The sequence below is a fragment of the uncultured Marivirga sp. genome, from assembly GCF_963974845.1.
Lineage (GTDB): Bacteria > Bacteroidota > Bacteroidia > Cytophagales > Cyclobacteriaceae > Marivirga > Marivirga harenae.
In genome coordinates this window covers 747,855-805,525 of sequence record NZ_CAXBEQ010000001.1, presented here as the reverse complement: position 1 = coordinate 805,525, position 57,671 = coordinate 747,855, and the positions used below count along the sequence as shown (strand labels likewise).

Here is a 57,671-nt window from a genome sequence, read left to right as displayed (position 1 = left end):
GGAGGAATTTTAGTTTTAAGTTCTGTTGATGAACCGTCAGAATATTGGACCTATTTCCTTGGAATAGACAACTGTCGATTTAGGAAAATGGTTAGACCAGGTGATACAATTATCCTTAAATGTGAACTTTTAGCTCCTATCAAGAGAGGTATAGCCAAAATGCAAGGATATGCGTATGTAGGTAATAGCATTGTAAGTGAAGCTACACTTACCGCTCGGATTGTTAAAAAAGAAGAAGAATAAAGACCTCGAAAGGTTATCAAAAGCATAGTTGCTTAAAATAAAAATACATGGATAAATCATTAAATTATATTCATCCTGAAGCTAAAATTGGGAAAGATGTCGTTATTGAGCCTTTTACTTTTATAGATAAGGACGTAGAAATTGGAGACGGTACTTGGATAGGACCTAATGTAACAATTAATTCTGGAGCGAGGATAGGGAAAAAGTGTAAAATATATTCAGGTGCCACTATTTCAGCCGTCCCCCAGGATTTAAAGTTCACGGGTGAAGTTACCACAACAGAGATTGGTGACGAAACGGTGATTAGAGAATATGTTAATATCAGTCGTGGAACCAATGATCGAAAAGTCACTAAAATAGGATCTAAATCGTTGATAATGGCATATGTCCATATCGCGCACGACTGCATCATCGGTGATAATTGTATTCTTGTAAATTCTGTTCAAGTAGGAGGACATGTATCAATAGAGGACTGGGCCATTATTGGGGGTGCTACAGCAATTCACCAATTCGTAAAAATAGGGAGTCATGTAATGATATCGGGAGGATCCTTGGTCAGAAAAGATGTTCCACCTTATGTGAAAGCTGCACGCGAGCCGCTTACTTATTGCGGGATAAATTCCGTGGGTCTGCGAAGAAGAGGGTTTAGCAATGACAGAATAAATGATATACAGGAGATTTATAGAAGCCTTTATTTGAGTGGAAAAAATAATGCCGAGGCACTTGAAAATATTGAAACTTTAATCAGAAGCAGTGAAGAACGAGATAATATCACTGCCTTTGTACGGAAATCGGAAAGAGGCATCATGAAGGGATACGGAAATTAATTACTTGTTTTATGCAATTAATTCTTGAAGGGCTCTCCAAAAAGTATCCTAAAAATAGATTGTTCGAAAACATTAATTATGAATTTGATTCTAATGATGTATATGCAATAACAGGTCATAATGGAAGTGGAAAGTCCACTTTATTAAAAATCATTGCAGGTACTTTAGCTCCAAGTAAAGGAAAGGTCAAATATATTGACAAAGATACTCTTGTAGAGAAAGAGAAAACACATGAATTACTTGGAATCGCTGCACCCTATCTGAACCTGATCGAGGAATTCAGCTTGAAAGAACATTTAGATTTTCACTCTAAATTCAAAAAACTTCGAAAAGACTTTAATTTAGAGCGTGAAATTAGGGCAGCAAACCTACACAAAAGCACAAATAAAGCGATTGCAGAATTTTCATCTGGTATGCAACAGCGAGTGAAATTAATATTATGTTGTGGGTTTGAGGCAAAATTACTCCTTTTGGATGAACCTACCTCACACTTAGACGAAAACGGAATCGAATGGTACAAGGATCTATTGGACAGAACTCGGAAGGGAAGAATTACACTAATTGCATCGAATGACCCTAAAGAATATGATGTTTTTACGAATAAAATTCTTAATATTGAGAGCAAATAATGGAGATTAAAATAAAAAAAGAAAAATTTTTTATTGGATTATAAACAATAATTCAGACTTTTAAACATTAGAATATAAATTATTAATTAACTAATTATGAAACGGAATATTAAACTTTTAAGCTTACTATTACTATCTTTTGTTGTCCTTTTTAGTTCTTGTAAAAAAGATGACGAGCCAAGTGCAGAAGAAAAAAGACTTGAAGAATTAAGTGGAACTTGGAACATCACAGGGGCTAATGTTTTGGATAATGCGCTTACTGGCGTTTCAATCAATTTTGATGGTAGCAACAAAACTTATTCTGTTTCTGGTTTGCAAGCTTTTACTGATGCTAACTTAAATCATAATGAGGATTTAGGTGCCAGCGGCAGTTTCAGCTTAAATGAAAACCTTGATGTAGTTACTTTAAGTCCTGGTGGTGACTTCAATATTGCAAGCATTAATAAAGAAAATGGCAATTTAACAGTAAGTTATTCAGCACCTTATCCAAAAGCAGGTGATGATGAAACAAATATTACCTTGAGCTTGGAACTACAATAGCATAAATCTATTTCCTTATATAAAAGCCGTCTTTAAAGATGGCTTTTTTTATGCAAGATCTATTATTGATGCAGATATTAAAACAATACAATCCAAATACAGAAGAGGAAAGAGATTACAAATATAAAATGCTACAGCTTTTTGAATCTAAAAAAGAAGTTGCATTTACCCGACAAAACATTCAGGCCCATTTCACAGCATCCGCTTGGATAATTGATTCAATATCACGTAACATACTTTTACTTCACCATAAGAAACTAAACAAATGGCTCCAACCAGGAGGTCATGCAGACGGTGAAATCGATTTGGAGCAAGTATCGAGAACGGAGGCATTTGAAGAAACTGGTTTAAAGAATCTTGCCTTAGCAAAGCACGGCATTTTCGATATCGATATACATGAAATTCCAGAATTTAAAGGAGTTCCACAACATTACCACTATGATGTTAGATTTGCCTATTTTTGCAACCATGAAGAAAAAACTAAAATAAATTCTGAAAGTAACAGCTTTCAATGGATTGAAATAGGTAAAGTTAAAGATTTAACGAATGAACCATCAATTATAAGGATGGTCAACAAAACTAGAACTCTATTAAATGAATTATAAGATACTAATTTATGGTGCCAACGGATATACAGGGAAATTAATTACCCAGGAAGCTAAAAATGCTGGGGTTTATGTTGAGTTGGCTGGAAGAAATAAAAAAGCGATTGAAACACTTTCACTTGATACTGGATTGCCTTATCATATTTGCGAATTAAATGATAAAAGCAAGCTAGAAGAATTGCTAAAAGAATTCAATACAGTGATTCATTGTGCAGGCCCTTTTTCTGAAACTGCAATACCAATGGTTGAAGCTTGTCTAAAATCCAAAACAAACTACCTTGATATTACTGGGGAAATTTGGGTTTTCGAAGATATCATGAAGTATCATAAGGAGGCAGAACAAGCTGGCATTACGCTTATTCCAGGAGTAGGATTTGATGTAGTCCCAACCGACTGTTTGGCCGGCTATCTTAAAGAAAAGATGCCCACAGCTAGCTCGCTTGAACTGGCATTTGTGGGTTCAAAAACAGGAATGTCAAGAGGAACTGCTGTCACAATGGCAAAGAACGTATCTAAAGGGGGCTTCATTCGCGAGAACGGCTTAATAAAAAACGTCCCTCTTGCCTATGAAGTTAAAGAATTTAAATTCTCACACAGATATCAAACTTGCATGACTATCCCTTGGGGTGACCTCATGACTAGTTATCATCAGACTGAAATCCCAACTATTAAAGTCTTTAGTGGGGCAAGTCCTAAAATAATTAGTAAAATCAGAAAGTTTAAAACCTTAAAGTTCCTTTTAGGTATTACTTGGATACAAAAGATTGTTCGAAGAAAAATTGAAAATTCAGTTTCAGGACCTAACAAGGAAGAATTAGAAAAAGGAAAAACCTATATCTATGGAACAGTAGCAGATAAAGACGGAAGTAGCTTTTCAGCAGAATTAATTACTCCAGAGGCTTATTTTTTAACAGCCAAAACAGCGTTAGCTTCTGCATTAAAATTAGAGAACACCAAACTAAAAGGCTATTTGACCCCAGCTCAGGCATTTGGTAATGATTTTATAATGGAATTCGACAATGTGGAAAGAATTAATAGGTCATAAAAAAACCCCGGTGAACCAAACCGGGGTAAACTATCAACCTTAAAATTACGCCCATTTGAATAAATGAATCGTAAAGCTTAATACAAATGTAAAACGCTTTTTTTAAACCTAAATAGCACAAACACCATTTAAGTCATTCATGTAAGGTTTTTTATATTTTACAACATTAATTGTATAGACACATGTTCAAATTTAACACCATCGTACTGATAATTACTTCAATAATTCTATTCTCATGTAGTCCATCAGAAGAAGAACTAATAGCGGAAAGCAGAAAAAATATGCAATCCGAAAACTACAAAGAAGCAATTAGCTACTTAAACAGAGTCATTTCTAAAAATAATGATAATGCCGAAGCCTATAACATTAGAGGCGTTGCACACTTACAATTATTAGATTATTCAAAGGCGATAGAAGATTTTTCACGATCTTTAGAAATTGATTCTTTGAATTATAAGCCGTATTATAACAGGGGAAATGTGCATTTAGAAAGTAAAAATTACGAAAATGCCTTATTAGATTACAACAAAGCTATCAGTTTACGTGCCAATAATGCTGATCTATACATAAATAGAGCTACTGCACTATTTGAACTAAAACAATATGATGCTGCTTTGGAAGATTATAGATTTGCTATAAAGCTTTCTCCAAATAATCATATACCATACCTTAATAGCGCAAAAACTCTATTACAATTTGGTTCCTTTAATAAGGCTGATAGTCTTTTGAATTTGAGTATTAAAATAGCACCTAACAATGGTGAAAACTACTACTGGAGTGGTTTCATAAAGATTAATACCGATCGAAAAGAAGAAGGTTGTGAAGACCTAATAAAAGCAAAAAACAGAGGCTTTCAAGACGCAGCAGAAGCAATTGAAAAATTTTGTGATGAATAGAAAATAAACAAACAGAGGAGCAAGTTTTTTATCCTCCTCTGTTTTACTTTTACTTATCTTGAACTTATAAGAACCATACCAAAAGCTACAATACTAAGCCAAAATTGATAAGGGTTTAATGCTGGAATAGCTATGATATCTAATTCCATAAATACCAACACAAGGACAATAATTATTGCCACTAGCTTAATTAAATTTCTTGATTTTCTGCTCATTAGATTTTGTTTTGGTGCTTTCAATTATAAATATATCATTCTCAATTTACAAATCCGTGGTATGAATAAAAAATTAACTTAAATTCGCATCTGGAATTATGGCAGAAATCAATAGCGATATTATCAGGGCAAAAGTCTTTCTCGATGCCAATAAGCTCATTGGCTTACCTACTGAAACGGTATACGGTTTGGCAGGCAATGGTTTGAAGGCAGAAGTCGTTAGCCAAATTTTCGAGGTTAAGAACCGCCCGCATTTTGATCCGCTTATTCTTCATACCGACAGCATTGAAACCGTAAAAAAATATGTTAAAGGCGTTCCTGACAATGCCTATAAATTGATGAATGCATTTTGGCCTGGACCATTAACAATATTGCTGGAAAGAAACCATCTGATTCCAGATTTAACATGTTCTGGTTTAGATAGAGTAGCATTTAGAATTCCTAATCATCCCAAAACGTTAAATCTTCTTAAATTATTGGACTACCCTTTAGCAGCTCCTAGTGCCAATCCTTTTGGCTACATAAGTCCAACTACATCAGAGCATGTACAAAAACAACTCGGGGATAAAATACCCTATATCTTAGAAGGCGAACTCAGTGAAGTAGGAATAGAATCAACAATCGTGGGGTTTGAAAAAGGAAAAACAATTATTTATCGATTGGGTGGTTTGGAAGTGGACGAAATTAAAAAGGTCGTTGGTGAGGTAACAATACTTCCACATTCAAGTTCCAAACCAGATGCACCCGGCATGCTTAAAAGCCATTACGCACCAAGAAAGGATATTATTCTGGGTGACATCAAATCATTAATTAAAAAGTATTCTAAACTGAGAATCGGAACTCTCTCATTTAGCAATTTTTATGAAGGAGTTGATATGTCATTATCGTTATCAGCCACTGGCAACATGCATGAAGCCGCTAAAAACTTATTTTCCCATCTTCGTAAATTAGATGAGAGTAATGTAGATTTGATAATTACTGAAAAAGTACCCCAGACTGGCCTTGGAAAAGCCATAAATGATAGACTGCAAAGAGCAGCTGTAAAAATATAAATTTGTAACCATAATTATAAGTCAATGAAAACCGTAAATGATTTTTCGTTCGAAAACAAAACCGCACTAATAAGAGTCGATTTAAATGTCCCATTAAATAAAGATTTTCAGGTAACTGATGACACAAGAATAAAAGCTACTATCCCAACCATCAAAAAAGTATTAGGAGATGGAGGGAAGGCTGTTCTAATGTCTCATTTAGGCAGGCCAAAAAATGGTCCCGAAAACAAATTCTCTTTACAACATATTGTTAGCGACTTGGAAAAAGCTTATGGTGCCACAGTTCACTTTAGCGAGGAGACAATTGGTGATAAGGCCGAGTCAGCTGTCGATAGTTTGCAAAACGGAGAGGTTTTACTTTTGGAAAATGTTCGTTTTCATGAGGGTGAGACGAAAGGCGATGAAGCTTTTGCAAAATCACTTTCAAAGCTAGGTGATGTATACGTGAACGATGCATTTGGCACTGCACACCGTGCACATGCATCCACTACTGTGGTAGCAAAGTTCTTTGAAGATAAAATGGCAGGTTTTGTTATGGCAGCTGAAATCGAAAATGCTGATAAGGTTTTAGAAAAAGCAGACAAGCCTTATACCGCTATCATGGGAGGAGCTAAAATTTCCGATAAAATCCTCATCATTGAAAAATTGTTAAGCAAAGTTGACAACCTGATTATTGGTGGTGGCATGTCTTATACATTCTTTAAAGCGATGGGAGGTAAAATCGGTAATTCCCTAGTTGAAGAAGATAAATTAGATCTGGCAAAAGAACTCATACAAAAAGCTAAGGAACAAGGAGTAGAATTAAAACTGCCAATTGATTCCATAGTAGCAGACAATTTCGCTAATGATGCCAATACTAAAGTAGCTCAGAACCACGCCATAGAAGATGGATGGATGGGCTTGGATATTGGACCTGAAGCAACCGCTATATTCCAAAAAACAGTAGAAGAATCAAAAACTATCCTTTGGAACGGCCCTATGGGCGTTTTCGAAATGGAGAATTTTGCAAAAGGAACGAAATCGATAGCTGAATCTGTAGTAAAAGCTACCGAAAACGGGGCATTCTCACTAATTGGCGGAGGAGATTCTGCCGCTGCAGTTAATAGCTTAGGCTATGGCGATAAAGTCAGTTACGTATCAACTGGTGGTGGCGCTTTACTTGAATATATGGAAGGCAAGGAATTACCTGGGGTAGCGGCTTTGAAAGCTTAATTTTAGATTAATGAAGTGTTGAGAAAATGTGATTCAGCCCGAATTTGGAATAATATGTACGAAGAAGGTGTCTCCATCAATTTTCCAGTACATCTGTTGCCCTCAAATAGCTAGTACGAGCTCTCCAGCTCGTGCTTTCATTTTTTCAACTTCGTAACTTCCTCTTTAATTTCCAAGACGATATCAGTTAACTCCCTCAAGCTCATCGGAGGCTTATCTCCATTTTTCACATCAGGAAACTGAGTGCTAATAAATGCTTTAGCCTCCCAAATTTCCATTACACTATCTACTGGAATTTCGTAAGGAGAATAGACCGTATTATCAGAAACCATAAACAGCACACCCTTTTCATCGGCATAATTAAAGACTCTTTTATAAACCACTCCTTCTTGCTCACTTACGATAACATAGGTTTTGCCATTTCGAATTGACTCCGATCCCTCTACATATTCGCCTATGATTATAGTACCCGGCTCTAAAGGGAGCATGGAATCGCCACTGATTTCAAAAGCTCTGTAGGTGCTGTTGCGAGGTAAATTTGGCAATTGGAAGCGAGGAAGTTCTTGCAAATATTCCGGATCCGCATAGCCATTGGTATATCCAGCAGAAGCCTTCTGGGGCACCAATTCAATATTTTCACGTTCTTGACTGTCCACCGTAATAGCCAACACTTTGGTTGGTTTCTTAGTGACCACCATCGGACTGGACAAGTCTTTCCCCAGTAAATCATCCACACTTACATTAAAAAGTTCAGATAATTTTAATAAGGTCTGAATTCTAGGGTCTGCCCTGCCCTCTTCGTAGGAACCAATCTGTGGACGCTTCACTCCCAGTTCATCAGCCAAGTCCTGCTGTGTCCAGCCCTTCTCCTTTCGGAGATATTTAATATTATTATTAACCAAGCTCATTTTTTTATTATCAAGAAGAAAGTATCAAGTATTTAGGAAAGTAAAATAACAAGATTCAATACTCAACTTCTACTTCTTTATATATTATTTCAAAATTAACACATCGTCTTTTCACTTTTATCTTTTTCTTAGCTGTTTTCGGACTGACTTTCGGTACAAACCTAATCAACTGCACAGAACTCTTCCATTCTTCTTCTACCCAATTCCCGCATTGGAGGTTAGGGGGCTTTTGGGGGATTTAGGGGGTTGGAGCTCTAAAAATCATCAAATCATCCCTGACCCTATTCTGCTCATTCATATGATACAAGACCTTTTGATGTAAAGAAATCTTATCTTCTGCTCCACTGAAACGATTCCTTATTCTGCTTACTACTTCGCTTACCGTATCATTTGGTTCGGCCAAAGTATAGCCATACCAACTACTATTACCGGCTCTAGCCTTTACCTGAAAATGGACCTGACACCGTCCTGAGTTTAAGCGCTTACTCGACAACTTAATTTTTACATCCATTTGCTAAACATTTATCATACAAAAAGATCTTATTCAACTTTTTTACTATATATTTTAGTAATTGTGTTGCTAAATTTAGTATTTTAAAAAATAAAAGCCAAATAAAGGCTAAATATTTTAGTTTTATGCGAGAAAATACCATCAGATCCATCATTCATTTAGATATGGACACTTTCTTTGTGTCTGTTGAACGCCTTTTAGATTCAAGTCTGAATGGTAAGCCTGTTATTGTGGGAGGTGGACACAGAGTCGTGGTAGCGGCCTGCAGTTACGAGAACCGCACACATGGCGTGCATTCTGCCATGCCCATGAAATCGGCTTTATCGCTTTGCCCTGAAGCCAATGTGATTTCGGGAGATATGAATAATTATAGCTACTACTCTAAGTTAGTCACTGAAATTATTAAGAGTGAATCCCCTCTTTTCGAAAAGGCTTCTGTAGATAAGTTCTATCTGGACGTAAGCGGAATGGACAGGTATTTTGGATGCTCTGAATGGGTAAAAGAGTTGCGGAAGAAAATCATTAATGAAAGCGGATTGCCCATCAGCATGGGGCTTTCACAGAATAAAATGGTATCGAAAGTGGCTACGGGAGAAGCAAAACCCAATAATACCCGGCAAATCCTACCCGGCACTGAAATTCAATTTCTAGAACCTATGCCCGTGCATAAAATCCCGATGATAGGAAAAAAAACTTCTGAGCTTTTGCGCTCTAAGGATGTAAAAAAATAGAAACGCTCATAATAAATAAATTTATTAATCTTCACTTACAATAAGAAAAATGTAAAATTATATTTTCACTAAAAATAAAATCAAAATAGCAAAAAACTTACATTAAAATAAGTATATGCCTTCAATTCAATCAGGTAATCCTGAAAAATTAGTCCTCTTTGAAAGATCTTACCTAGTTTGTAAATTCACAAATTAAAATTTAATTATCGGGTGATATATATATCTCATCCAATAGGATTTTATATGAATTAAGTTTCTCAAACCTCTTAATATAATGATTAGTTTTATTAGACTTGGGAACTTTAATTTGATAATAAACTCCGATAGAGTTAATACCTAATGGTTGATGGGTCATTTCATCCCAATAAACAAAATCATTCTCCTCATTATTATAGATAAAAAGTTTATAGATATCATCTATTTTTACGCTTGCTAAGAAATATTTTGCTCTTGAATCATAAAATAAATAAAAGCTTTCTATTCTATTATTAAGATCATCTATATCAAAATAAAAATCAATGCTCCCCCTTTCATAATGATAATATGTAGCCTTTCTAAACTTCGGATAGTTAATTAACAACTCTTTATCACTTACCACATCAATAAATGGAGTGAAAAGCCGATCTCTATCATAAAAAATATTCCAATCCTTTAAGTCAAAATAAGTATCGATAGTTTCAAATACTCTTTCAGGTTTATCAAAAATTATTTTATCAGATTCTTTAGTTACCAATGTGAATTGCGGCACTCCATACTTCTTTTTTATTGCTTTACTTTGAATCAAATCATAGCCTACAGTAAGAAAAGGAGTTTTATAAGCGTTAACACTAGTAGTATTTAAATATTTCAAATCTTGAAAATCCCTATTAATAATAGAAATATCGCTTGAGTTCAATTCAAAATCACCCATAGCTGTAGATAAAACAAAAGAACTATCATTATTTTGCCATACATCATATAACCTTATTCGCCCTTGATTAAATCCATTATCAAATAAGTCTGATATTTTAAAATTCTTTTGATTAATGTTTTCTTTATTTAGAATTAAAATATCGTACCCCCCTTCTTTAAACTGAAGACCTAATGAAAGTTCATTATTCAGAAAATATATTTTTTTTACATTATAAAAATCATGTGCAAAATATAATTCCTCCATATTTTCAATCTCCTGACTAAAAACAGAACTGTGCACCATTATCAAAGATATTGACACATAACTATAAATTAAGAATATTCTTTTCATAAACTTTATCCTCTAAAAAAACATATTTAATTTGACTATCTTGAAATGTAAAATAAAGTGGCTTTGGAATTATTAAATCATAATTAAAAACCTCCTTTTTTTCATCAAAAAATAATTTGGCATTACTTTTCACCAATGAGATATGCTCTAAATGAATATTAGATTTCTCGCCAACTACAAATAAAAAATCAACTTCCAATTCACTTGCTAATTCTGGATTAATTTCAAAACATGAACTACATGAAAATACGTTATAAAACAAACATTTTTTATTTTCTAAATCTGATAATGGAATATTATAAACTTGTTCCAAATAATAAGATAAATTTGTTTCAAATTTTACATCCTTATTGTCACAACAGGTAAAAAACAGACTAATTGTTAATAAACTCAATATTATATTTAATCGCTTGTAATTCATTTTCTTTCTTTCGTTTTAAAATTATTAACTCATTCGAATTACTTTCCACTGCTAATAAATCCTTATTTCTATCCAACTTAAATTCTTTTAAAATTATTCCCTTATCATTAAAGAAAATAATATTTATATCGCCATATTTTATTTCATATTTCCCATTGACTATATTAATGCTATTTTGACTGTAAAAAACTCTACTCATAACATTAATATCAGAATGATAATTTATTTTAGAGTAATATGGAGTTTTCATTCTATATTCTTGTAAATACCTTTCATCTAATATTTTTTTAAACTCCATAGGTTTTGGTAGTTTTACTCTCCTTGACGGAGAAATTTGAAACTGATCAAGAATTTGAAAAGACGTGTCATATTTAAAAATTTGATGACTCATAGGATAAGAAATAAAAAAAGAATTTTTTAAGTATGTTAAATACGGGAAACTTAAATCGTATGGATAGTACGTGCTTTGAATTTTATCCATAATACCTGTTGGAACTAACTTAAAAGACAAATTTTGACTTTCCCTATTAATACTTGCTAACAAAGGACTTTCTAATTTTTCTGACTCACTATAATTATCAAAGTATCCTAAAGGATAAACATTAAAATAATAGCTATTCTCAATTAAGTACAAATTGGGAGGAACTCTTAAAAAGGGGGTAACAAAGCCATGTGTAGAGGGATATCCAGTTTCATCTTTAACCCTAAAATATTCATATGAGTCAGTTTGTAAATTAAACTCCATTATTTCACCAAATTCAGAAATTACTGCAACAATTGTATCATTTATGAAATATTGCTTTATCTTAAAATGTTGATGTTCTGGTTCTAGTTTAAAAAATTCATCTACTTCACCATCATTTAAATCCAATGTATAAATTGAATATGGATTTATAAAAGACAGCCCATATAACTGGCTACCTTGTAAAGTAAAAAAAAACAGCTCTGAAGGAATATTATTTGGAATTGAAAAAGTTACACTATCTTTTAAAGAAATATATAATGAATCAGAATAATTTATCCTCTTGGAAACTAAAAATTCACTATCTAGGCTATTTGAAGTACAACCAATATTTATAAAAGCTACATAAAAATATGTAGCTTTTATAATTAAAGTATATAATTTATTCATCATTACGGTGCAAGCTGTTTTTCTGGCAATGATCTTATATCGCCTGTTATACATCTGTTAGCTAATGCACTTGCACATTCTTGATATGAAGGAGTGGAATTTCCACCATAAACATTCATCCATTTTCCTCTCGCCCAAGCCTGACTGTCATGCGGTTTTAATGTTAAGAATATTCCAAATAAAAAAACAACCATGCTTGAAATTGCAAATAATCTCATTCTTTTCTTTTGCATAATAAATATTATTAATTGTTAAAATTTATTTAAGACAATCCTCCACCACTACTAAAAACTTGAAACGAAAATCTATCTGAAATGAAAACACTTAGGTGAGTCCAAGTCAATATTTTCCACTTTGTAGGTTTGGTCAAAAGGCTGCTTTCGCTAGCACTAACAACTTTCCAGCCATACCATTTTTCAATAGTATTTTTGAATTGATGTTATAAATCAAAAAAAAAAAATGTAAAAGCAAAATAAATTACATAAAATATTTAGTATTTAGTTTGATGTTACGACATTAAAAAGTAAGATATTAATACCAAAAAAAGCTTTAAAGGAATTAAGAAGAATATTGATTCAAATAATTATATTTTTAATAGATTGAATATCTTACTGAAAATTACATCCTATTTTATAGGGTTTTGTTACTTATTTGAAACTAAAAACAAAAGACCAATTATTTGAGACAAAAAAACCTCTGAGATTAACTCCCAGAGGTTCAAATATTTTTAAGTCTTTTTTTTAATCTTAAACGTAATTATTCAACATCACTGGCATTACCAATAATAAAATATCTTCATTCTCGTCCATATCAGAAGGAAATAATAAACCTGCTTTGTTTGGTGCTGACATATCAATGCTTACTTCCTTACTGTCTAAGTTATTTAGCATTTCAATTAAAAACTTAGCGTTAAAGCCAATTTCGATATCATCCCCTTGATGCTCGCAAGCCATAATTTCGCTGGCTTCATTAGAGAAGTCTAAATCTTCAGCAAAGATTTGCAATTCGCTTCCGTTAATTTTCAAACGTACTTGGTGAGTCGTTTTATTAGCATAGATGCTGATCCTTCTCAAAGAGGACATAAACTCTTGACGGTTGATGGTCAATTTGATATTGTTTTCAGCAGGAATTACATTTTCATAATCAGGGAAACGCTCATCTACCAATCGGCAAATCAATTTGATATTATTGAATTTGAAATAAGCATTGGACATATTGAATTCCACTGCTACGTTCACATTCTCAGCTGGCAAGCTGTTCTTCAATAAAGACAAAGCTTTTCTAGGGATAATGATGCCTGTACCTGAATCAGAAGCTACATCTACCCTTCTGTAGCGAATCAAACGATTACCATCTGTGGCAACGAAAGTGGTATTCGTTTCATCAAATTTCACATAAACACCACCCATAGCCGGACGTAATTCGTCATTGCTTGTGGCGTAAATAGTATGGTTAATAGCCGTAGCTAAAACATCTGCTGAAATATCTACTGTATCAGGGTTTTCAACTTCCTGCACTTTAGGGAAATCCGTAGCATTTTCACCTGCTAATTTATACCGACCATTATCAGAGCTAATTTCAATGCTGTAAGTTTCCTCATCAATAGAGAAAGTCACGGGCTGCTCTGGAAGGTTTTTCAAAGTATCCATTAAAATTCTAGCCGGAACTGCTATGCTACCGTTTTCAGATGATTCCACATCAATCTCAGTAATCATGGAAGTCTGCAAATCCGAAGCTGTGATAGTCAATAGACCATCTTGAATTTCGAATAAGAAATTTTCTAAAATAGGCACCATGGGATTGGTTGAAATCACCCCATTGATGGATGAAATTTGCTTTAATAATGCAGATGAGGATACTAAAAATTTCATAGTTTTTTATTTAGGGCTCGCTTTTAAAATCTTCCAAAAGCTTAGCTATAAACTTCTTGATTTTGTATTACCAACAAAGTTAAAAATTAATTTGCAAATCTATACTTTATAGTGCATTAAGCAATAAAAAATTCTTAAATGGTAGGGAAAAGTCGGTAGCGGGAAGTTTGAAGTTAGCAGTTTGTCAATTGCATATTATCTTTTTTCAGTTTTTCCTAATTCACAACAACTTCTCCAACTCTATCCAAATCTTCTCCATTCGCTCATTTCGAATTGCCGCCCATTCTTTACCATTGATATGAACCAAATAGGCATTGAATTCAGGATTTTTAAAAAGTTCAAGTTTCAAACTTTTGTCTTTATCCAAGCCTTCAATTTCTATAGTACCGGCATTATCGAAACTTTCTTTTCGTTCTAAAGCGATGTGGTCTTTGGGTAGGAATTGATCCACAAAAAAGTAATTAAATCGCTCTACGAAATTCATCACTTCAGCAGTATCGGCTTGTTGATTTTGTATGCGTAATAATCTATCTTGATATTTGAATTCTATTGCTTCTTTTTTCTGTCTGTTAATTTTCAAACTGACCATATCCTGCCAAATACCGTCAAAAATCACACGATCGCGCCAGTCATTTTCTGGCACTTCATAAATTCCAGCTACATAGCTTTGGTATCCCGGTAATTGCATAAGATAAACTTCCTCCCCATGTACAAAATAGCTTCGCATCGCTTGGAAATCTCCTCCTACAGTATAAGATTTCAGAACCCTTTCATTTCCATAGATATTAACCTGAACCCCTGAATCCAAAACATTTTGCTTGATTTTGCCTGAGTTCTCACTATTAATCGGCCTTTGTACACTGACTTGCTCCAACAATTTAAAAAACACCTGTTGCATGGAGGCATCCAATAAATACTTTTCATTGACTGTCCATGAATTGCTATTCCTTTCCAAAGTGTTTTTGAAATTCACTGTACTCAATTCTATTCTGGAAATGGATTGATTAGCATTATCAACAGCAAACAAATCCTTATCAAAAGAAGTGGATTTTCTCTCATAGGGATTGTAACTGTAGGCTAAAACAGACAAAACCACTAAGCCTAGCCACACAGATAATAAGGCAATATTTTTCCTTAATTGAAGCTTAGCCATTGAACTTTGCATATTTTCTCTTCCTCCAATAATATCTTAAAACACCGAACACCACTATCAAAAGGATTGGAAGTGCCACGTTAATGAATTGTAGCCAAACTTTGTCTTCAGCCACTTTAACCTTATCCAAAGGTCTAATCTTCAATTCTTTATTTCTGGAAATAATCAAACCATCCTCATCCAATAAATAATTTAACATATTGAGAATTAACTGGTCATTAGCGAAATTTGATGGATGTTTAGCATAAGGATCAACCCCCAAAGGAAAGGCTTGTCCGTTCCGTTTATTGATTTCACTCAATAACAAATCACCATCAGAAGCCACTATAATTGAATTCTCAACACTTATACTTTTTCTGGCAGATTCATTTTTGCCTTCAGGTGGTAACCGATTTTGATAAGCAGAAGTGAATTCTCCTTCCAATAAATAAGCAACTGGAACATTCTTCAAATTGAAATTTTCCGGTTTCATATCTTCTTTTAAATTTTCAAAACTGATATGAAGGGGACCTTTTAACTTTCTCGTGTAATCAGAAGTAAAAAGCAAGGGTGTTTTTTGAATGCCAGTTGAAGCTACGGTATCGATTGAACTTACAAATTTTCCGTAGACTGCATTCAAATTGCGTACAATCGGGTGTTCAGCATATTTATTTAAAATGATATAATAAGGCCATGGTAATAACTGAATCTGCGGATCTTGTCCTAAATTCCCTGTTACAATTGGAAAATTCCCGCTATTGACATCCTGTAAAATATCATTATTCACTCTCACCCCATATTTGAATAATAAATCATCCAATCCCGTTTCAATGGGTAGAGCCATAGCGCCATAATCCTTAATAGAATCTATATCCATCATCAAGCCATCCATAAAAAACAAGCCTTTCCCGCCATTCATAATGTATTGGTCGATGTCATATAACTCTGAATTACTAAAGTCTTCTGATGGTTTGACAAAAATTACGGCATCAAAATTTGATAATCTTGCAGTATTCCCGACTGGAATAAAATCATATTTTGTACTCACTACTTCGTTCAACCCATTTAAAACCTCCATTGAAGGTGAGCCCTTCCCTTGATATAATGCCACACTTTTTCTTTCAGAATTCGACAGACTTTTGATAGTAGAAGCTAACTCAAATTCTAAATTTTCTATGGATTGGGTAATCGCTTGACCAGCACCTGATGCATTATTTCCATTCAATAGGATAACAGGTAAACTTCTTCCACCATAAGTAATTTCTGCACCGGGGAATATCAATTTCTGCGATTTCCTACCTTCCTCATTATCATAAACTGTGGTAGGCTGAATCCCTTTATCCACTAAATAGCGATAAAATTCATTTCTTGAATTGGCTGTGCTGGCCTCATCAGGATTGACGAAACTGTACTGTAAATTTCCGTAAGCGTAAGTTTTGAATTGCTCCAACGTCTGTTTTACAGCTGTTTGCAAACGTGTGAATTCCGCATTGATATCACCCGCCAAATAGACCTCCACATAAACAGGCTCTTTTAAATTTTGCAACATACTGATCGTTGCCTCATTCATGGAATAACGCTTTTCTTCCGTCATATCATAACGAAAAATCTGATGACGTACAGCCAAGTTTACCAATATCACCAAAGTAATAATGATCAAAAATTTTAGCGTATATTCTGTTGATTTATGCTTTAGGAATTCCATTTTCTCAATTTTAAAACCCACAAAGTAGCCCCTAAAAACAATGCTGTAATGGATACAAAATAGATCACATCACGAAAATCAATTACGCCTTTGCCTAATGCATCATAATGCGACAACATACCTATTTTTTCAATTTGCAAAGCTGAATTAGCAAAAACTGATAAATCCGCTACAGATGAAAAGCCTATAAATGCAATAAAACTAATGAAAACGGCAATGATAAACGCCACGATTTGATTTTCCGATAAAGAAGAAGCAAAAATCCCAATTCCGGTATAAGCTGATGCTAAAAATAATAAACCAATGTAAGCACCCACGATACCCGCTGAGTCGATATTTCCAACGGGATTACTTAAATAGGATAAAGAGAAATAATACACCAAAGTGGGTATCAATGAAATCACCACAAGCACTAAGCCTGCTATATATTTACCCAATAACAATTTTAGTTCCGTGATGGGTTTAGTCATTAGCAATTCAAAAGTCCCGCTTTTCGATTCTTCAGCCAAAGCTTTCATAGTAATGGCTGGAATAAGGAACATCAAAACATAAGGCGCCAAATTGAAAAAGATGCCCATATCGGCATAACCATATTCAAAGATGGCAGTATCGGGGAAAACCCAAACCAGCAAACCCATGCTGACCAAAAAAACACTCATCACCAGATAAGCAATGAGGGAATTTAAAAAGCTATTGATTTCTTTGCTAAAAATACTCCACATACGCTCAGCTATTTTGGGTCAGTTTGTGAAAGACTTCTTCCATATTCCCTTTTTCTAAAGAAATCCCTACTAAATCGACATCATTTTGCGTAGCCCAGCTCAGAATATTCTTGCGAAGATCTTTGGTGGTTTCCAATAAATATTCAGTTTCTGTTACAAGTTTTACAATGATCACTTCTTCTTGAGTAGTCCAGTAAGATAAATCAGCCTTACTTTCTAATTCAATTCTTATAGTAAACTTCTCCTTTTCATTTGTTAATTCGCTCACTAATTGATCAGCCACCAGCTTTCCCTCTTTGATGATGATAGCTCTATTGCAAAGTGCTTGCACTTCTTGCATGATATGCGTACTCAACAAAACCGTTTTATCTTGACTAATTGATAATATCAAGTTCCTAATTTCAATAATCTGATTCGGGTCTAAGCCCGTGGTCGGTTCATCCAGAATCAAAACAGAAGGGTCATGTACCAAAGCTTGAGCTAATCCTACTCTTTGTCTGTATCCTTTTGACAAGGCTGCGATTTGTTTGTTTTGTTCTTTTTGCAATCCACAAAGCTCAACTAAATCCCGTACTCTATTTTTTAACGATTTACCAGACAGACCATAAATTCCTCCACAAAATCTTAAAAATTCGTGCACATACATATCTAAATAAAGGGGATTGTGTTCAGGAAGATATCCAATATGCTTTTTTAATTCTAAGGGCTGCTTAGCTACATCAATTTCATCCACTTCCACAATTCCTGAATCAGCAGGTAAAGTTCCTGTGATCATTTTCATGGTGGTGGATTTCCCAGCACCATTGGGCCCCAAGAATCCCACAATATTTCCCTTTTTGATTTCAAAGGAAACATCATTTACAGCAGTTTGAGCTCCAAATTTTTTAATAAGACCCGTAACGAGAATGGACATTCAGAATTTTATGGTTAGTTATGTTCGTTGAACGCAAAAATAGTATTTTAATTATGAAAAATTCAAACACATAAGAAAGGAAGCACACTAAGATTGATGGTTGATTTTAATTTTTCCTGGATCATTGTTCATATCAAACACATCAGTTACATAAACTTTAGCATTTTTCTGTTTTGCAATAATTTTGTAATTCCTTTCTATGATATATCGGTGCTCCTGCTGAAGGGATTGAAGTTCATCTACTAACCTTCCTCTGTTGCTAAAAGTCTGTAAAGTATCAGCTCTATCCAATATTTTATTTGTGAATTTTATGGCAATATCTGCTTCAAATCGGCAATAAATATTTTTTAGGCTCTTTTCTGCAGGCTCAGTAATCACTACCTCCATCAATCACCATTTGTTCATATCCTCACGGATTTGTTCAATAGGTTTAGTTTTACCCTCTTTAATAGCTTGATTTGAAATTTCAGCTCTTTCCAATAAATCTAATTTGGAAATTTTATTTCCATCTGGACTATAGCCTACCACATCGTTTTTATTTTTGAAGCATTAAGTACTTCTTTTACTTTTTGAATTATATAAATGTCATCAGTCCTAGATAGCTGTTCAATTAAACGCTCTCTTTCCTTTACCATACCCATTAAATTATTTTTTAATATCATGATAAATATAACAATAAATCGCCAGATTATAGTCTCATCTACTCCAAAACCAAAGGCTCAAAACTAAAGCAGATTATAAAAATGATCAAGCAAATCCAGCCCAACACTTTTCTACCAGTGCTTAACGGTCTATCATCTGGAGCAACAGGATGCTTCACACCAATCAGTCTTCCTAATAGGAATACAAAAAGTAAATAGCCAGAAAAGCCTGTCACTGAAGGGAATAAATAGGTAGTAAGATATTGTGCAACAAACATGCCCACAGCTAACATTAATGTAGTGGATTGCTGGAAGCCTAAGCCTTTGAATGAAAAATACAAAAAGCCAACATATAAAACGCTGTATAAAGCAAAATCACCTAAATCAATTCCTGCAGTAATCAATCCTAAGCCTGCTACAAAAGTGAAAATCATATAAAGAGTGAAAGCTATAATATTATGATTCTTAGCTCCAAAAAGACCATAAATCACATGTCCACCATCCAATTGGCCAATAGGAATTAAGTTTAAAGCAGTAAAAAATAAAGCTAAAAAACCAGCAAATAAGTAAGGATAGTGAATGATTTCCCTATGATTTGGCAATCGCTCAGGATCTGCCACATTATTTTCAAACCAGCTGAACAAAAGATTATTTCCTAAACTAATCCCCATCATTTCTTCCCCGTTATCATAGACATGATCGGCATATTCCAATCCGTATTGTTCGTATTCTGGATGAATTTCAAAAATATACTCTGGCTCTGGCAAATTGGTGAAGCCATAAAATAACACACCCAATGCCACCACAAAACCAGCTATAGGCCCAGCAATGCCTATATCAAAAAACTGTTTTCTTGATTTTATCGGACCTACAATTTGAATCAATGCTCCAAATGTACCAAAAGAAACTGTCCCCAAGAATCCTAACCACCCTGGAATATAATTGGGCAAAGTGACCTCCACTTTATGGTATTTGGCAGTAAAGAAATGGCCAAATTCATGCACAGTCAGAATGAAAAGGAATGGGATGGAATAGTGCATCCCTGCAAAAAAATCAGCCCATGAATAATCGGGAGAATAGAAAAGAATACGATTGGTAATCCATTCCGAACCTGCAAGGGTAGTTGTTATGAATGTTATAACAAAGAGTAAAATCTTCTTTGTATAATAGCGTGTATTTTTCTCAATCATATTGCAGACAATTTACTTTCTAACAAATCAATGAAGCCTCCATTCCTCGGAATATGGAGAGTGTGAATACCTAAGCTGGTAGCCGAATCCAAATTAGCTTGACCATCATCCATAAACAGCACTTGATTAGCTTCTGTTTCTGTTTGCTTCAAAACATTTTCATAGATTTCAAGGTCTGGTTTTCTTTGATTTAATTCATGAGAAAAATACACTTCATGAAACAGTTCATTTAAATGATGATATTGATATGAATTGGATAGAATTTTATGAAATGCCTGCTCATGAATAGCATTAGTGTTACTTAAAACAATGCATTTATAATTTTGTAGTAGGCTTTTAATGCTTTCAATTCTGTCTGCAGGAATCTCCCCTAGCATAGCATTCCAGGCTATTACAATATCATCATCAGAAGCAGTTAAGCTGAATTCATCTCTTAAACTTTGAAGAAATTCAGCATCTGCAATTAATCCTTTTTCATACCTTCTGAAAATCTCTGCAGACAGATAAGCTCTTTCCACTTCCTTTTCAGATAAGCCTGATAAATTTGAAAAAGCTGAAATCGTTTTCTCAACGTAGAGGTTAATAATGACTCCGCCTAAGTCAAATATGATGGTCTTAATTTTGTGCAAAAGCCTTTTGGTTAATTAGATGCAAATATGGTTGAAAGGCAATCTAAATCAAAATATATTGAAAACATGAATCGAACTCTATTGGATTAAGAATCGCTCTGAATTTTCTTCACCATTTTTATAGCTAGTTTGCAAGAAATATATTCCCGGTCTCAAAGTGCTGGGAAGTTTCACTTCTAAACTATTCTCCCTGAAATATAGATTTTCCCATTGCAATAATTTTCCTTCTTGACTAAATATGCGAATGTACTGAAGCTCGTCCTTACGCTTTTCGGATAAATCTAAACTAAAGGTGAAATCATTTCTTATTGGGTTTGGATGGATTTTCTCACTTGGAATAGAATCAATTTCAATAACTACTACTGGTTCCTCCTCTTCTTCACTTCCCCCGGAGCAAATCACCAATTGTTCATCCACACCCTTACGAATCTCTCCTAATCTCTTATATACGTTTTCACCTGGACACAAAGTATTGCATCCATCCTGATGACCTGCAATTACCCCAAGATTTGCATTTAAAGCATGGGCAGTATTTCCCAAGGGTTCTAAATCATCTTTAAAGGCTTTCCAACTCAAAATGGTTGATAAGCTTTCTAACATTTGGGACTTAGGTTCAGTGATTTCATAGTTTCCTAAAAGGCAAATACCCATCGTATTCGAATTGGATCCACAGAAATGAGCTCCAATTACTTTATCTTGCTCGCCATTAGCAGGATCCCTTCCTGCATAAATTACGCCATCAGGAGCTACTAAATAATTATATCCAATATCCGACCAGCCATTTTCTTCGGTATGAAATATATAGATATCTCTGACGGCTTGGGTATAATCTGTAATATTATTAGACCCAGCAGAATGGTGGACAATCATATTTTCAGTGCTTGTGAAACTTCTGTTATAAGCGGGCTCAGGTAGTCCAGCTCGCCATTCCGATTGCTGAATAACGCCATTCAATTCACAATCATTATTTTGAATTGAAATTGATTTTCTTTGTGAAAAGTCAGCATATTCTCCGCTGCCATTGATGAGGACCACTTCAAGGTCGTTTAACACTCTTTGTGAATATATAGCTATTTCACCTACTTCTCGATCAAAATGAATTAGACTTGAATAAAAATAATTTGTTCTTTCATCAGAATGAAGACTATTATTGAATAAAATAGTATCAGAATTATTGACAAAACCAATGGTCCTGAAGTCAATGGCTTGAGTTGACTTCAATGCTATGGAAGTAAATTTAAAGTTACTAGTTTGTCTTAAGCGCTGACTATTCCCCAAGTCCAAAGCAAAAGAAGTATGAATTTTTTCGTTTTGAGCTGTTAATTGGAAACTTAGAGTAGCTATAAATAGAATAAAAATTAAACGCATATGATCATATCAGATTAGACATTAGTATAACTTACGTAACTGTTGAAATATTGGATATGAATACAAAAAAAATAGGTTTGCTTTGATCAGCAAACCTATTTAAGAACGAAAATTTATATAATCGCTACTCTTTTATCATTTTATTCATACTCCTTAAACCATCTCCCCACTCAATCTGCATAAAATACATCCCATCTGGGAATTTGCTTAAATCAATTTCTAATTCATTATATAAATGACCAAAATCAGATATTTCTTCAATTAGTCTTCCATCTGGACCTATAATTTTAATCGTTGAAATTTCATCAACACCCTTTATTCTAAAAATACCATTTGAAGGATTTGGATAGATAACTACACTTTTTTCAAAAGATGATTGATTTGCGGTATAACTTACTCTACTAACTGTAATTTTACCATTATCAGAAATAGCGGAAATCTCTAAAGATTCCTTGTTTTCCCCTGTCAAATCAAAGATTATATCAGATTCCTCGTTCATAGGAACCCCTGGAATATCAAATTTAACTGAATACCTTCCTGCAGGAAGATTCGGAATTACAAACTCTCCATTTTCATCCGTTTCAAGATAAGCCACGAGCTGTCCATTTTCTAGTATGCTTCTAAATGACAAATCTCTACTTGAACCCGTTACCACTCTAACACTGACACCAACTCCACTTACCCTTCTTCTTGGTAATTTCCGTTCTCCATCTTCAAACTCCTCCTCTAAAAACCCGCTAAAATTTGACGTTCCGTTAAGAGGTTCAGGTTCTCCTTCCATAGTAACTTCCAATCCCTCAATATTGCTTCTATGATAAATAATGTTGGCAAATTCCCAATCGATAGTATTTGTGAAATACGTATTTAATAAATCTGGGTATTCCTGATCATCATTGTCCACATATAAAACATAATCACCTAGTTCCACATCTTGCATTTCAAAAACTCCTCCAACATCCGCATTCACAAAGAAATCGCCATTACCCAATCTTACACTGTCATATTCAGCCCCTTCTTGATATTCAAATAAGTAGACTTGACCCGCTTCAGTCGGAAATTTATTAGCATCTGAAATCTGACCACTAATATTAGCTGTTGCAATTACCTGTACAGGGTTTGAAACTAATTTGAATTCGGGATCAATGGAATTAATCAAGTCATTCCGGACTTCCAAAACATATTCACCCATCGCGCTATATGTCAGGGAATCGATTGAAATGGAACTAGAATCAGATATATTAATTCCTACACCATTTCTAAACCATTGGTAAGTATTGTTTGTCCCTCCTACTGAGTAACTTATGGAAAGCTCTGCTCCTTGCGGTAGCTTTTGGTCTGCTTCATTTCCAAATTTGGCTTGATTAGCAAACGAAATACCATCAATTGTAATATTCGGTTCTAGATCCGAGTAATCAAGTGAATTATTAGTCACATCTATTAACTCCAAATTGGGAAGACTTGTTAAATCTGCTAAGCTTTCAAGAGCATTACCTGATATATTCAAAGTACGTAAACCTAAAATATCATTTATCGCATCAGGAACAGAGCCTGTTAAATTATTCTCCGGTAAATTAATTTCCACTACTCTATTATCCTCAACAATAATATCCTGACCATTGTCTGACCAAGTAGTTGGATCCGCAGCAGCAGTATCCCAATCAATGGAAGTCCAGCCCTCACCATTAGTAGAATCATAAAAGACCCGTAGAGCTTCTACATCACGCTCCAACGTGGAAACTTTTAACTCTGTGGGTGCAGAAGACAAGCTTAATTCACCCAATAAATCGTTATTTACCTCAACATAATAGATCCCTTCATCTAACCTCTGTACATCATTTAAAACCAAAGTAGAATTCGTTTCCCCTGCAATCTGAACAGAATCTTTATACCACTGAAAAGTGTTGGAGGAAGCAGGTGCTTCAATTTCAATTGACATATTTGCTCCAAGGAAATCAAAAAATTCTGGTGGAAGATTATACGCGAAATTCTGATTTTCATATGCAAAATTTAGGACGGTGACAAAAGTTTCTAGTTGATCAAAACTTAGTTCATTTCCACTGACATCCAAATTATTCAAAGACCCAACTAATGCTTCCAAAGCGGTGATATCCGTTATATGGTTTTGTGAAAGATTGATTTCATTCACAAAATTCAAATTGCCTAACTCATTGGGTAACACACCTTCCATTTGATTTCCAGGAAGATTAATTGAGAAAAGGGAATCTTGAATCATACTCAAACCTTCCCAAGTGTTGAGCTTTCCAGTAGTCCAGTTTTGTGCATTGTTCCAATTTTCACCATTAGTACTTTCATAAAATGCCAGCATTGCCAAAGAATCCTGCTCTAAATATGTTGAAACTGGTAACTTTATGCTATCCTGAATACTGAAGGCACTTGTATCACCCGTATTCGAAATGGCACGAACGTAAAAATAATAAAGTTCTGAGTATTCGGGAGCATGAAAAGTAATGCTATCCGAAGGCACCACAAATAAAGAATCATTTTGAGCTATCGAACTTGTATCATTATTTATTCCGATATACACTTGATATTCATCTGCACCTGGTACAATTGGCCAAGTTAAATCAAATAGATTTGATGTTGGGTTTGAGGAAACGGGAGTCGGGATTTCAATCGGAAGTAACTGCACTTCCACAGAATTACTGTAGAATGAAGAATCTCCAGCTAAATTAATTGACCGCCCGAACACATAATAAGTTTGAAAAGGCTCTGGTGCAGAAAAAGTTAAAGACGTATCCGATATTAGAAAAGTGCTATCTGATGAATGCGAAGGAACAGTATCATTTTCCATCGAAATGAATATCTCATATTCGCTAGCATTCGCAACTGAATCCCATTCCAAATTGAATCCAGAGTTCGTAATGTTGGTAGCAGAAATAATCGGAGGCCCTGCAACTGCTGGCACTTCAAAATAGGAAATAGAAAGCTCACCCCCTTCTTGTAGAATCAAGAAATCCTTAAAACCATCATTATTTAGGTCCAATATATCAAAATCTGCAATAATTCCACCATCGTAAGAAACAGTTAGCTCTACAGTTAATTGACCAGCACCATCATTTAATAAAAAGTTTAAGGACGGAGAATTTTGATCAGAAACAATTAAATCTTGGAAACCATCACCATTTAAATCTTCAACCACCAATTTAGCAGGTGTAAATCCTAATGGAATTGTGGTAATATCAAATGTTTCTGTACCGTTGTTAAACGTGAATATTTCTATTTCGTCAGTATTTTGATTTGAAGCCACTATTTGATCAAATCCGTTATTCAATAATGATATATTCTTGATTTCAAAAATCTGGTCCGATGATCTTGGATTACTAGTATAAATGGTAGTATCATGATTGAAAAGGTCAATAAGTCCAATTAAACTCTCATTGGCGTTTAAATAACTAATATCTGCATTTCCATTGTCGAGATAATTACCTTTTAAAATCTGGTTAAATTCTCTGTTATTTGGTTCAATAAAGGGTAAGATCGTTTTTGCATATGGACTACAATCTGAGAATCCTCCACCCTCACCACTGAGTATGCTTGACGAAGAACTTAAATCAAAAACACTAAATAGTGCATCAGTAATCCCGTCAAAATCAGAATCGACAAGCAAATAATCATTATAAATGCTCTGATCATCGAAATTACCATCGCCAACAGGAGTAAAATTACCGTTCCCATCATTCTTAAAATATATAATCCCCTCAACGCCATTATATTCTACATCAAAAAGAGCATCTACACCTAAGGTTCCACCAATATTTGAAATTTGAAGCTTAAAGTCAGTGGGGTTTAAAGTCACCCCTTCTGAATTAAGAAAGAATTCATGCGAAGTCGTTGCTCCTGATAAACTACTAATTACAGTCACGGCCTCATAATTGGAGCTAACAATCATAGCATCAAAATCGCTGTCATTGTTAATTTGTCCTAGCTCCATTTTACTCTGACCCAATAATACCGTCCCATTAATGCTGTCCAGTATGGTTTTATTTTCATAATTGCTGGCTTCTAACCCAATAGTATTATCATAACTAACAGTAAATTGATCAGATCCATATAATATTTGATCACCATTATATACAACTTCTATGTTTCCAGATCTAGCGCCATCAGGAACTCTGACCGTTAAAGAATTATCAGTATTGCTCACTACATTTGCAATTTTTCCACCGATAACTACTTGGTCTGCTGGGGAAGCGAATGGCCCCGACAAATTCAATGTGATATTTTCTCCCGCTGATGCAAAAGATTCATTTAGACTTAAGATTTTTCTTTGATAATAAAAAGGGTTTTCACTTTCCAAATTAGAGGACAAGCCTAATCGTGCGGTATCAGCAACTGAAAAATCGTACTCCAAGGCGGACTGGAAAGATGTGTCAGTGTTAAATCCATTCCCTAAAGATGATCCGTCAAAAAAATCAATCAATTCCAAACTTGTGAAATCGGTGATACCCTCTGCCACCTTATCGGAAACAATTGGTTCAAAAGTAGCAGCTACATTATTATCTGATAACAATGCAGTTACCTCCCAATACTCTTTAGTACGATCTCTAATCAATGCGGACTTGATAAGTAGTGAATCCGTTAATCCACAAAAATTATCTAAAGGATTAACCCGGATCAAATCAGACGTTTGAAATTCATTATTATCTAAAACACTAATTTGACGAGGACCATCATCATGCCCCACGGGAAAAATAAAAGGGGTATTCCCTCTTTTACTAACTACACCATTGATGTAAGAGACTTCTTTTGCTCCAACAACCGCTGCATCCTGACCAAAAACCACCTCCTCAAATCCAGCACTGAAGATATCGTAGTCGGCAACCAATATTCCCTGATTCAATGTTAATTGACCTTCGATCATCACTTTAGAAACTAATTCTCCGTAAGACTTCAAAAGTACCAATTCTGGTATTTTCCTGTCAGAACTTGGATCCTCAGCAATATCCACTACTACATTATTATAGATTATGGAATCTTGTAAATCACCAAAACCAGTTATTTCCTGATAACCTGAGCCATCATATCTAAGTGTTGACTGATCGGAAAATTTAATTTTACCACCATTACCTGACCTTTTGAAATAAAATTTTATATCCACATCAGTATACCCTGTAAAATTCACTTGAAATTGACCGTCTGTATTTTCTAGAGCATTTAATTCAAAAACATCCGCGATAATTCTAGAATTGTTAAATACAGCATTGAAAGGTTGAGGACTATTAAAATTATCATTGAATAAAAACAAATTTCCTCCTACTGTAAAATCAACAGACTGAAAATCAATGTTAGGTATATCATAAAGTTGTGTGCTGTCACTAGCAGAATGTCGGAATGAGAACTCCTCACCCACTGTAATTCTAAGAGAATCACCATTATTAATAGCATGAAAGAGAATTTGCTCCCCGTTTGCATTATCATCTTGCTCAAACACCAGATTATCTCCTACATCTAAAGTGGCTGATTTTGTCAAATCACTTTGCATAAAAATACCTACAGAGTCGGTTTGAATCCCTGATAAGTGCCCTACTTGCACATTATTCCTGATATTAAGTCCACCGTTTGTTATCCAGATTCCAACATTAGGTTCTACTTCAATTCCACCAACAATATTGACTTCATTGATCTCAAAATCCTCTGATTCATTAATTGAAACTCGATGGTAAATATTGACGGCAGAATCTAAAGGCGGGACGGTTCCGCTAGACCAGATTGCAGGATCAGACCAATTACCATTTGCAATAGTATTAATGAAATATGGGGCCGTCTCAACCTCAAAAACAGTGGTATCGCTATTGGACAGAGCTCCATTTTTACTGAAAATCTGGAAATAATAAGTGGTGGCTGGCTGTAACCCCTGAACACCAAAGTCACCAGTATAAGAACTTATGTTGGCAGGATTAAACCCAGGTAAAAAGGTATTAAAACTATCTTCTGAAATTAATACTTCATAAAAAAATTCATCATCACCAGCTAAATTTGTAAAAGAAACATGCAGTGAATCGGGAAAGTGTTGTATTGAGGTTTCAGGAACTGGTAAAGGCTCAGGTTCTATCAAACGAATATTCATTAAGCCAGAATTATCACCATTTCGATCCCACAGTCGAATAAAAACCTCCTCTCCTATTGGTAATCCTTTAATAGTATCTTGTTGATGTGCTTCAAAGTTACTACTACAGTAAAATTCATTAAAGCTCCCGCATGAACCAGTGTACACAGAGAACCGTGACTCTAGTGCTTGATCAGGAGAAGATAAAACATCATATAATTCCCCAAAAGTCTGTATAACGAGATCTCCAGAGTTAGGTACTTGAGCTTTAACCCATAAATCTCCGGTTCCTACACTGTAAATTGAATCCTGACCACAAGGTGATCCAATTCCGGAATTAGTACTATTGAAATAAGAAATTGGTGTTATAGAAGAAGACCCAGTGCTTTCTTCGTATCCAAATACATTCAAATTTATTGCATTGGAACATTCCTGGTTTGAAGCGGCAGTTATACTTGCACCTGATTTTATACGGACAAAAAATTCGTCCTCAATAAATGCTGGTGGGAAAACTTTTAAGCGATAATCCCCACTTTGCAAATTAGAAAAGCTAAAATTTTTCTCAACATCCTCAAGTGCTACTCTTGTAAAAGTAGATTCTGCTTCTCCTACGCAATCCTCTCTTCTTTCCAGTTCAACAAAAAGAGGATTATATGGATCATAGTCTCCCACTTCAACAATAACATCTTCTTGAACGGCTAAGGAGAATTCATAAAAAAGACTATCTCCATAGGAATTAATGCTTTCACCGTAATTGGTAAGAACATTGACAACAGGATTTTGTGCAGGACTGTTGCTTTGTGTTCTACTGTAAATGGAATCTCCATCAATAACTAAGCTATATGCATTAGCACAAGTGACATTAATGGGAGATCCTGAGTAAGAAATATTTAAATCTCCATCAATAAAGTCTATCCCTGTATCAGTACCATTATTTGAGATGACGATATAGTAAGTGTTTCCAGCATTGAGTGTTTCGTAAATCTCCAATAAGTTATTCGAAACTCCAGTGGTATCGAAGGCTAAGCGAGTTGGGGTATTATCATAGCAATTATCAAATAATTGTAGTGAACCACGGTCTAAAGATGCAATTTCAGAAAAAGTAATAGCGTACTCTTCGGTAATTAGCGGACTAAAAGTGAAAATTGCTTCATTCCCAGAATCAAATAAAGGGTCTAATTCGTAATTATTGGCATACTGCTCCGTACTTACTCTAATAGAGTCATCAACAGATATAGTTTTAGGCAAACTACAATCATCCCCAGGCCTGCTTCCTACTTCGAAAGAAAATGTATCTTCCAAATCATCACTACCACTTGATTCAGTTCCATTATTGGGAATTCCATTATTTAAAACGAAACCATCAATATTTAAAATACTATAGGCAGCATCATTCCAACCATCACCAAAAGTATCATAAGCCTCAAAACGATAGGCTATTCCATCTTGAAGACAAATAGTATCACTTTCTGATGCCCCTGTCCCTAAATATCCTGCAGAGGTCTCAGCAACAATAGTATTACTATTTTGACGGTAAAGCCTCCAATAGATTTCTTCATTATATTGCCCAGCGGTTCCATCTACTTCAATAATCACTTCAGTTTCACCTACTCCGCATTGACCCCACACATCAAATTGACTCAGTGCTAATAGGATGAAAATTGACAAAAAATTCTTCATATTGATTAGCTATATCATAAATTTAAATACATATCATATTGTCCTTACAAAGGACCTTACATCTTTACAAATTAAAAAATAATATTGTATAAATCCTAATTATTATTTTTTTATTGCTATTTATTTACGTTATCTTTATATCAACAAAATCTTTCATCAAATCATGAAAAAACGTTCATTTCTACTTTTAACTCTTTTATTTTGTTTTTTAACCACATTAAGTGCCCAAAATAATCATTCCGATCTCAACAGTAAGTTGGAGACCGCTTTTAATGAGGAGGATTACCAATTAATTATAAACAATGAAAATAAAATTCTCCAGCATAAAAATCAATATTCAGATTCCATCTCCGCTGAATTACTATACTTTCTTGGAGATTCATATTTAGTATATGACAGCTTAAATAAAGCATTGGAAATAATGCAAATGGAATTAGAAATAAGAAAACAACTTCCGAACGCAGATCCTGTATTAATTGCTGATATCTACAACAATTTATCATACTACCAACAACTAAACAATCAAATAAAATTAGCAAAATCAAATATTTCGAAAGCGGGGGAATTGTACGAAGAAAATCTAGGAACAGATAACATTGCCTATGTAGAAAGCAAAATCAAACTCGCTCAATTACAAGGGCTATTGGATGAGCACCGCAAAGCAATTGACATCTATGAAAAATTACTAAAGAATGATTTTGCCAAGGATAGATATTTTCAAATTATAAATAAAGAGTTGGGCTTATCTTATTTTGATTTAGGGTACTACACAAAATCTGAAGATATTTTAAAAGAAAATCTTCTGTTCGTAAAAGACAATTTCGGAAAAGAAAGCATCGAATATGTGGATGGTTTAGTAACATTAGCTATTCCCTATTATTCTCGTTCCAATTACTCGGAATCCGAATTGCTATATAACAAGGCGTTAGAAGCATTATCTAAAATTTCAGCCGATAAAATATTGGAGGATAATATAAAAAACAACTTAGCGGTACTGTATTGGAAAATCGGCCTCCATAACGAAGCTATCAATATATTTGAGGAAATAATTAGTGACGAAAAATCTCTAGAAAACGCTAGTAAACTAAGTAATTTTGCACAAAATCTGCTTGTTACAGACCAAAAAGAAAAAGCCATTGAACATTTCTCTAAAGCTCTGACCATTATAAAAGATATATTGGGTACAGATAGTGAATTGTACATCCGAGTGCAAAAAGAAAAAGCATTAGCCCTTAAAGAGAATAAAGCCCTCCACGAATATTATGAATTAATGAATCAAAGTTTCGTCACTTCAAAACAAGTATTAGAAAAAAGTAATCCAGAATATTCTAAATATGAATTGAACTGGGGTGTTGCAAATTTTAGAATTAATAATATTGATAAAGCGGAGCAGCATGTCAAATCTGCACACAAATTACGCTCGAAATACCTTAGCGAAAAACACCCTTTATATGCCGAAACAAGCAAAGAATTAGCTGAACTATCTTGGTATAAAAACAATCCTAAAAAAGCAAAAGAGTACTTCAAAGAGACTTTTAATAACTATTTTGCTCAGATTGAGGCCTATTTTCCAGCTTTAAGCGAGCAACAAAAAGCCAATTTTTATACTAATACGCTTAGGTCAACATTTGAAGAATTTAATTCATTTGCCATTGCCTATCACAAAAATGATCCCGAATTATTAGGAGATATGTATGATTATCAATTAGCTACTAAGGGCTTAATCATGTATGCAACAGCTAAAGCAAGAAAAAACATCTTAAATAGCGATAATCAAGAGTTAAAAGAAAAATATCAAAAATGGATTGCTACAAAGGAGCTTATTTCCCAATTGTATTCAATGTCGGAGGAGGAAGTTCAACAGCAAGAATTAAAGTTAGATTCACTCATTGAGGGCTCAAATGAACTAGAGAAGGAACTGAGTCGCGCTTCAAGTGATTTCTCTGATGCATATGCAGCCAAAAGCTACAACTGGAAAGATGTCCAGATGAAATTAAAGGATAATGAAGCAGCAATTGAAATGATCAGATTTAGGGAATTCACACCTGATAGTAGTGGACTCTTTAATGACAAGGTCAATTATGCTGCCTTACTTATTGATAAAAATTCCAAAAGTCCAAAATTAATCCTGTTTGAAAATGGATTAGAACTGGAGAATAGATACATCAAAAATTACAGAAATGCCATCCGATATAAGGTAAAAGACAAATATAGTTATGATTTTTATTGGAAGCCCATTGCAGAACAAACTCAAAAATATGAAAAAGTTTACTTTTCCCCTGACGGTATCTATAATCAAATAAGTATAAACGCATTGTATAATACCAATACTGAAAAACATGTTTTAGAAGAGCAAAATATTCAGTTATTAACCAATACTAAAGATTTAATCGCATATAGAGAAAGAACCCCTGACTCAAATATGGCATCTGCCCCTGCTCTATTTGGTTTTCCAAATTATAATAAAGGCATGCGTGAATCTGCAGAAGGCGGTGAAAATGTCGCCAGCGATATTGTAGAAAATGCAAGTCTAAACAGAGGACTGAGAGGCAGCTTGCAAAGATACATAAGAGGAAATTCATTGGTAACCTCCTTGCCAGGCACAAAAGAAGAAGTAAATAAAATTCAATCTATTTATAGAGATAGTAAATATTCCGAACCTAATACCTACTTGGAAAATCAGGCTGACGAAAATCAATTGAAGCGTGTCAAAAACCCACGAGTTCTACATGTTGCTACTCATGGCTTCTTCCTGGAAGATAATGAAACCAGTAATACTGATGAGGAAGATAAATACAGCGAAAATCCTCTTTTAAAATCGGGCTTAATAATGGCTGGTGCAAATTCTTTTATTGCTACTGGTTTAAACGAAGAAGTGAGTCAAGATGGAATATTAACCGCCTATGAAGCTATGAATTTGGATTTAAACCATACTGAACTTGTAGTTCTTTCTGCATGCGAAACAGGACTTGGCGAATTAAAAAATGGAGAAGGCGTTTATGGTTTGAGAAGGGCTTTTCAAGTGGCTGGTGCTAATGCAATAATTATGAGCTTATGGTCGGTAGATGATGAGGCAACCCAAGAATTAATGACCGCTTTCTATGCAAATTGGATTAGTGGAAAAGATAAACTGACCGCTTTTAACGAGGCTCAAAAAACAATAAAAGAAAAATATGAATCTCCATTTTATTGGGGTGCTTTTGTAATGGTAGGAGAATAAATTTTATTTAAAAACTATTTCCGCTGGAGGCTTCGAATTGTATCGAAGCCTTTTTAATTTTACATCATGCCCAAAGAGAAAAAATGGATTATAGCAGCCGCACCTTCACTCAAAAAAGTTGATGACTTAAGTAAATCAATAAATATAAACCCTATCCTGTCTAAAATATTGGTGTCTAGAGGCATTACAAATTATGAAGATGCCAAGAAATATTTTAGACCCTCTATAGGAGATTGCCACGACCCATTTCTCATGAAGGATATGGACGTAGCTACCCAACGATTAGTAAAAGCCATTGACAAACAAGAGCCTATTCTTGTTTTTGGAGACTATGACGTAGACGGCTCAACATCCGTTGCTATGATGTTCAGTTTTCTTAAAAATTATTGCGAAAACTTGTACTATTATATACCAGATAGATATTTAGAGGGTTATGGCATTTCTACCAAAGGTATTGACTACGCACATGAAAAAAATTGCAAACTTATTATTGCTTTGGACTGTGGGATTAAAGCCATGGACCAGGTTAGTTATGCCAATTCAAAAGCTATAGATTTTATCATTTGTGATCACCACAATCCTGGCGAAGCCTTACCAGAGGCCATAGCAATTCTAGATCCAAAAAGGCAAGATTGCAAATATCCATATAAGGAACTATCAGGTTGCGGTGTTGGCTTTAAACTCATTCAAGCCTACTGTATTCAAAAAGGAATTCCAGAGCATCTTGCTTTCGAATTACTTGATTTAGTAGCTATCAGTATTGCAGCAGACATTGTTGAGGTCACTGGTGAAAACAGAATATTGGCTTATTATGGTCTAGAGAAAATAAATTTCAATCCAAGACCAGGTATAAAGGCACTACTGGCAGCATCCGGATTAAAAGAAAAAATCACCATTTCTAATTTAGTTTTCCAGTTAGGTCCGAGAATAAATGCTGCTGGTAGAATAGATCACGCTCATTTAGCAGTTCAATTGCTGACTTCTATTCACGAAGATCAAGCCTTAATTATTGCTGTGGATATATCGAAGAAGAATAACACTCGAAAAGACTTTGATCAAAGCATAACCTCTGAGGCATTGAGTTATATAGAAGAAAGCAGTGAATTATTAACGGCAAAAAGCACAGTGCTTTTTAATAAAAATTGGCATAAAGGAGTAATAGGAATTGTTGCCTCCAGATGCATTGAACAGCATTACCGCCCCACTATAATCATGACAGAATCTAACGGAAAAGCAACAGGTTCTGCTCGCTCAGTTGACGGATTTGATCTTTATGCTGCCATCGAATTATGTCAAGAACATTTGGATCAATTTGGGGGCCATAAACATGCAGCAGGTTTAACACTTTCTATCAACAAAATCCCTGATTTTTCTGCTGCCTTTGAAAAAGCCGTGCAAAGCAGCATAACAGATGATCAACTAATACCTAAAATAAACATCGATAGCTATATTAACATTGATCAAATTACTGAAAAGTTTTATTCTATCCTGAGCCAAATGGATCCCTACGGTCCTGGAAATATGCAACCTGTTTTTGCCACTAGAGAGCTAGAGCTCTTGGGTGAACCCGTAATCCTAAAAGAAAAACACCTTAAACTACAAGTGAAAAATAAAGATGGCCGGCAGAAGATAACTGCCATAGGATTCGGCATGGCTGCATATAAATCACTGATTTTGGACTCAAATGGCTTTGAATTGGCATATACTATTCAAGAAAACCACTTTAACGGGACAAAATCTTTACAGCTTTATCTAAAAGATATCCGCATTCACTAAATAATTTCGTTAATTTGCTGATTGGGTATGTTTGTTGCTTATAGCATCGAAACAAAAAAATAAAAATGATATTAAAAGCTGAAAATCTTGTAAAAATCTATTCTAAGAGAACTGTGGTAGACCATATTTCTGTGAGTGTTGAACAAGGTGAAATTGTGGGACTATTAGGCCCGAATGGAGCTGGAAAAACAACATCTTTTTATATGATTGTCGGATTGGTGAAACCGAATTCAGGTGAAATCTTCCTAGACGATCAAAATATCACCAGTTTGCCTATGTATAAACGAGCAAAAAAAGGTGTGGGATACTTGGCACAAGAGGCTTCTGTGTTTAGATCATTGACTGTGGAGGAGAACTTAATGGCTGTTTTGGAAATGAGAAAAATCAGCAAGGAAGCAAAAAAAGAGAAAATGGAAAGCCTGCTGGACGAGTTTAGTTTGAATCACGTTCGGAAAAATAAAGGAATGGTGCTGTCTGGTGGAGAAAGAAGGAGAACAGAAATTGCACGGGCCCTGGCGATGGATCCAAGTTTCATTTTGTTAGATGAACCATTTGCTGGTGTTGACCCAATTGCTGTAGAAGAAATTCAAGCGATTGTGGGTCAACTGAAAAATAAAAATATTGGAATATTAATTACTGACCACAATGTAAACGAAACGCTTTCCATTACTGATAGAGCCTATTTGATGTTTGAAGGTAAATTATTGAAAGCCGGGACTGCTGAAGATTTAGCAAATGATGAACAAGTTAGAAGGGTATATTTAGGAAAACATTTCGAATTGAAACGAAAACTATAAACAATGGAATTCCTTCACTCTATAATGACCTGGGTTATGAAGAAAAGAATTCACGAAGTGGAGCTTTTCATGAAATACCCTAATGAAGTGCAAAGTGAAGTACTACAAAAGCTTATTTATAGAGCTAGGAATACGAAATTTGGTCAAGAGTATAAATTTGAGGAACTAAAAACATTCGAAAGTTATCAAGAAAGAGTTCCGTTACACACCTATGAGGAATTATTCCCATACATTGATCAATTATTAAAAGGCGATCAAAATATTCTTTGGCCTACCGAAATCAGATGGTTTTCAAAATCATCTGGCACTACAAATGATAGAAGCAAGTTTATACCCGTTTCAGACGAAGCATTAGAAGATTGTCATTTTAAAGGCGGCAAAGATTTATTATCAATCTATCTGAACAACAACGCTGAATCACGGCTTTTCACAGGAAAAAATTTAAGTATTGGGGGAAGCCAGCAGGTCAACCAATTTGATAATAACTCCAATTCGTTTTATGGGGACGTTTCTGCAGTGATTATGAAAAATCTTCCATTTTGGGTTCAAATCATTAGAACTCCTAGCTTAGAAATTGCATTGATGGATGAATGGGAAGGGAAGATTGAAGCTATGGCTAATGCCACCATGAAGGAAGATGTTACTAGTCTGACCGGTGTTCCAACCTGGACTGTGGTTTTACTTCAAAGAATCCTTGAACTTAGTGGGAAAGAGAACATTTCAGAGGTTTGGCCGAATCTGGAATTATTTATTCACGGGGCCGTTTCTTTCGTACCCTACGAACCGCTGTTTAGAGATTTGATAAAATCTCCAAAAATGAATTATGTGGAAACCTATAATGCTTCTGAAGGTTTTTTTGGTATTCAAGATGAATTGAATTCTGACGAAATGTTGCTGATGCTGGATTACGGCATTTTCTATGAATTTATTCCATTAGAAGATTCACATCAAAAACAACCTAAGACGATTCGGCTTGATCAAGTAGAACTGTATAAAGTATATGAAATTGTCATTAGCACCAATGCTGGCTTGTGGCGTTATAGAATTGGAGATACTGTACGGTTCACTTCTTTAAACCCATATAGAATAAAAATCAGTGGAAGGACCAAGCACTTCATAAATGCATTTGGTGAAGAACTAATGATTGAAAATGCTGAGAAAGCACTTGCATCAGCTTGCAATAAAACTTCAGTTAGTATTGATAATTTCACAGCAGCACCTAAGCATCTGCAACAAGGAAAACGAGGAGCTCATGAATGGGTAATAGAATTTGCAAAAGAACCCGATAATATTGAGGAATTCTCCAAAATTTTAGATGATGAAATCAGAAAGATAAACTCTGATTATGATGCGAAGAGATATAAAGATATCGCTCTACATTGCTTGGTGATTCATAAAGTTCCACAAGGCACTTTTTATGAATGGATGAGAAAAAGAGGCAAACTAGGGGGCCAAAATAAAGTTCCTAGATTATCCAACAGCAGAAAATATTTGGATGATTTGTTGGAGATGGTCGTAGAAAAATAAAAAGCACAGCTTGTGGTTGCTGTGCTTTTCAAAATACCTTCTGATGAAATTTTAGAATTCAAATCCAATAAAAAACTGTAATACTGAATTCTTTCCATTGTCTAACCCATTTCCATCCGGTGCTACATCAACTAAGCCATAGTTATATCTGACACCGGCTGTACCTCCAGAAAAGTCAAAGCCTACTCCTGCAGCTACACCATAATCGAAAGTATTAAAATCATCCCTATCATACTCCTCTACACTATTAATACTTCCATCTCCATCAACATCTTTAACTTTCACTGCGATCAAACTCGCAATATACGGACCCGCACTAAAATACAGATTCTCACCAACATGTATATTAGCTAATACAGGTATTTCAACATATGATAAATTGTATCTATACTTTCCACTACCTGTAAAAAAGCCTCCATCATAGTTGATCTGTGAGCCCTTTAGACTATAATTAATTTCAGGTTGAATACTTACTTGATCGGAAATACCTTTACGAAAATAAACACCAACTGCAAAACCTGGCTTCGTATTTTCATCATTGACCTCATCCACATACAAATTAGATAAGTTTAAGGAAGCTCTGATACCGCTTTGATCCGATTGAGCATTAACAAAAAATGAACTTAGAATTAAAAATGGTAATACTAAAATTAGTCTCTTCATTTCAAAAAAAATATTTGGTTATGTTGCTATTAAGCGGATTCTATCAAGTTTAGTTACAAACACTTATATACTTCTCTTTTTCTCTTTCTCATTTGGTGAATAGAGACATATTCTCAAAGCAGCTGATTATCAACGAAAAAAGCCAGTTTCGCAACCAGCTTTTTCCCTCAGTTCTAATTCAAAAATAATCTGATCAGGAGGCCCATTTTATAGTACATCCTATGGCTTTTGTTTTCTTTTCTGGAACCTCAGTGCCAGATAATACTGCATCAACTGCATCCTCCACATATTTTTTATTTGCAGCCTCAGCGGATTTTGTATTATTGTCAATTGCACCAATATATTTCACGGTTCTATTAGCATCTAAAACATAAACATGTGGTGTATTGGTGGCCCCATAGGCTTTTGTGATTTCCTGAGTTTCGTCATAAACATAAGGGAAAGGAAATCCCTTTTCTTTTGCTCTTACAACCATTTTATCAAAAGAGTCTCTCGGAGATTTCTCATCATCGTTCGGATTGATAGCAATTACCGGAATACCTTTACTGGCGTACTTTTCATGAAGCTCAATGATCCTGTCTTCATAGGCTACTGAATAAGGACAAGAATTACAGGTGAATATAATCATAAAGCCCTTAGCCTCTACATACGATTGCATCGAAACCATTTCTCCATTTACATTTTTAAGAGAAAAGTCCGTTGCTTTATCCCCAAGCTCGTATCCCCCATTTTTAAAACTAAAAGCCACCAAAGCGATCAGTACTAATGATAATCCAATTAACTTTTTCATAGCGGTATATTTACAGTTTTTGTTTGATTAAATTTTCCAGTTCACCTTCGTGAAACTCTTTCTCATAAAAGTATTTTTGTCCATCTTTAATAATAAGAGTAGCTGGAATCGCTCCAGACCATTCAGGAGATACTTTGTCAATCCATGAATTATAATCCAAATCATCAATAAGATATAATCCATCTGGATTCAAACCTTTCTTTTGAGCAAATTTTTCAGCCTTAGTGGCATTTTCCGAAAAATCAATGCTCATATACACGAATTCAACATCTGAAAATTGCTTTTGAGCATTTACAAAATAAGGAAGTTCTTTCACACATGGTTTACACCAAGTGGCCCAGAAGTTTATCACAAGTAATTTATCAGCATCCGATTGATTCATAATATCCTCTAATTCTGGGACCTTTATGATTTTTATGTCACTATTTTGAGCATTAGCATGATTAGTACTAAAAAAGCCAATGATTAAAAGAATAAGTCCTATTTTACTCATAGTCATTAAAAACGATATCTTCTTTAAAATGTTGAAATTCAGTATTTAAAAAATGAAAAATAGTAGCTTCCGCATTATTTATGACTTGTTGGTATGATCATTTCAAGAAAATGATTACAACATTTCTAAAATCTCATCTTTAGGAATTTTCGATAAGTTAATCCTATTCTTAGCACCTGCAATGGTGATCTTACTAAGAATAGTCATCCCTTCATCTCTCGTAGGAATGATCTCTACTACCTCTAAAGGATCAATTCCGCCAATATATTTTATTGCAACTTGCTCACCTGAGGCAAAATCATAAAAATTCAGTTTAATTCGACCATCTAGAGTAGAGTATGCATTCACAAGATAATTAGTGGTACTTATGGGAATTACTGCGGATATAGCACTTTGAATTCTCAATCTATCTTGCATCAGCTCACCCTCTAATGTTTGTAATGAAACAGAATCGTTCACAATAGGCTGGTAGGTATTAACAAAATAAGCTTGATTACTGAAAACGTAATTGAAAGAAAATAATGAATTTCCATATGATAAGGCAGAATTAATATAGTTTGATGCAGAACTACTAATTTTACCAGTCTCAATTCCTTGTTCGTTCGTAAAAGTCATATCTAAGTTTCCCTCCCTGAGTGAGTTGAAATAAATTACTGATCCTGCATTGTAGGCTCCAACAAAAAATTCAGCATTATTAGCATTTTGGAAAGCTTCTAACTGTTGATGTGCATTTTTAGTATCGTCATATTTTCTAGCCCATTCCATTGCAAAACCATCCTGTATTTTACTTAAAATAGTTCCCGTAGTATCATTGTAAGTTAAGAGCAAATAGGTATCTGGCGTTAGAATGTTGAATGCCAAGGGTTTTCGATATGCAGTGTAAGATCGCAAGGCTTCTACGGTTTGTTCCAATTCATTTATTTCAAACAAAGTAGCTGTAAAATCCGGTTGGCTACTTCCAATAAAATAATAATTATCACCTTGCCTGATCAAATTGGGCACTGCTTTCACAAATTGAGGCTCTAGCTCCTGACTCCATTGAAAATCTCCTCTATTATTTACTTTCAGCACAAATATAGATTCATTAGCTAATGCTGATAAAATAAGAAACCCGCCATCATCAGTTTCAATTACATCTAGAGGATTATAATCTGACCCTTCTTTGGGACTATCAAAAATGCTGTTAAACTTTTCCGTTGGGGTAAATTCGATTACATCATCATCGCAAGCGGCAAGTAAAATAAAAGCTGATATGATGATACTGATCCTTTTCATATCTCAACTGGCATAAATTCTTTCTTATTCAAGTATTTCAATGGAAATATGATTCCTATTAAGGCTTCTACAGACTGAAAACTAAAATCGTCCATCACATCATAAGCTTCATTTTGAAGATTATCATTAGCATATCGTGCATTTTGATTATTTGCATTGCTCAAGCCCTGCCTGAAATTTGCTTCGGCAGTAATATAAAAAGTACTCACTCTAAACCTTGCACCCCCTCCTAGGAAAGCTCCAGCAGTAAAAGGAGACATAATAGATTTTATATCTTCGTTTTTATTAAATTCTTGACTTTCTATACCATCTTGAGTGGTGAATTTAGAATATTCTTTGTCGGCATTAATTAACACGGAAAAATTTAAGCCCACTTGTACAAAGGGTATAATAGGCGGAACTGTTGGTTTTCTATTCTGTTTATCCCAAAAACGGCTGTTGACTCTTCGGAACATAAACCTAAAAAAAACAGGTACATCCAAATAATTAAGATCATGATTATGGATGAAATTTACACTTCTTGTTGAACCAGGTTGCGACTGGGTGTATTGAAACCGAATTTGATTTACTGACGCATTTGCACCCAAAACTAGTCGCTGGTCAAATTGATACATAAAGGTCAGCCCATAAAGAACTCCAATATTTTCTACATCTTTATATTCTTTATCGTAGAGACCTTCATCTAAGCTTGTGGTAGGCTTAATCAATGAATAGCGATTAATAACATTTACCATATTGTAATTCGCACCTGACCGAACTCCAAAATAGACCTGAGATGTTTTAAATGGATTTTTATTTAATTTATCCCAAATAGATTGTGCCTGACAAACTACCGTTGAAAGCAATAAAAATATACTTACAATATATTTTAACATCATTTTATAATCATACACCACAATAAATATCTCACTTTTTAATCTTCCATCAAAATAAATGATATGTTCGTTCACACTATCTTTTTATTAACTTTGTAGGCTTAAGGAAATTATGCAAGAAGATATAGCACAAAACGAACAAGAAGATGATGGATTGTTTGAACATCATCAAATTACAGTTGATCCCAAGCAGGATCTGTTGAGAATAGATAAATTCTTAATGGACAGGCTCCCAAATGTGACCCGCAATAAGGTGCAAAAAGCTATTAAAGATGGTTTTGTGCAGGTAAATGGGGAGACCATTAAACCGAATTACAAAGTGCACCCCAATGATATTATTCGGATTGCCCTACCTGAGCCTCCTAGAGACACGGATGTAAAACCTGAAAACATTCCACTAAATATAATTTTTGAAGATCCCGATTTTTTAATTGTAAACAAAGAAGCTGGCATGGTGGTACATCCTGCCCATCAAAATTGGGAAGGAACTTTAGTCAATGCTTTAGCTTACCATTTTCAAAATTTACCAGAAATGGAAGGGAATGATGGCAGACCAGGCTTGGTTCATCGAATAGACAAGGATACTTCAGGGCTTTTGGTGATAGCCAAAAATGAAAAATCCATGACGCATTTGGCAAAACAATTTTTTGACCATAGCATTGAAAGAACCTATTACGCCTTAGTTTGGGGTGATGTGGAAGAGAATGAAGGTACAATCGATGTAAACTTGGGCAGAAGCTTCAAGGACAGGAGAATTACTGACGCATTTCCTGATGGTGATTTTGGCAGAACGGCTATCACGCATTACAAAGTTTTGGAAAGATTAAGATATGTAACGCTTATTCAATGTAATTTAGAAACTGGTCGTACCCATCAAATTCGAGCCCATATGAAGTATATTGGACATCCTTTGTTTAATGATGCTACTTATGGTGGTGACAGAATTTTAAAAGGAACTCAGTTTTCCAAGTACAAGTCATTTGTGGATAATTGCTTTAAAATAATTCCAAGACAGGCTCTACACGCCAAATCCTTAGGTTTTAATCATCCATCGCAAAACAAGACCGTTAACTTTGATTCTGAATTACCTCCAGATTTTATTGAGGTCTTAGAAAAATGGAGACATTATATCCAATTTCACTAATCTTCCGTAGGTAGAAGTAAACCAAATGTATTATTTCATGAAGATTATTTTTTCAATTTTAATTGTTGCAGCTTTATTTTTTAGTGGTTGTGATATTCAAGACAGTATTGATAAAATCACCACCTTTACTATTACTAATTCCGCTGAGTTTACAGTTCCTTCTTCTTCAGGAGTAAACCTGCCAATTGATCTAGGAACTCCAGATGTAAGCACTTCTTCTCAACAAAGTTTTGAGAATAATAATACTCGTGCAGATTTAGTGGAAAATGTGAACTTAAGCGAGCTGAAGCTAACAATAACTAGCCCAAACGATAGGGATTTTTTCTTTTTGAAAAGTTTAGAAATTTATATTTCAAATGAAAGTGAGGGCTCAACCTTGATTGCTGAAATTCAAGATGTACCTGAAAATGCAGGAACTGAATTAGATTTGGAGACCACAGGTGCCAATTTGGATGAATATATTAAGGAAGATAGTTATGACCTACAATATGAAATAGTGACAAGGGAAACCATGAATTCAGATACCGAGATACGATCTGATATGGTATTTGAGGTAAAAGCTAAAGTATTATAAATCCCTCTCGATCATTCCCACCACTTTCAATTTATTTTTTATAGGGTTGGCATACATAGCCAATAAGGGATCTTTCAATTCATTAAAATTAGCAGAAAAAGCTTGGGCTTGCTTCCTTAGGTAGGCTTCAAATTTTTCTACTTCTTCTTTTGTATAACGATCAGCGAAACGCTTTTCATATAACCAATCATACGCAATAAAATTATTGGGCCAAAGCTTATAGCTTTTGTGTACTCGCTCATCAATCAAATCAGCCAAAGCCTGCATTTGATCATTTTTATTTCTGATTTCACGAATTTCCCTTAATTTCTCATCTACTATTTTTCCTATTGAAATATGAACCCTTCCTTTCACTCCTGTTATTCCGGCAATCATACTTTGCAAATCATCTTCAGGCGTTTTCTCTTTAGATTTGCCGGCTAATTTGGAAGCTATCTCTCTTGCTTTCAAAACATCGCAAGGATCATATTCATAGGAAATCGCCATTGGAGCTATTCTTAAAGGAGCATAATTTTCATAGAAATCTTTTTCTCCGCTTAAACCAATCATTTTCAGCAAGCCTTGTTGTGTTTGATCGTCTCCATTTTTGGTTCTACCCTCGCGCTGTGCAATCCAAATGGAGGTCTTTCTCTCCAAAATGGTATGTCGAATATAAGACGACAAAGTCTGTGAATAAGAATACATTTCCCTTGGCGGGATATTTCTATTAACTATAAAATTTTTATTGAGTTTAGCCAAATCGGTCACCCACTGATTCACCAATAGATTATTACCTATAGCTACTTCTGTTGTATCTATCCCTAATTCAAAAAGCAATACATTTAAAATGGTAGAGTCCAACACAATATCCCTATGGTTGGAAATAAAAAGATAAGATTTATCTGGATTGATTTTATCAAAACCATCGTGAGAAATGCCTTCCGAACTATTATCTAATACGCTACGAGCAGTCGGATACATCATTACTTTTTGGAAATCCTTGACATTATGTACATCTGCCAATGCTCCCTTCAATTGATCCACCGACTTATCAGGAAAAACTCTTTGGACAACTTTATCAAAAAATGGATGCTGTATCAAGCGCTGAACGGCTTCATTCACCTCTGAGTCATTATAAGGTCTAATCGAATCAAATGCTTCCAAATACTCCATAGATAAAAAAATGTAAACACGAAATAAGCGAATTTTATGATAAAAACCGTGATTTTACGAAAAAAGGCGGAAAAAGTCGTATTGCACGATAAAATTAAGAAAATTGACAGGATAATTAAAGTAACTTACTCAATCGGGAGTGGTGGTCTTCATGTCTAATTATCTCAAATAATCAACTCTTGAATAACACGGGGAACTCTACAGCTTTTCGATTTCAACTATTTCAATTTCCCTATAACCAGGATCTCTCCAGCCACAAAGCCGATTTGATTCCAAAAAATTATAGCTCAATACAACTTCAAGGCTTTCTATCATAAAAGCAGAATCTAAGTTGACAGGCGCTTGAAATTCTTGATCGATTTGAATTAACCATCCACAGCCATCAACTGCAGGACTCCCATCAAAAACAATCAGAGCTGACACATCTTCGTGATCGGGTGGACCCTCATCAACGGGAGACTGATTATCGCAACTCATTACAAATAGTGCAAATAAGAAAAATACTAAAATGCGCAAATAGGCGACAGGAATAGCAGACTTTAATTTCTTCATATGACTGTCAATTTGTAATTGCTTTTATATAAATTTAGAAATGAATTCACTCTTTTGGCAAAAAATGCATGGTATCATTATCTACATAATTTAAAATCAACTCATTATCTTCAATCGTGTATGGTATAGCAAGGGCTTCACCATTCCAACTATGTCTTAGTGCATCATTAAAGCGCTCTCCCCATTCTGTGGTTGTAATCTCTGTCACAGCAGCATCCATTAAAATTAATTGATCACCTTCGACTTTGAATTCGCCATGCTCAATGAAATTATTACCTGCCATCCCTTCATAGGTACCATCTGCTTTAAAATTCCAATATACAGGCTTGCCGTCATTGGGGTCATCAATCCGGCCTTTTTCTTCAGTTTGGTAATAGGCCAACTGCCAAGAACCAATTGGTTCTTTGGAATTTTGTATGGGATCTTCCTCGTCACAACCTGTTCCAGCAAAAAGCACTGAGCAAATCATTAAAATAATTTTCGCTAGATTTTTCATAATTTAATGTTTTAGTTTATTAAAAATTTATTCTTCTTCGTTTAATCTACTCCAATTAATATCAAAACGGCCATCGGTTACTGAAATAGTATCAGAAAGTGGATCAGATTCTTTTATTACATCAAATTCAAATGTTCCTGAGATAATTGTATTGATGGTATCATACCTATCGATTACAATATCCCCCCCCCCTTCGAAGGACAGGTATCTTTTTCCAGCAGTTTCCCCATCGTATGAAATTACAATTGCATGATTTGGGCTATTATTTTCATAAGGAGTACTACCTGTACTGTTTCCTAACTCATATTCACCTTCTACTTCTAGCTCTGGGATATATAAAAAAATATAATCCCCACCTTCATCTTGCGCATTCAAAACTCTAATAAAAAAATAACTTTTAACAGGGTTTTCACCAGCATGTGGATTTCCTGCAATTAACCCCTTCCTAGAACCCACAAATAAACTCGGATCACCGTCCTTCGGCACTAGAACCTCCCCATCAATTTTGCAACCGAAAGTATTCAAGCCTTCTTGTGTGATGGGGGGAAGTTCATCTTCCACTTTTATATCTTCTTTTTGGCAAGAAGAGGCTATTAAAATAAAGGCTAAAAGGATAAGTAAGTAATTGAAATGACTTTTCATATTGCTAGGTTTTGATTTCATTATTGAAGTAAAATGAAATATTATTAAATACAAATGATTTTAGTTGAACTCTTTAATTATACTATTTAAGATTGAGATGTCCATTTTCTTACATAAAATTAAAATCTTTCGCATCATCCAAAATTTAGGCTTACTACAAGGCTCCCATATCACACTATTGCTTTTTAATTTCTAATATTTCAATTTCCTTATAACCAGGATCTCTCCAGCCACAAAGCCGATTTGATTCCAAAAAATTATAGCTCAATACAACTTCAAGGCTTTCTATCATAAAAGCAGAATCTAAGTTGACAGGCGCTTGAAATTCTTGATCGATTTGAATTAACCATCCACAGCCATCAACTGCAGGACTCCCATCAAAAACAATCAGAGCTGACACATCTTCGTGATCGGGTGGACCCTCATCAACGGGAGACTGATTATCGCAACTCATTACAAATAGTGCAAATAAGAAAAATACTAAAATGCGCAAATAGGCGACAGGAATAGCAGACTTTAATTTCTTCATATGACTGTCAATTTGTAATTGCTTTTATATAAATTTAGAAATGAATTCACTCTTTTGGCAAAAAATGCATGGTATCATTATCTACATAATTTAAAATCAACTCATTATCTTCAATCGTGTATGGTATAGCAAGGGCTTCACCATTCCAACTATGTCTTAGTGCATCATTAAAGCGCTCTCCCCATTCTGTGGTTGTAATCTCTGTCACAGCAGCATCCATTAAAATTAATTGATCACCTTCGACTTCGAATTTACCAAGCTCAATGAAATTATTGCCAGCCATGCCTTCAAATGTACGATCTGCTTTAAATGTCAAATAAACAGGCTTGCCGTCATCAGGATCATTAATCCGACCATTGTCCTCAGTCAGGTAATACGCTAACTGCCAAGAACCAATAAGGTCATCAAAATTTCGCACTGATTCCTCCTCTTCACACCCGGCCCCTAGAATAAGCACTAGACAAATCATTGAAATAGATTTCATTAGATTTATCATCGTTTAATGTTTAAATTAAAATTATCCTAAAGGTGCAAAATAAAGACAGTACATACAAATGTTTATAATGACTAATTAAAGATTCAAATACTCCTAAAAGTTAGATCATACAGATACTAGGTTTGGGTATATTTCTTCAGTAACATCATTCAATAATTCCATGATCATTTCACTAGTTAAAAAACTTCATAAAAGATTAACAAACACTTAATAATAAGTCGTTTATAAATTCCTACATTTGTAAAAATTGAAAATATCTACTAATGCTAAAAGCAACACCAAATTTCCACCAAGGCATCAATTTCATACAAATTTCCAGCTTGCCTTACGAGCAACAAGAACTTTTCTCCAGCTGGGTTCCAAAAGCGGCCATGATAAAAATGGAAATTAACAATATCAGTCTACCTGACTGCGTGGAGTATCAAGATTATGCTTATTGGTTTGATTTTCAATATCAGAATCATAATTCATTTTTGGAATCCAGTCTTTAAATATAATCATGTAATTTTAGAAATTCACTAACTCTAGAACTAGATCACGGACAATTATCTTCTCCCAAAAAAAGAAAAATTCCGAGATGACTTTCTAAGCATATTTTACAATTGAATCCAGTTTTATAGCTTTGTGGTAAATTCCAATCAATGGATTATCAAAAAGAACTCATTACCGTTTCCCAGAAATTAATCCCTGATTTTGAAATCAGCCAGGAAGAATCTTTGCACAAACAAAGCTTTATTGAAAAGCTTAGCCCCTATATTTCCCAATTATTAGATACTGACTTTCAAAAACTGGTGCAGATAATGTACCGTATTGATGTGTCAGAAAAAGAATTTGCCTTAACTTTGCAACCTGGAAATGCAGAAATCCCGGAAAAGCTGGCGGAAATGATTTATGAACGCCTTTGTTTGAAAGCAAAAATAAGAGCAGAATACAAAGCAAAATAGATAATGTTGAAAATTGCAGTTGATTTTGATGGCACTATAGTAGAAGATCGTTATCCAGCTATTGGGAAGCCTCAGCTATTCGCGATTGAAACTATGAAGGCCTTGCATCAACAACAGCATCAATTGATATTATGGACTGTAAGAGAAGGTAAATCCTTACAAGAAGCTGTGGAATTTTGCAGAAAGCATGGAATAGAGTTTTATGCCGTAAATAAAAATTATCCTGAAGAGGAATTGGAGCCCGGACAAAGTCGAAAGCTCAATGTTGATTTTTTTATTGACGACCGAAATATAGGCGGATTTCTGGGCTGGAGTAAAGTTTGGGAACTATTAGGTAATAATCCAGTTGAATACACAATTCCTAAAAAAAGCTTTTGGGAAAAACTTAAAGATTTATTCAGATGATTCATTTGAAAACAAAAGAAGAGATTGAATTAATGCGTAAAAGCGCATTATTGGTATCCAAAACCTTAGGACTAATGGCTGAATTATTAGAGCCAGGAGTTACCACTTTGGAATTGGATAAGAAAGCAGAGGAATATATTAGAGATAATGGTGGTGTACCGGGCTTCTTAGGTCTATACGACTTTCCGAATACACTGTGTATGAGTCCGAATGAGCAAGTTGTACATGGCTTTCCTAATAAAGACCCTTTAAAGGAAGGTGATATTATATCGATTGATTGCGGTGTGGTCATGAATGGTTTTTATGGAGATCATGCCTACACCTTTGCTGTGGGAGAAGTGAAACCTGAGATAGAGAAATTATTAAAAGTCACGAAAGAGTCATTGTATTTAGGCATAGAAGAATGTAAAGCTGGAAATAGAATCGGTGATATCGGATTTGCTATTCAGAATCATGCGGAAACGCACGGATATGGAGTGGTAAGAGAATTGGTAGGCCATGGCTTAGGCAGAAAAATGCATGAATCACCAGAAGTACCTAATTACGGCAAAAGAGGCAGAGGAGCTAAATTGAAAGAAGGGATGGTATTGGCTATTGAGCCCATGATTAATTTAGGCGGAAGAAGCATCAAGCAATTGGCTGATGGCTGGTCGATAGTCACTGCTGACAACAGATACTCTGCCCATTTCGAACATGATGTAGCCATAGTAGACGGTAAACCTGATATCCTTTCTACTTTTGATTATGTTGAGGAAGCATTGAATAAAAAAGGTGCGCTTGTAATATAATTAAGAATTGGGAATTGAATAATTACGAATTCAGAGAGTACCAGCATTTTCAATGTAAGATACTCTGAACCAACGGAAACAACTAGCTTACGACAGGAATGGCAAGCAAAAGAAAAATATTTTCAAGGATTATTCATGCCTTATCCCACAAACCGCTTGGCACTATCTCCAAAACATTTCCTTCCGGATCTTCAAAATAGGCTGAAAGTTTCCCGTTTGGCCATTCGTGCTCGTAAGTTATAGCGATCCCTTTCTCTTCTAATTCCATTTTGGCTGAGTCATAATCATTGGCGGGAACCTCAAAAGCAATATGTTGCTTGCCACTCGCAAAATGAGGCGGGGGAACATCCTGATTCTCACTATACTCCGGATTAAAACAAAGTAGAACAGAACTACCCGAACGAAAGAATATCAATTTCTCGGGTGCATGCGTTATAATAGGTAAGCCTAATTTACCATGATAAAAATCTTTAGCTTTTTTCAAGTCTTTAATATACAGACAAGTCTCTTTGATTTGATTGATATGCATAGACTCAATGTATGGAAAATTAGTAAAAATTACGAACGAGATCATTACAATTTAAGAGAAAGTACTTTACAAACTGAAGCCCAAAACCTGTCAGGTTTCTCAATTTGAAAATATCAGGCAATTCATAATATATTCATTTATTATAGCCAAAACCTGACAGGTTTTATCACGGTTTTCTGTTATTTCTTTTTCTTCTTAAAAACCCTAGCGATCCATCTCGGCAGTACAATCGCACCTAGAAATAAATACGGGTAGTAGGTCATTAATCGCCAGAAAATATTAGTAATAAAAGTAACAGAGCCTAAATCTTCTTTGAAAAATTGAGTGAAGATAAATTCGGCAGTACCGCTACTACCAGGAGTTGGGGAAACCAACATAGTTATCCAAATCACCACGTGACGGGCAAAAATCACGATATGCTCAAAAAAGCTTTGATTGGAGAATGCTTCAATCACACAATTCAGCATCGCATAACGTGCAGTCCATATGAAAATTGTAGATAGTGAAATCTTTAACCAATAAGTAAAATTTCTGCCTCTTAATTCTTTCGAAGCCATCATGATTTCGGAGCCCTGATCATAGGCTCCCTGTCTCCATCTTCTCAAGAACTTTATAGAAGTTATTTTTAATAATATCCATCTGAACCATCTTGGATTGACCAAAACAGCAAAAGCCATGACAAAGGTATAAACTGCAATGAGCGTATAGCTGATAATAAAAAGTGCCGGTAAACTTCTCCCCAATTGAGTTTCTATCATTGAATTCTGAGGAAAAATATGCCCTGAGGCAATAAGATAGACAATAGGCGCCATTACTACAAAGTAGAGATTATCGAAAATGGCGGTAATCATAGTATAGGCTAGGGCTTTACCCAATTTCAAACCCTCTTTCATAAGGATAAATACTGCTACTGCAGTTCCTCCTACTACAGAAGGAGTCACCGCTGAAGCAAATTCCCAAAGAATAATCACATAAATACTGCTTTTCCAATTCAGCCTTTTTCCTGTAATCATTCTTATTCTATAGACATATCCCACATCTCTTGCGAAAAGCACAAAAAACGCAAGTGCCACAGGAAGAATTTCGGCTTGAAAAATTAGAGATAGATTCTCTACTGTAACAGAATCGTCTTGATAAAATAGAAAAGCAACTATACCTACTCCTAGTAAAACAGGTATCCATACTTTGTTCGGATTAAGAGTTTTGAAAATTTTCTCTTTCTCTAACTTCATTCAGCAACAGTTTCAATTTTTTCCAACCAAAAATTATTAAAGCCCTCTCCCACCGTGATGGTAATCAACGCACTTTGCAAAAGCTCTAATATGGCTAGAAAATTAAAGATCACAGCTATTTTTTCAGGTTTCTCTTCTATGAAAGTGGTAAAAGCCATTCTACCATCTCGATCCAATTTTCCAATTATATGTTCTTTTTGCCCTTCGATGGTATAAGGATATTGAACCACCTTATGCGAGGGTTTGTTTTTTTCGAGTTCGTAGCGTGCCATCACATCCCTAAACACTCTTAATAGCTTATATAAATCTACGTTTTGAAGTTCGGCTTCCACATTGATGATTTCAGAAAGTGACCGGACTTCTTTTTTTACATTCCCCCTCTTCTCTTTCTCCTGCATTTGTCTTTCCATCTCTGAAAGCTCTTGCAAAACTGATTTATACTTTTTGTATTCCAGTAAGTGCCGTACCAATTCCTCTCTCGGATCAATTTCATTTCCCTCCTCATCAATTTGAGGGCGTGGTAATAACATTTTGGCTTTAATTCGCATTAAAGTTGAGGCAACTAAAATGAATTCACTAGCCACTTCAATATTCATCTGCTCCAAATGCTTAAGGTAATCCAAGAAATCATTGGTGATTTTGGAAATAGGAATATCGTAAATATCCAACTCATCCCTTTCAATAAAGAAAAGCAGTAAATCAAAAGGACCCTCAAAAAGCGGAAGTTTTATTTCAAAACTCAATTCAGATGATTATTTAAGTGATCAAAGATTTCAAAGATAATTGAATTTGAAAAGATTGCAGGTGAATAGCAGGATTTTATTGTAATTTTGCCTTTTATAAAACAAATTTTTCGGTAATTTGTGGATTGTTACGTTTAGTGTCTAACTTCTTAATTGAAAACACTTAACGTCAAGATTGAATTTTCTTTAATAAATAATATTTAATGAAAATTTAATTGGATGAAACATTTACATACTGTATTTGTTTTCAGCATTAAACATTTTAAGATACTATGCTTATTCAACCCGGAGAACTTTTATCCAAGATTGACAGCCCTGCTGATCTCAGGAAACTCAATCAATCTCAATTAGTACAGTTAAGTCAAGAATTAAGACAATTTATCATTGACAACGTCTCCATTTATGGAGGGCATTTTGGTGCTAGTTTAGGTGTTGTGGAATTAACCACTGCCTTGCACTACGTTTTTAATACTCCTGAAGACCAAGTAATCTGGGACGTTGGTCATCAAGCATATGGCCACAAAATTTTAACGGGTAGAAAAGAAAGATTTCATACTAACCGAGTGTATAAAGGAATGTCCGGTTTCCCGAAAAGAAAGGAAAGCGAGTACGATGCATTCGGTGTAGGTCACTCCTCCACATCTATTTCTGCTGCTTTAGGAATGGCTCTAGCTTCTAATCTTAAGGGTGAATTCGATAAACAACATATTGCAGTTATAGGCGATGGAGCAATGACAGGTGGAATGGCTTTTGAAGGCATGAACCATGCAGGGGCTTCTGATGCCAATATGATTATTATTTTGAATGATAATTGTATGTCTATTGATCCTAATGTAGGTGCATTAAAAGAATATTTAACGGACATCACTACTTCACATACTTACAATAGAATGCGGGATGATGTTTGGAAGTTGTTAGGGAAAGTAAGTGGATTTGGTAAAAGTGCACAAGAAGTCGTAGGTAAATTAGAAAATAGCATAAAGTCATTTTTACTAAAACAAAGCAACTTATTTGAATCTCTTAATTTAAGATACTTTGGCCCTGTTGATGGCCACGATGTGAATCATTTAGTACATGTATTGAGAGACCTAAAAGATATCCCAGGCCCAAAAGTTCTGCATTGTGTCACCACTAAGGGAAAAGGATTTGGACCTGCAGAAAAAGATCAGACCAAATGGCATGCTCCTGGAAAATTTGATAAAATCACTGGTGAAATTCAAAAGAAGCCAGTTGAAAAGCCATCTGCACCAAAATACCAGGAGGTTTTCGGTCACACTATTGTGGAACTCGCTGAGCAAAATGATAAAATTGTCGGGGTTACTCCTGCCATGCCATCCGGCTCTTCATTAAATATAATGATGAAAGCTATGCCGGACAGAGCCTTTGATGTAGGAATAGCTGAACAACATGCTGTTACATTTTCTGCAGGATTAGCTACTCAAGGCTTAATTCCTTTCTGTAACATCTACAGTACATTTATGCAAAGAGGTTATGATCAGGTAATTCATGATGTTTGTATTCAAGATTTAACTGTTAATTTCTTTTTAGACAGAGCCGGATTTGCAGGAGCTGATGGCCCAACACACCATGGAAATTATGACATTGCCTACATGCGATGCATTCCGAATATGATAATTGCCTCCCCAATGAATGAGGCAGAATTAAGAAATATGATGTTTACCTCTCAGTTACCAAGAGAAGGTAAAGCTTTTACAATTCGCTATCCAAGAGGAAAGGGAGTAATGCCAGAATGGAAGACCTCAATGGAAGCAATGGAAATTGGAACTGGTCGACAAGTGAAAGAAGGTAAAGATATTGCAATTTTAAGCATCGGTCACATAGGCAACTATGCGGTAGAGGCAGCCGAAAAATTAGAAAAAGAAGGGGTAGATGCTGCAGTTTTTGATATGCGATTCGTTAAACCATTAGATGAAAAAATGCTGCATCAGGTATTTTCCCAATATAAAAAGGTAATAACCATAGAAGATGGCTGCCTAATGGGAGGATTTGGTAGTGCAATACTTGAATTTATGGCGGAAAATGATTATTCTTCACAAGTGAAACGCTTAGGCATTCCGGATAGGATTATTGAGCACGGTGAGCAACATGAGTTGCACGCTGAGTGCAATTTCGATCCAGAAGGCATTTTTACCACAGCGCTTCAAATGGTTGAACATTCATTACATGCTAAACTATGACCATTCATTATGAAGTATCCGGAAAAGGTTATCCGGTAGTTTTTTTGCACGGTTATGGGGAAACCCATAATATTTGGAACCATTACAGGGAAAGATTATCTAAAAAATACAAAGTAATCACACCTGACTTACCTGGTTTCGGGCAAAGCGATAGCTTACCATATGAGCACAGTCTTGATATGGTGGCAAATTCCATCTATGATTGCTTAAAAAAGTTAAATGTACATGAATGTATCATTATGGGGCATTCCTTAGGAGGGTATGTTACTTTAGAAATCGCAAAAAGATTCCCCAATATTGTTTCCCATATCGGTCTAATTCACTCGACAGCACTTGCTGATACAGATGAAAAAAAGGAAGGTAGAGAAAAATCCATTGAATTTATTCAAAGGCATGGAGTAGAGAAATTCATAGAAAGTTTCGTCCCCATGTTAGTCCATGAAAATAATCGTGAGAAATTACAGGATACTATTCAATCAATAGTTAAGGAAGGAAGTAAAATTCCCGAAAAAACGCTTACTGACTATATGTTGGCAATGCGCGACCGAAGTGATAGTCTTGAATTTATAAAAGAATTCGAAGGCTCGATCTTATTTGTTTATGGTGAAGAAGATCCTAGTATTCCCGTTGCTTTAAGTAAATCTCAAATAAAATTTATGAAGCACCCCTATTTGAAAAATCTTCCTAAAACCGGTCATATGGGAATGTTCGAAGAGGAAGAAGAAGTCTATCAGGCTATTTCAAAATTTATTGAGGTTACACATAAATAAGGTATATTCTAAAAACAGCATAAAACGAATTATACATATTTATCATTCACACATCAACTGCAAACTCTAATCCGAGATTTATTCTTTGGCCAAAGCTTGTTCCCAATCCCAGGCAGATTTCAACATCTCATCAAGTCCCCTTTTGGTTTTAAAGCCTAGTTCTTTTGAGGCTTTAGACGTATCCGCATAAACAGCTTCTACATCACCAGGTCTTCTATCTACAATTTCATAGGGGACTTTCAATCCTGTGGTTTTCTCAAAACTGGTAACCATCTCCAATACGGAATACCCATTTCCAGAACCAATATTGAAAACATTAAAAGAATGGTCAAATTGCCTAATTGCAAAATCTAAAGCATTAATGTGAGCTTCCGCCACGTCCGAAACATGAATATAGTCGCGAACGCAGGTACCATCCGCAGTATTCCAGTCCCCTCCAAAAATATTGAGTTTCTCCCTTTTCCCAGTAGCAGTCTCTGTAATAAAAGGTACTAGATGATGTGGGGGGCCCGATTGAAATTCTCCAATCAAGGAAGACTTATGCGCCCCGATGGGGTTGAAATACCTTAATGAAACAACCTTAGTAGGGTGCGCAATGCTGGCATCCTTCAAAATATCCTCACAAACCTTTTTTGTATTCCCATAAGGTGAAATAGCAGGTTTAATTGGAGCATTTTCATTTACTGGCAATTGATCCGGATTACCATAGACGGTGCATGACGATGAGAATACTATGGGCTTCACATCAAATTCATTCATGCACTCCAACAAATTGATTGTAGAAGTAAGATTATTGTAGTAGTAGTGTAATGGTCTTTCTACAGATTCGCCTACCAAAAGAACGGCTGCAAAATGAATCACACCAATAATATGATTATTATTACTCCAAAATACTTCCTGCAACTGTTCTTTGTCTCGCATTTCTACTTGCTGGAATTCTGGACGCTTACCACAAATTTTCTCTATTCTATCTAAAACGGAAATATCGCTATTGGAAAGATTATCAATAATCAAGGGTTCATATCCTTGATTCATTAATTCTATAACAGTATGAGAACCAATGTAGCCTAACCCGCCTGTAACTAGTACTTTTTTCGACATCACTTCACAATATATTTTTCAAAATCTTTATGTTCCTTTTGAAACAATTTCTCTTTATCAAGAGATTTAAAATAGTCATAAGTGATTTTCAAACCAGCTTGTCTACTAACTTTTGGTTCCCAACCTAATAAGGCCTTAGCCTTGGTGATATCAGGTTGCCTCTTTTTAGGATCATCTTTTGGCAAATCCTTATAAATTACTTTTTGCTTGGTCCCTGTCAATTTAATGATTTCTTCAGCAAACTCAGAAATAGTAATTTCATCAGGATTACCGACATTCACTGGTTCAGCATGATCACTTAGCAATAATCTATAGATACCCTCGACCAAATCATCTACATAACAAAATGAACGGGTTTGGGAACCGTCACCGAAAATTGTTAAATCTTCCCCCCTCAATGCTTGGCCTATAAAGGCAGGTAGTACTCTACCGTCATTAAGTCTCATTCTTGGACCATAAGTATTGAAAATCCTGACAATACGTGTCTCCAATTTGTGATATGTATGGTAAGCCATGGTAATAGATTCCATAAACCTCTTAGCCTCATCATAAACTCCGCGAGGTCCAATTGGATTTACATTACCATAATAATCTTCAGTTTGTGGGTGTACCAAAGGATCACCGTAAACTTCAGAAGTGGAGGCAACCAATATTCTAGCATTTTTTTCCTTAGCGAGACCCAGCAAATTGTGAGTACCATGTGCCCCTACCTTTAAAGTTTGAATGGGTATTTTCAAATAATCAATTGGGCTTGCAGGTGAAGCAAAATGAAGAATATACTTCAAATCACCAGGTACATGAACATATTTACTAACATCGTGATGATAAAATTCAAAATTCTCATTCCCCATTAAATGAGCGATATTATCCATAGAGCCAGTGATAAGGTTATCCATGCCGACAACATCATATCCTTCTTTAATGAATCTATCGCACAGATGTGACCCTAAAAAACCTGCCGCCCCGGTAATTAAAACCCTTTCTTTAGCCATAATCATTATTTATCTTCCTATGCTGAAATATGTGAACTGTAATTCTTTCATTTGCTCAACATCATATAAATTCCTTCCGTCCAAGATCAACGGCTCTTTCAGTTCCTTTTTTATTATATCAAAATCTGGAGTCCTGAATACTGGCCATTCAGTCATAATCATTAAAGCATCTGCTCCTTTTAAGGCATCGTAAGGGTTATCTGCATAAGTGATCTTATCACCAATTTGCCCTTTTACGTTTTCCATGGCCTCCGGATCATAAGCTTGAACTTTAGCACCTGATTCCACTAGAGCTTCTATGTTATACAAGGCAGGAGCTTCTCTGATGTCATCAGTATTAGGTTTAAAGGCCAACCCCCACATAGCTATGGTTTTTCCTTTTAGGTCATTTTTAAAATAACCCTTCAAATTTTCCATTAAACGTGTTTTTTGTGTTGTATTCACGTCCATCACCGCATTCAAAATCTTGAAGTCATAATTGGCATCTTTAGCTGATTTTGCCAAAGCCTGAACATCCTTAGGAAAACAACTTCCACCATATCCTATCCCTGCAAAAAGGAATCTTTTACCAATTCTGGTATCAGTTCCAATTCCCTTACGAACCATATCCACATTGGCACCCAATCTTTCACAGAGATTGGCAATTTCGTTCATAAATGTGATTTTGGTAGCTAAAAATGAATTGGCTGCATATTTGGTAAGCTCTGCAGATTTCTCATCCATGAAAATGATAGGATTTCCTTGACGGACCAAAGGCTCATACAACCTCTGCATTATCTTTGTAGCTCTTTCGGATTGCGTTCCAATCACTACACGATCAGGCTTCATAAAATCATCTAC

Annotated in this window: 57 protein-coding genes (2 of these 57 cut by a window edge); 22 read left to right on the top strand and 35 right to left on the bottom strand. The window is 35.0% G+C overall.

Going from position 1 to position 57,671, the window contains the following annotated elements:
• The 7 genes from AAC601_RS03630 to AAC601_RS03600 all read left to right on the top strand — a co-directional run.
• On the top strand, positions 1 to 243 hold the 3' portion of the coding sequence (locus AAC601_RS03630; RefSeq protein WP_303268250.1) for a bifunctional UDP-3-O-[3-hydroxymyristoyl] N-acetylglucosamine deacetylase/3-hydroxyacyl-ACP dehydratase. The gene continues 1,152 nt to the left of window position 1, outside the view; only the last 243 of its 1,395 coding nucleotides appear in the window; its start codon lies beyond the left edge, outside the window; its stop codon occupies positions 241 to 243.
• Between the two features lie 47 nt (positions 244 to 290).
• A complete protein-coding gene (lpxA, locus tag AAC601_RS03625) occupies positions 291 to 1,070 on the top strand; it encodes an acyl-ACP--UDP-N-acetylglucosamine O-acyltransferase (protein ID WP_303268249.1) in 780 nt (259 codons plus the stop codon).
• An 11-nt stretch (positions 1,071 to 1,081) separates the two neighbouring features.
• Positions 1,082 to 1,699, top strand: coding sequence for an ABC transporter ATP-binding protein (locus AAC601_RS03620; protein WP_340152493.1), 618 nt, complete (start codon positions 1,082 to 1,084; stop codon positions 1,697 to 1,699).
• Positions 1,700 to 1,795: 96 nt separating this feature from the next.
• On the top strand, positions 1,796 to 2,239 hold the full coding sequence (locus tag AAC601_RS03615; RefSeq protein WP_303268246.1) for a hypothetical protein: 444 nt from the start codon (positions 1,796 to 1,798) through the stop codon (positions 2,237 to 2,239).
• Between the two features lie 50 nt (positions 2,240 to 2,289).
• Positions 2,290 to 2,844, top strand: a complete 555-nt coding sequence (locus AAC601_RS03610; RefSeq protein ID WP_340152492.1) for an NUDIX hydrolase — start codon at positions 2,290 to 2,292, stop codon at positions 2,842 to 2,844.
• Positions 2,834 to 3,889 carry a saccharopine dehydrogenase NADP-binding domain-containing protein gene (locus tag AAC601_RS03605; protein ID WP_340152491.1) on the top strand — a complete coding sequence of 352 codons (1,056 nt, stop codon included), beginning with the start codon at positions 2,834 to 2,836 and terminating at the stop codon, positions 3,887 to 3,889. The genes AAC601_RS03610 and AAC601_RS03605 overlap by 11 nt, the downstream gene beginning before the upstream one ends.
• Positions 3,890 to 4,071: 182 nt before the next feature.
• Positions 4,072 to 4,785, top strand: coding sequence for a tetratricopeptide repeat protein (locus tag AAC601_RS03600; protein WP_303268241.1), 714 nt, complete (start codon positions 4,072 to 4,074; stop codon positions 4,783 to 4,785).
• 53 nt (positions 4,786 to 4,838) lie between these two features.
• Here AAC601_RS03600 and AAC601_RS03595 read toward each other — a convergent pair whose 3' ends face one another.
• Positions 4,839 to 5,000, bottom strand: a complete 162-nt coding sequence (locus AAC601_RS03595) for a hypothetical protein (RefSeq protein ID WP_303268240.1) — start codon at positions 4,998 to 5,000, stop codon at positions 4,839 to 4,841.
• A 98-nt stretch (positions 5,001 to 5,098) separates the two neighbouring features.
• On the opposite strand from AAC601_RS03595, the gene AAC601_RS03590 reads away from it, so the two are divergent.
• Positions 5,099 to 6,052: an L-threonylcarbamoyladenylate synthase gene (locus tag AAC601_RS03590; RefSeq protein ID WP_303268239.1), complete on the top strand. Its 954-nt coding sequence runs from the start codon at positions 5,099 to 5,101 to the stop codon at positions 6,050 to 6,052.
• Between the two features lie 24 nt (positions 6,053 to 6,076).
• The gene (locus AAC601_RS03585) at positions 6,077 to 7,264 is read left to right on the top strand and encodes a phosphoglycerate kinase (RefSeq protein WP_303268238.1); all 1,188 of its coding nucleotides are present in this window, start codon (positions 6,077 to 6,079) and stop codon (positions 7,262 to 7,264) included.
• A gap of 137 nt (positions 7,265 to 7,401) precedes the next feature.
• On the opposite strand, the gene AAC601_RS03580 is transcribed toward AAC601_RS03585, so the two are convergent.
• Together AAC601_RS03580 and AAC601_RS03575 are read right to left on the bottom strand one after the other, a co-directional pair.
• The gene (locus AAC601_RS03580) at positions 7,402 to 8,172 is read right to left on the bottom strand and encodes a LexA family transcriptional regulator (RefSeq protein ID WP_340152490.1); all 771 of its coding nucleotides are present in this window, start codon (positions 8,170 to 8,172) and stop codon (positions 7,402 to 7,404) included.
• 238 nt (positions 8,173 to 8,410) lie between these two features.
• Positions 8,411 to 8,683 carry a hypothetical protein gene (locus AAC601_RS03575; protein WP_303268236.1) on the bottom strand — a complete coding sequence of 91 codons (273 nt, stop codon included), beginning with the start codon at positions 8,681 to 8,683 and terminating at the stop codon, positions 8,411 to 8,413.
• Between the two features lie 125 nt (positions 8,684 to 8,808).
• Between AAC601_RS03575 and AAC601_RS03570 the strand changes: the two genes are divergently transcribed.
• Positions 8,809 to 9,414, top strand: a complete 606-nt coding sequence (locus AAC601_RS03570) for a hypothetical protein (RefSeq protein ID WP_340152489.1) — start codon at positions 8,809 to 8,811, stop codon at positions 9,412 to 9,414.
• 199 nt (positions 9,415 to 9,613) lie between these two features.
• Here AAC601_RS03570 and AAC601_RS03565 read toward each other — a convergent pair whose 3' ends face one another.
• The 15 genes from AAC601_RS03565 to AAC601_RS03495 all read right to left on the bottom strand — a co-directional run bounded on the left by AAC601_RS03565 (position 9,614) and on the right by AAC601_RS03495 (position 30,128).
• Positions 9,614 to 10,657, bottom strand: a complete 1,044-nt coding sequence (locus AAC601_RS03565; protein ID WP_340152488.1) for a hypothetical protein — start codon at positions 10,655 to 10,657, stop codon at positions 9,614 to 9,616.
• Positions 10,632 to 11,051 carry a hypothetical protein gene (locus AAC601_RS03560; protein WP_303268234.1) on the bottom strand — a complete coding sequence of 140 codons (420 nt, stop codon included), beginning with the start codon at positions 11,049 to 11,051 and terminating at the stop codon, positions 10,632 to 10,634. The genes AAC601_RS03565 and AAC601_RS03560 overlap by 26 nt, the downstream gene beginning before the upstream one ends.
• Positions 11,032 to 12,213 carry a hypothetical protein gene (locus tag AAC601_RS03555; protein WP_340152487.1) on the bottom strand — a complete coding sequence of 394 codons (1,182 nt, stop codon included), beginning with the start codon at positions 12,211 to 12,213 and terminating at the stop codon, positions 11,032 to 11,034. Before AAC601_RS03555 ends, AAC601_RS03560 begins: the two co-directional genes overlap by 20 nt.
• The gene (locus AAC601_RS03550; RefSeq protein ID WP_340152486.1) at positions 12,213 to 12,428 is read right to left on the bottom strand and encodes a hypothetical protein; all 216 of its coding nucleotides are present in this window, start codon (positions 12,426 to 12,428) and stop codon (positions 12,213 to 12,215) included. The genes AAC601_RS03555 and AAC601_RS03550 overlap by 1 nt, the downstream gene beginning before the upstream one ends.
• Positions 12,429 to 12,956: 528 nt before the next feature.
• Positions 12,957 to 14,081, bottom strand: coding sequence for a DNA polymerase III subunit beta (dnaN, locus tag AAC601_RS03545; RefSeq protein ID WP_340152485.1), 1,125 nt, complete (start codon positions 14,079 to 14,081; stop codon positions 12,957 to 12,959).
• Between the two features lie 220 nt (positions 14,082 to 14,301).
• Positions 14,302 to 15,234 carry a hypothetical protein gene (locus tag AAC601_RS03540; protein ID WP_340152484.1) on the bottom strand — a complete coding sequence of 311 codons (933 nt, stop codon included), beginning with the start codon at positions 15,232 to 15,234 and terminating at the stop codon, positions 14,302 to 14,304.
• On the bottom strand, positions 15,227 to 16,918 hold the full coding sequence (gene gldG, locus AAC601_RS03535; protein WP_340152483.1) for a gliding motility-associated ABC transporter substrate-binding protein GldG: 1,692 nt from the start codon (positions 16,916 to 16,918) through the stop codon (positions 15,227 to 15,229). The genes AAC601_RS03540 and gldG overlap by 8 nt, the downstream gene beginning before the upstream one ends.
• Positions 16,906 to 17,640, bottom strand: coding sequence for a gliding motility-associated ABC transporter permease subunit GldF (gene gldF / locus AAC601_RS03530; protein ID WP_340152482.1), 735 nt, complete (start codon positions 17,638 to 17,640; stop codon positions 16,906 to 16,908). Before gldF ends, gldG begins: the two co-directional genes overlap by 13 nt.
• 4 nt (positions 17,641 to 17,644) lie before the next feature.
• Positions 17,645 to 18,553: a gliding motility-associated ABC transporter ATP-binding subunit GldA gene (gene gldA / locus AAC601_RS03525; RefSeq protein WP_340152481.1), complete on the bottom strand. Its 909-nt coding sequence runs from the start codon at positions 18,551 to 18,553 to the stop codon at positions 17,645 to 17,647.
• An 87-nt stretch (positions 18,554 to 18,640) separates the two neighbouring features.
• The gene (locus AAC601_RS03520) at positions 18,641 to 18,940 is read right to left on the bottom strand and encodes a type II toxin-antitoxin system RelE/ParE family toxin (RefSeq protein WP_340152480.1); all 300 of its coding nucleotides are present in this window, start codon (positions 18,938 to 18,940) and stop codon (positions 18,641 to 18,643) included.
• A gap of 3 nt (positions 18,941 to 18,943) precedes the next feature.
• The gene (locus AAC601_RS03515) at positions 18,944 to 19,081 is read right to left on the bottom strand and encodes a hypothetical protein (protein WP_303268225.1); all 138 of its coding nucleotides are present in this window, start codon (positions 19,079 to 19,081) and stop codon (positions 18,944 to 18,946) included.
• A gap of 172 nt (positions 19,082 to 19,253) precedes the next feature.
• Positions 19,254 to 20,384 (bottom strand): site-2 protease family protein, encoded by a 1,131-nt coding sequence (locus AAC601_RS03510; protein ID WP_303268224.1) that lies wholly within the window; start codon positions 20,382 to 20,384, stop codon positions 19,254 to 19,256.
• On the bottom strand, positions 20,381 to 21,013 hold the full coding sequence (locus AAC601_RS03505) for an HAD family phosphatase (RefSeq protein WP_340152479.1): 633 nt from the start codon (positions 21,011 to 21,013) through the stop codon (positions 20,381 to 20,383). The genes AAC601_RS03510 and AAC601_RS03505 overlap by 4 nt, the downstream gene beginning before the upstream one ends.
• Before the next feature lie 78 nt (positions 21,014 to 21,091).
• Positions 21,092 to 22,381, bottom strand: a complete 1,290-nt coding sequence (locus tag AAC601_RS03500; protein WP_340152478.1) for an N-acetylmuramoyl-L-alanine amidase — start codon at positions 22,379 to 22,381, stop codon at positions 21,092 to 21,094.
• A gap of 124 nt (positions 22,382 to 22,505) precedes the next feature.
• Entirely contained in the window at positions 22,506 to 30,128 is a 7,623-nt protein-coding gene (locus tag AAC601_RS03495; protein ID WP_340152477.1) for a T9SS type A sorting domain-containing protein, read from the bottom strand.
• Positions 30,129 to 30,291: 163 nt separating this feature from the next.
• On the opposite strand from AAC601_RS03495, the gene AAC601_RS03490 reads away from it, so the two are divergent.
• From AAC601_RS03490 to AAC601_RS03475, 4 genes are all read left to right on the top strand, one after another.
• A complete protein-coding gene (locus tag AAC601_RS03490; protein ID WP_340152476.1) occupies positions 30,292 to 33,348 on the top strand; it encodes a CHAT domain-containing tetratricopeptide repeat protein in 3,057 nt (1,018 codons plus the stop codon).
• Between the two features lie 66 nt (positions 33,349 to 33,414).
• On the top strand, positions 33,415 to 35,124 hold the full coding sequence (gene recJ / locus AAC601_RS03485) for a single-stranded-DNA-specific exonuclease RecJ (protein WP_340152475.1): 1,710 nt from the start codon (positions 33,415 to 33,417) through the stop codon (positions 35,122 to 35,124).
• A 65-nt stretch (positions 35,125 to 35,189) separates the two neighbouring features.
• Positions 35,190 to 35,921, top strand: coding sequence for an LPS export ABC transporter ATP-binding protein (gene lptB / locus AAC601_RS03480; protein WP_303268217.1), 732 nt, complete (start codon positions 35,190 to 35,192; stop codon positions 35,919 to 35,921).
• Positions 35,922 to 35,924: 3 nt separating this feature from the next.
• A complete protein-coding gene (locus tag AAC601_RS03475; RefSeq protein ID WP_340152474.1) occupies positions 35,925 to 37,448 on the top strand; it encodes a GH3 auxin-responsive promoter family protein in 1,524 nt (507 codons plus the stop codon).
• A gap of 51 nt (positions 37,449 to 37,499) precedes the next feature.
• Here AAC601_RS03475 and AAC601_RS03470 read toward each other — a convergent pair whose 3' ends face one another.
• The 5 genes from AAC601_RS03470 to AAC601_RS03450 all read right to left on the bottom strand — a co-directional run bounded on the left by AAC601_RS03470 (position 37,500) and on the right by AAC601_RS03450 (position 41,619).
• Positions 37,500 to 38,111 (bottom strand): porin family protein, encoded by a 612-nt coding sequence (locus AAC601_RS03470; RefSeq protein WP_303268216.1) that lies wholly within the window; start codon positions 38,109 to 38,111, stop codon positions 37,500 to 37,502.
• A 193-nt stretch (positions 38,112 to 38,304) separates the two neighbouring features.
• Positions 38,305 to 38,901, bottom strand: coding sequence for a thioredoxin family protein (locus tag AAC601_RS03465; protein ID WP_303268215.1), 597 nt, complete (start codon positions 38,899 to 38,901; stop codon positions 38,305 to 38,307).
• Positions 38,902 to 38,911: 10 nt separating this feature from the next.
• Positions 38,912 to 39,394 carry a TlpA disulfide reductase family protein gene (locus AAC601_RS03460; protein WP_303268214.1) on the bottom strand — a complete coding sequence of 161 codons (483 nt, stop codon included), beginning with the start codon at positions 39,392 to 39,394 and terminating at the stop codon, positions 38,912 to 38,914.
• Between the two features lie 114 nt (positions 39,395 to 39,508).
• Positions 39,509 to 40,669 carry a hypothetical protein gene (locus tag AAC601_RS03455; protein WP_303268213.1) on the bottom strand — a complete coding sequence of 387 codons (1,161 nt, stop codon included), beginning with the start codon at positions 40,667 to 40,669 and terminating at the stop codon, positions 39,509 to 39,511.
• Positions 40,666 to 41,619, bottom strand: coding sequence for a hypothetical protein (locus tag AAC601_RS03450; protein ID WP_303268212.1), 954 nt, complete (start codon positions 41,617 to 41,619; stop codon positions 40,666 to 40,668). Before AAC601_RS03450 ends, AAC601_RS03455 begins: the two co-directional genes overlap by 4 nt.
• Before the next feature lie 37 nt (positions 41,620 to 41,656).
• On the opposite strand from AAC601_RS03450, the gene AAC601_RS03445 reads away from it, so the two are divergent.
• A complete protein-coding gene (locus tag AAC601_RS03445) occupies positions 41,657 to 42,688 on the top strand; it encodes an RluA family pseudouridine synthase (RefSeq protein WP_303268211.1) in 1,032 nt (343 codons plus the stop codon).
• 37 nt (positions 42,689 to 42,725) lie between these two features.
• Entirely contained in the window at positions 42,726 to 43,262 is a 537-nt protein-coding gene (locus AAC601_RS03440; protein ID WP_303268210.1) for a hypothetical protein, read from the top strand.
• Here the strand turns inward: AAC601_RS03440 and AAC601_RS03435 are convergent.
• From AAC601_RS03435 to AAC601_RS03410, 6 genes are all read right to left on the bottom strand, one after another.
• Positions 43,257 to 44,414, bottom strand: coding sequence for a 1-acyl-sn-glycerol-3-phosphate acyltransferase (locus AAC601_RS03435; RefSeq protein WP_303268209.1), 1,158 nt, complete (start codon positions 44,412 to 44,414; stop codon positions 43,257 to 43,259). The two genes, AAC601_RS03440 and AAC601_RS03435, sit on opposite strands and share 6 nt — an antisense overlap.
• Before the next feature lie 198 nt (positions 44,415 to 44,612).
• On the bottom strand, positions 44,613 to 44,966 hold the full coding sequence (locus tag AAC601_RS03430) for a hypothetical protein (protein ID WP_340152473.1): 354 nt from the start codon (positions 44,964 to 44,966) through the stop codon (positions 44,613 to 44,615).
• A 46-nt stretch (positions 44,967 to 45,012) separates the two neighbouring features.
• Positions 45,013 to 45,462, bottom strand: coding sequence for a hypothetical protein (locus AAC601_RS03425; protein ID WP_340152472.1), 450 nt, complete (start codon positions 45,460 to 45,462; stop codon positions 45,013 to 45,015).
• 27 nt (positions 45,463 to 45,489) lie between these two features.
• The gene (locus AAC601_RS03420; RefSeq protein WP_340152471.1) at positions 45,490 to 46,104 is read right to left on the bottom strand and encodes a hypothetical protein; all 615 of its coding nucleotides are present in this window, start codon (positions 46,102 to 46,104) and stop codon (positions 45,490 to 45,492) included.
• 175 nt (positions 46,105 to 46,279) lie between these two features.
• A complete protein-coding gene (locus AAC601_RS03415) occupies positions 46,280 to 46,633 on the bottom strand; it encodes a hypothetical protein (RefSeq protein WP_303268205.1) in 354 nt (117 codons plus the stop codon).
• A gap of 46 nt (positions 46,634 to 46,679) precedes the next feature.
• A complete protein-coding gene (locus AAC601_RS03410) occupies positions 46,680 to 47,129 on the bottom strand; it encodes a hypothetical protein (protein WP_303268204.1) in 450 nt (149 codons plus the stop codon).
• Positions 47,130 to 47,392: 263 nt separating this feature from the next.
• Here AAC601_RS03410 and AAC601_RS03405 point away from each other — a divergent pair, with 263 nt between their 5' ends.
• From AAC601_RS03405 to map, 4 genes are all read left to right on the top strand, one after another.
• Positions 47,393 to 47,620 carry a hypothetical protein gene (locus tag AAC601_RS03405; RefSeq protein ID WP_303268203.1) on the top strand — a complete coding sequence of 76 codons (228 nt, stop codon included), beginning with the start codon at positions 47,393 to 47,395 and terminating at the stop codon, positions 47,618 to 47,620.
• A gap of 150 nt (positions 47,621 to 47,770) precedes the next feature.
• Positions 47,771 to 48,073 (top strand): hypothetical protein, encoded by a 303-nt coding sequence (locus tag AAC601_RS03400; RefSeq protein WP_303268202.1) that lies wholly within the window; start codon positions 47,771 to 47,773, stop codon positions 48,071 to 48,073.
• 3 nt (positions 48,074 to 48,076) lie between these two features.
• Positions 48,077 to 48,478, top strand: a complete 402-nt coding sequence (locus AAC601_RS03395; RefSeq protein WP_303268201.1) for a hydrolase — start codon at positions 48,077 to 48,079, stop codon at positions 48,476 to 48,478.
• On the top strand, positions 48,475 to 49,266 hold the full coding sequence (gene map / locus AAC601_RS03390; RefSeq protein WP_303268200.1) for a type I methionyl aminopeptidase: 792 nt from the start codon (positions 48,475 to 48,477) through the stop codon (positions 49,264 to 49,266). Before AAC601_RS03395 ends, map begins: the two co-directional genes overlap by 4 nt.
• 133 nt (positions 49,267 to 49,399) lie before the next feature.
• Here the strand turns inward: map and AAC601_RS03385 are convergent, their stop codons facing one another.
• The 3 genes from AAC601_RS03385 to AAC601_RS03375 all read right to left on the bottom strand — a co-directional run bounded on the left by AAC601_RS03385 (position 49,400) and on the right by AAC601_RS03375 (position 51,770).
• Complete coding sequence (locus AAC601_RS03385; protein ID WP_303268199.1) at positions 49,400 to 49,795, bottom strand: VOC family protein; 396 nt, start codon at positions 49,793 to 49,795, stop codon at positions 49,400 to 49,402.
• Between the two features lie 179 nt (positions 49,796 to 49,974).
• The gene (locus tag AAC601_RS03380; protein ID WP_303268198.1) at positions 49,975 to 51,027 is read right to left on the bottom strand and encodes a lysylphosphatidylglycerol synthase transmembrane domain-containing protein; all 1,053 of its coding nucleotides are present in this window, start codon (positions 51,025 to 51,027) and stop codon (positions 49,975 to 49,977) included.
• Positions 51,024 to 51,770 carry a segregation/condensation protein A gene (locus AAC601_RS03375; RefSeq protein WP_303268197.1) on the bottom strand — a complete coding sequence of 249 codons (747 nt, stop codon included), beginning with the start codon at positions 51,768 to 51,770 and terminating at the stop codon, positions 51,024 to 51,026. Before AAC601_RS03375 ends, AAC601_RS03380 begins: the two co-directional genes overlap by 4 nt.
• A gap of 272 nt (positions 51,771 to 52,042) precedes the next feature.
• On the opposite strand from AAC601_RS03375, the gene dxs reads away from it, so the two are divergent.
• Together dxs and AAC601_RS03365 are read left to right on the top strand one after the other, a co-directional pair.
• Positions 52,043 to 53,968 (top strand): 1-deoxy-D-xylulose-5-phosphate synthase, encoded by a 1,926-nt coding sequence (gene dxs / locus AAC601_RS03370; protein WP_303268196.1) that lies wholly within the window; start codon positions 52,043 to 52,045, stop codon positions 53,966 to 53,968.
• On the top strand, positions 53,965 to 54,738 hold the full coding sequence (locus tag AAC601_RS03365) for an alpha/beta hydrolase (RefSeq protein WP_303268195.1): 774 nt from the start codon (positions 53,965 to 53,967) through the stop codon (positions 54,736 to 54,738). Before dxs ends, AAC601_RS03365 begins: the two co-directional genes overlap by 4 nt.
• A gap of 78 nt (positions 54,739 to 54,816) precedes the next feature.
• Here the strand turns inward: AAC601_RS03365 and galE are convergent, their stop codons facing one another.
• The 3 genes in view from galE to AAC601_RS03350 are tightly spaced (at most 9 nt apart) and all read right to left on the bottom strand, a layout consistent with a single transcriptional unit that may run on beyond the window.
• Positions 54,817 to 55,839 (bottom strand): UDP-glucose 4-epimerase GalE, encoded by a 1,023-nt coding sequence (gene galE, locus AAC601_RS03360; RefSeq protein ID WP_303268194.1) that lies wholly within the window; start codon positions 55,837 to 55,839, stop codon positions 54,817 to 54,819.
• A complete protein-coding gene (locus AAC601_RS03355; RefSeq protein WP_303268193.1) occupies positions 55,839 to 56,831 on the bottom strand; it encodes a UDP-glucuronic acid decarboxylase family protein in 993 nt (330 codons plus the stop codon). Before AAC601_RS03355 ends, galE begins: the two co-directional genes overlap by 1 nt.
• Before the next feature lie 9 nt (positions 56,832 to 56,840).
• Positions 56,841 to 57,671, bottom strand: the 3' portion of a protein-coding gene (locus tag AAC601_RS03350; protein ID WP_303268192.1) for a UDP-glucose/GDP-mannose dehydrogenase family protein. 468 nt of this gene lie beyond the right edge of the window; only the last 831 of its 1,299 coding nucleotides appear in the window; the start codon falls outside the window, past its right edge; it ends in the stop codon at positions 56,841 to 56,843.

Coding starts and splice junctions, on each gene's coding strand:
- AAC601_RS03355 (WP_303268193.1), bottom strand. CDS start 56,831: ATGGCTAAAGAAAGGGTTTTAATTACCGGGGCGGCAGGTTTTTTAGGG.
- AAC601_RS03460 (WP_303268214.1), bottom strand. CDS start 39,394: ATGAGTAAAATAGGACTTATTCTTTTAATCATTGGCTTTTTTAGTACT.
- AAC601_RS03455 (WP_303268213.1), bottom strand. CDS start 40,669: ATGAAAAGGATCAGTATCATCATATCAGCTTTTATTTTACTTGCCGCT.
- AAC601_RS03415 (WP_303268205.1), bottom strand. CDS start 46,633: ATGAAGAAATTAAAGTCTGCTATTCCTGTCGCCTATTTGCGCATTTTA.
- AAC601_RS03510 (WP_303268224.1), bottom strand. CDS start 20,384: ATGATTGAGAAAAATACACGCTATTATACAAAGAAGATTTTACTCTTT.
- AAC601_RS03425 (WP_340152472.1), bottom strand. CDS start 45,462: ATGAAAAATCTAGCGAAAATTATTTTAATGATTTGCTCAGTGCTTTTT.
- AAC601_RS03580 (WP_340152490.1), bottom strand. CDS start 8,172: ATGAGCTTGGTTAATAATAATATTAAATATCTCCGAAAGGAGAAGGGC.
- AAC601_RS03615 (WP_303268246.1), top strand. CDS start 1,796: ATGAAACGGAATATTAAACTTTTAAGCTTACTATTACTATCTTTTGTT.
- AAC601_RS03540 (WP_340152484.1), bottom strand. CDS start 15,234: ATGGCTAAGCTTCAATTAAGGAAAAATATTGCCTTATTATCTGTGTGG.
- AAC601_RS03495 (WP_340152477.1), bottom strand. CDS start 30,128: ATGAAGAATTTTTTGTCAATTTTCATCCTATTAGCACTGAGTCAATTT.
- AAC601_RS03520 (WP_340152480.1), bottom strand. CDS start 18,940: ATGGAGGTAGTGATTACTGAGCCTGCAGAAAAGAGCCTAAAAAATATT.
- AAC601_RS03565 (WP_340152488.1), bottom strand. CDS start 10,657: ATGAAAAGAATATTCTTAATTTATAGTTATGTGTCAATATCTTTGATA.
- AAC601_RS03470 (WP_303268216.1), bottom strand. CDS start 38,111: ATGAAGAGACTAATTTTAGTATTACCATTTTTAATTCTAAGTTCATTT.
- recJ (WP_340152475.1), top strand. CDS start 33,415: ATGCCCAAAGAGAAAAAATGGATTATAGCAGCCGCACCTTCACTCAAA.
- AAC601_RS03590 (WP_303268239.1), top strand. CDS start 5,099: ATGGCAGAAATCAATAGCGATATTATCAGGGCAAAAGTCTTTCTCGAT.
- AAC601_RS03385 (WP_303268199.1), bottom strand. CDS start 49,795: ATGCATATCAATCAAATCAAAGAGACTTGTCTGTATATTAAAGACTTG.
- AAC601_RS03600 (WP_303268241.1), top strand. CDS start 4,072: ATGTTCAAATTTAACACCATCGTACTGATAATTACTTCAATAATTCTA.
- AAC601_RS03365 (WP_303268195.1), top strand. CDS start 53,965: ATGACCATTCATTATGAAGTATCCGGAAAAGGTTATCCGGTAGTTTTT.
- AAC601_RS03500 (WP_340152478.1), bottom strand. CDS start 22,381: ATGCGTTTAATTTTTATTCTATTTATAGCTACTCTAAGTTTCCAATTA.
- AAC601_RS03465 (WP_303268215.1), bottom strand. CDS start 38,901: ATGAAAAAGTTAATTGGATTATCATTAGTACTGATCGCTTTGGTGGCT.
- lpxA (WP_303268249.1), top strand. CDS start 291: ATGGATAAATCATTAAATTATATTCATCCTGAAGCTAAAATTGGGAAA.
- AAC601_RS03395 (WP_303268201.1), top strand. CDS start 48,077: ATGTTGAAAATTGCAGTTGATTTTGATGGCACTATAGTAGAAGATCGT.
- AAC601_RS03475 (WP_340152474.1), top strand. CDS start 35,925: ATGGAATTCCTTCACTCTATAATGACCTGGGTTATGAAGAAAAGAATT.
- AAC601_RS03410 (WP_303268204.1), bottom strand. CDS start 47,129: ATGATAAATCTAATGAAATCTATTTCAATGATTTGTCTAGTGCTTATT.
- gldG (WP_340152483.1), bottom strand. CDS start 16,918: ATGGAATTCCTAAAGCATAAATCAACAGAATATACGCTAAAATTTTTG.
- AAC601_RS03490 (WP_340152476.1), top strand. CDS start 30,292: ATGAAAAAACGTTCATTTCTACTTTTAACTCTTTTATTTTGTTTTTTA.
- dxs (WP_303268196.1), top strand. CDS start 52,043: ATGCTTATTCAACCCGGAGAACTTTTATCCAAGATTGACAGCCCTGCT.
- AAC601_RS03420 (WP_340152471.1), bottom strand. CDS start 46,104: ATGAAAAGTCATTTCAATTACTTACTTATCCTTTTAGCCTTTATTTTA.
- AAC601_RS03570 (WP_340152489.1), top strand. CDS start 8,809: ATGCGAGAAAATACCATCAGATCCATCATTCATTTAGATATGGACACT.
- AAC601_RS03620 (WP_340152493.1), top strand. CDS start 1,082: ATGCAATTAATTCTTGAAGGGCTCTCCAAAAAGTATCCTAAAAATAGA.
- AAC601_RS03555 (WP_340152487.1), bottom strand. CDS start 12,213: ATGATGAATAAATTATATACTTTAATTATAAAAGCTACATATTTTTAT.
- AAC601_RS03405 (WP_303268203.1), top strand. CDS start 47,393: ATGCTAAAAGCAACACCAAATTTCCACCAAGGCATCAATTTCATACAA.
- AAC601_RS03585 (WP_303268238.1), top strand. CDS start 6,077: ATGAAAACCGTAAATGATTTTTCGTTCGAAAACAAAACCGCACTAATA.
- AAC601_RS03550 (WP_340152486.1), bottom strand. CDS start 12,428: ATGAGATTATTTGCAATTTCAAGCATGGTTGTTTTTTTATTTGGAATA.
- lptB (WP_303268217.1), top strand. CDS start 35,190: ATGATATTAAAAGCTGAAAATCTTGTAAAAATCTATTCTAAGAGAACT.
- dnaN (WP_340152485.1), bottom strand. CDS start 14,081: ATGAAATTTTTAGTATCCTCATCTGCATTATTAAAGCAAATTTCATCC.
- AAC601_RS03610 (WP_340152492.1), top strand. CDS start 2,290: ATGCAAGATCTATTATTGATGCAGATATTAAAACAATACAATCCAAAT.
- AAC601_RS03400 (WP_303268202.1), top strand. CDS start 47,771: ATGGATTATCAAAAAGAACTCATTACCGTTTCCCAGAAATTAATCCCT.
- galE (WP_303268194.1), bottom strand. CDS start 55,839: ATGTCGAAAAAAGTACTAGTTACAGGCGGGTTAGGCTACATTGGTTCT.
- AAC601_RS03595 (WP_303268240.1), bottom strand. CDS start 5,000: ATGAGCAGAAAATCAAGAAATTTAATTAAGCTAGTGGCAATAATTATT.
- map (WP_303268200.1), top strand. CDS start 48,475: ATGATTCATTTGAAAACAAAAGAAGAGATTGAATTAATGCGTAAAAGC.
- AAC601_RS03605 (WP_340152491.1), top strand. CDS start 2,834: ATGAATTATAAGATACTAATTTATGGTGCCAACGGATATACAGGGAAA.
- AAC601_RS03575 (WP_303268236.1), bottom strand. CDS start 8,683: ATGGATGTAAAAATTAAGTTGTCGAGTAAGCGCTTAAACTCAGGACGG.
- AAC601_RS03435 (WP_303268209.1), bottom strand. CDS start 44,414: ATGGAGTATTTGGAAGCATTTGATTCGATTAGACCTTATAATGACTCA.
- AAC601_RS03445 (WP_303268211.1), top strand. CDS start 41,657: ATGCAAGAAGATATAGCACAAAACGAACAAGAAGATGATGGATTGTTT.
- AAC601_RS03440 (WP_303268210.1), top strand. CDS start 42,726: ATGAAGATTATTTTTTCAATTTTAATTGTTGCAGCTTTATTTTTTAGT.
- gldF (WP_340152482.1), bottom strand. CDS start 17,640: ATGTGGAGTATTTTTAGCAAAGAAATCAATAGCTTTTTAAATTCCCTC.
- AAC601_RS03430 (WP_340152473.1), bottom strand. CDS start 44,966: ATGAAGAAATTAAAGTCTGCTATTCCTGTCGCCTATTTGCGCATTTTA.
- gldA (WP_340152481.1), bottom strand. CDS start 18,553: ATGTCCATTCTCGTTACGGGTCTTATTAAAAAATTTGGAGCTCAAACT.
- AAC601_RS03380 (WP_303268198.1), bottom strand. CDS start 51,027: ATGAAGTTAGAGAAAGAGAAAATTTTCAAAACTCTTAATCCGAACAAA.